26 protein-coding genes (1 of these 26 only partly in view) are annotated in these 45,224 nt (G+C 37.2%); 10 read left to right on the top strand and 16 right to left on the bottom strand.

Features of this window, described 5'->3' with window-relative positions; all coding sequences use genetic code 11:
• A protein-coding gene (locus ZA07_RS12870; protein ID WP_053972205.1) for an amidohydrolase family protein crosses the window boundary here: on the bottom strand, positions 1 to 1,177 show its 5' portion. 257 nt of this gene lie to the left of the window's left edge; only the first 1,177 of its 1,434 coding nucleotides appear in the window; its start codon is at positions 1,175 to 1,177; its stop codon lies beyond the left edge, outside the window.
• A 165-nt stretch (positions 1,178 to 1,342) separates the two neighbouring features.
• Between ZA07_RS12870 and ZA07_RS12875 the strand changes: the two genes are divergently transcribed.
• Together ZA07_RS12875 and ZA07_RS12880 are read left to right on the top strand one after the other, a co-directional pair.
• Positions 1,343 to 1,732 carry an iron chaperone gene (locus ZA07_RS12875; protein ID WP_053972180.1) on the top strand — a complete coding sequence of 130 codons (390 nt, stop codon included), beginning with the start codon at positions 1,343 to 1,345 and terminating at the stop codon, positions 1,730 to 1,732.
• Positions 1,733 to 1,919: 187 nt separating this feature from the next.
• Entirely contained in the window at positions 1,920 to 3,386 is a 1,467-nt protein-coding gene (locus ZA07_RS12880; protein ID WP_053972181.1) for an alpha/beta fold hydrolase, read from the top strand.
• Between the two features lies 1 nt (position 3,387).
• Here the strand turns inward: ZA07_RS12880 and ZA07_RS12885 are convergent, their stop codons facing one another.
• From ZA07_RS12885 to ZA07_RS12895, 3 genes are all read right to left on the bottom strand, one after another.
• Positions 3,388 to 4,947: a right-handed parallel beta-helix repeat-containing protein gene (locus ZA07_RS12885; RefSeq protein WP_053972182.1), complete on the bottom strand. Its 1,560-nt coding sequence runs from the start codon at positions 4,945 to 4,947 to the stop codon at positions 3,388 to 3,390.
• Positions 4,948 to 5,538: 591 nt separating this feature from the next.
• Positions 5,539 to 6,282: a DUF6090 family protein gene (locus ZA07_RS12890; RefSeq protein WP_053972183.1), complete on the bottom strand. Its 744-nt coding sequence runs from the start codon at positions 6,280 to 6,282 to the stop codon at positions 5,539 to 5,541.
• A 135-nt stretch (positions 6,283 to 6,417) separates the two neighbouring features.
• Positions 6,418 to 7,500, bottom strand: a complete 1,083-nt coding sequence (locus ZA07_RS12895; RefSeq protein ID WP_053972184.1) for a S9 family peptidase — start codon at positions 7,498 to 7,500, stop codon at positions 6,418 to 6,420.
• A gap of 243 nt (positions 7,501 to 7,743) precedes the next feature.
• Here ZA07_RS12895 and ZA07_RS12900 point away from each other — a divergent pair, with 243 nt between their 5' ends.
• Positions 7,744 to 8,100, top strand: coding sequence for a PKD domain-containing protein (locus tag ZA07_RS12900; RefSeq protein WP_197276738.1), 357 nt, complete (start codon positions 7,744 to 7,746; stop codon positions 8,098 to 8,100).
• Between the two features lie 133 nt (positions 8,101 to 8,233).
• Here ZA07_RS12900 and ZA07_RS12905 read toward each other — a convergent pair whose 3' ends face one another.
• From ZA07_RS12905 to xylE, 12 genes are all read right to left on the bottom strand, one after another.
• A complete protein-coding gene (locus ZA07_RS12905) occupies positions 8,234 to 10,195 on the bottom strand; it encodes a sialate O-acetylesterase (RefSeq protein WP_053972186.1) in 1,962 nt (653 codons plus the stop codon).
• Between the two features lie 5 nt (positions 10,196 to 10,200).
• Positions 10,201 to 11,709 (bottom strand): alpha-L-fucosidase, encoded by a 1,509-nt coding sequence (locus ZA07_RS12910; protein WP_053972187.1) that lies wholly within the window; start codon positions 11,707 to 11,709, stop codon positions 10,201 to 10,203.
• Between the two features lie 9 nt (positions 11,710 to 11,718).
• Positions 11,719 to 13,152 carry a cellulase family glycosylhydrolase gene (locus tag ZA07_RS12915; RefSeq protein ID WP_053972188.1) on the bottom strand — a complete coding sequence of 478 codons (1,434 nt, stop codon included), beginning with the start codon at positions 13,150 to 13,152 and terminating at the stop codon, positions 11,719 to 11,721.
• Positions 13,153 to 13,163: 11 nt separating this feature from the next.
• Entirely contained in the window at positions 13,164 to 15,410 is a 2,247-nt protein-coding gene (locus ZA07_RS12920; RefSeq protein WP_053972189.1) for a beta-glucosidase, read from the bottom strand.
• A gap of 37 nt (positions 15,411 to 15,447) precedes the next feature.
• Entirely contained in the window at positions 15,448 to 18,321 is a 2,874-nt protein-coding gene (locus ZA07_RS12925; RefSeq protein ID WP_053972190.1) for a TIM-barrel domain-containing protein, read from the bottom strand.
• A gap of 28 nt (positions 18,322 to 18,349) precedes the next feature.
• The gene (gene galB, locus ZA07_RS12930) at positions 18,350 to 20,788 is read right to left on the bottom strand and encodes a beta-galactosidase GalB (protein WP_231628684.1); all 2,439 of its coding nucleotides are present in this window, start codon (positions 20,786 to 20,788) and stop codon (positions 18,350 to 18,352) included.
• 154 nt (positions 20,789 to 20,942) lie between these two features.
• Positions 20,943 to 22,844: a hypothetical protein gene (locus ZA07_RS12935; protein ID WP_197276739.1), complete on the bottom strand. Its 1,902-nt coding sequence runs from the start codon at positions 22,842 to 22,844 to the stop codon at positions 20,943 to 20,945.
• Between the two features lie 25 nt (positions 22,845 to 22,869).
• Positions 22,870 to 24,450 carry a RagB/SusD family nutrient uptake outer membrane protein gene (locus ZA07_RS12940; protein ID WP_231628682.1) on the bottom strand — a complete coding sequence of 527 codons (1,581 nt, stop codon included), beginning with the start codon at positions 24,448 to 24,450 and terminating at the stop codon, positions 22,870 to 22,872.
• A 16-nt stretch (positions 24,451 to 24,466) separates the two neighbouring features.
• Positions 24,467 to 27,595, bottom strand: coding sequence for a TonB-dependent receptor (locus ZA07_RS12945; protein ID WP_053972194.1), 3,129 nt, complete (start codon positions 27,593 to 27,595; stop codon positions 24,467 to 24,469).
• 46 nt (positions 27,596 to 27,641) lie between these two features.
• Positions 27,642 to 28,967 carry a xylose isomerase gene (gene xylA / locus ZA07_RS12950; RefSeq protein WP_053972206.1) on the bottom strand — a complete coding sequence of 442 codons (1,326 nt, stop codon included), beginning with the start codon at positions 28,965 to 28,967 and terminating at the stop codon, positions 27,642 to 27,644.
• Between the two features lie 4 nt (positions 28,968 to 28,971).
• On the bottom strand, positions 28,972 to 30,465 hold the full coding sequence (locus ZA07_RS12955) for a xylulokinase (RefSeq protein WP_053972195.1): 1,494 nt from the start codon (positions 30,463 to 30,465) through the stop codon (positions 28,972 to 28,974).
• A 6-nt stretch (positions 30,466 to 30,471) separates the two neighbouring features.
• Positions 30,472 to 32,082, bottom strand: a complete 1,611-nt coding sequence (gene xylE, locus ZA07_RS12960; RefSeq protein WP_053972196.1) for a D-xylose transporter XylE — start codon at positions 32,080 to 32,082, stop codon at positions 30,472 to 30,474.
• A 284-nt stretch (positions 32,083 to 32,366) separates the two neighbouring features.
• Here xylE and ZA07_RS12965 point away from each other — a divergent pair, with 284 nt between their 5' ends.
• The 7 genes from ZA07_RS12965 to ZA07_RS12995 all read left to right on the top strand — a co-directional run.
• On the top strand, positions 32,367 to 33,089 hold the full coding sequence (locus tag ZA07_RS12965) for an NUDIX domain-containing protein (protein WP_082316605.1): 723 nt from the start codon (positions 32,367 to 32,369) through the stop codon (positions 33,087 to 33,089).
• Between the two features lie 371 nt (positions 33,090 to 33,460).
• The gene (locus ZA07_RS12970; protein WP_053972197.1) at positions 33,461 to 34,222 is read left to right on the top strand and encodes an SDR family NAD(P)-dependent oxidoreductase; all 762 of its coding nucleotides are present in this window, start codon (positions 33,461 to 33,463) and stop codon (positions 34,220 to 34,222) included.
• Positions 34,223 to 34,429: 207 nt separating this feature from the next.
• On the top strand, positions 34,430 to 36,382 hold the full coding sequence (locus tag ZA07_RS12975; RefSeq protein WP_082316606.1) for a LysM peptidoglycan-binding domain-containing protein: 1,953 nt from the start codon (positions 34,430 to 34,432) through the stop codon (positions 36,380 to 36,382).
• A gap of 86 nt (positions 36,383 to 36,468) precedes the next feature.
• A complete protein-coding gene (locus ZA07_RS12980; RefSeq protein ID WP_053972199.1) occupies positions 36,469 to 41,451 on the top strand; it encodes a gliding motility-associated C-terminal domain-containing protein in 4,983 nt (1,660 codons plus the stop codon).
• A 7-nt stretch (positions 41,452 to 41,458) separates the two neighbouring features.
• On the top strand, positions 41,459 to 42,397 hold the full coding sequence (locus ZA07_RS12985) for a type IX secretion system membrane protein PorP/SprF (protein WP_053972208.1): 939 nt from the start codon (positions 41,459 to 41,461) through the stop codon (positions 42,395 to 42,397).
• A gap of 7 nt (positions 42,398 to 42,404) precedes the next feature.
• A complete protein-coding gene (locus tag ZA07_RS12990; RefSeq protein ID WP_231628683.1) occupies positions 42,405 to 44,276 on the top strand; it encodes an OmpA family protein in 1,872 nt (623 codons plus the stop codon).
• 359 nt (positions 44,277 to 44,635) lie between these two features.
• Positions 44,636 to 45,224 (top strand): hypothetical protein (locus ZA07_RS12995; protein ID WP_369793533.1); only part of this gene is annotated, 589 nt, incomplete at its 3' end.

The raw sequence follows: 45,224 nt of genomic DNA on the forward strand, positions 1-45,224 counted from the left end.
TGGCTGTTTCAAGCACTTCAAAATTAGACAATCCAGCTTCTGAATAAAACTGAAGTTCTTGATGGATAGAAGACCCTGGGACTGTTACTCCGATGCCTGCATCAGTGCCGCAAATGATACTAACCCCAGCACGATTCAGTTTGTTTAAAGCCAAAAGATGAAAGTTATGCTGCGCCTCAATTTTACCAACTATGGAATCATTTCTATTTTTTTCTGAAGCCCATCTGTCATATTGAGCTTGACTATCTACTTTTCTTATTAGTGGATTCACCCCATTTAAATCCTGAGATTTTAAAATTTCATCATCCAGTAACATTCTATGAATATTATGATAAACCGTCAATGTTGGACAAAAAGATGTGTTTTCAGCTTCTTTAAATGATGCAACCACCTCATTCAATTTTAAAGTATCCAAGGTATAGTTTAAAGGCTGCTGTACAATATCTTCAGCATGCTCTATGGAAACTATAGGTGATTTAAAATGATACCTATAATCAACTAGATTAGAAGGATGGGCGACGATATCTAAATCATTCAGCTCTGCTTCCTCCATAATGATATCAAAGTATTCTTGAGGTAAGCCATAATAGGTCTTTATAAAATCATATCCTTTTTCTTTTGTACTTCTTACCACTTCTCGAGCTTCTTCAGCACTAAACAATTGGTAATTATCATCACCTATAAATTCTGGTCCTGTCAGTTTAGGACCACTAGTAAAAAACAACGGACTATATATCTCATCATCCTCTATGGCCTCCTTCATTCTTAGGTGCATGGGTTGTCCCCATAGGTTTCTGACCGTGGTAATACCATTTGCTAAATACAATCCGAGCTCATATTCATCCCAAACGTGTACATGCATATCTATCAAACCAGGCATTAAAAATTGATTTGTTCCATCTATAATGGTCACTTCATCAAGGTCTATGTCATCTTCTATTTGGGTAATAATTCCTTTCTGTACTAAAACTGATTTATTGTTCATGACCGTATCCATGGTCATGGGAATGAGGTTGACATTTTTGATAAGAATTTTTTGGTCACTTTCTACGACATCTTTAGGTATGTGTAAATAGGATGTTTTTTGCCCATCAATTAAAAAAACACCTAAAATGATTAGAAATAAAATACCGATAATGACACCTATAACTTGGAAGATTCTTTTGATGAACCTCATAACTTTTAAAGAATTTGGGATTACCTTTTTAAACCAAACAACCATTGATACTTTGTGCCTAGTTTTCAGAAAAAATAATCATAAGTTGAAGTAAATTTAGCACATACTTTAGTAACTTGAAACTCAATACACCATATTTATTTTTACCTTAATAAAAAGATATCCATGGGAAAAAAAGGACCAATGCCCACCTATAAAACGGTGGACGATTATATAGCACACCAACCACAAGAAGTTAAACAGGTTTTGGAAGAACTTAGAGCTATTATTAAGGAAGCTGCTCCAGAAGTGGTTGAAATATTAAATTACAAGATTCCTTGTTTTTCCTTCATTCCCAATGCCAAAAGAGACCAACAGATCATGATGGCAGGTTATGCAAAATTTGTTGGGTTTTACCCTTTTCCTACCACGATAGAAAAGTTTTCAGAAGCCTTGAAGGAATTTAAAAAAGGTAAAGGATCGGTTCAATTCCCTCTTGATAAACCTTTACCTAAGGATTTAATTATAGAAATGGTTCAATACCGAAGGAAAGAACTTTTAAATGACAATATGTAATCCTTTTGTTTAAAGCCGATAATTGGTGGCATAGTTAAAATATTCAGGGATTAAACAGAGGTCACTTACCTTTCAAAAATTAAAATGGGTGATTTTAATAGACAGATAACCCAATTAATGGGTGATTTGACCTTGTCACTTCAAAAGAGCCTATCTATTTTTGATTTGATAATCAACCATATAATCGATGACCTCTTTAGAAACCATACTTCTTATTGTTATTACCATTCTGCCTTTTACGAAGCGTTGGATTTTCAAATTTGCAAAACCCCTTTATTGTTCCATTTGTATCGGTATAATAATGGGTCTTCATTTATTGATTGATGGCTATCGTTGGCAAATGATTCCGGCGTACTTAATGGCTCTCATTGTAGTTTGGAAGATTCAAACCTTAAACCTACAAAAGCCCAAACGTTTATCGTTCCTTAAAATTTTAGGGTTTACTTCATTGCTTATACTTGCCACCTTAGCTTGGTCTGTTCCGAAGATACTACCAGTCTTCTCGTTACCAGAACCTAGAGGAAACTATCATGTTGGAACACAAGATATTCAAATCACCACAGATAGAAATGAACCTATTACAAATGATTTGACTGATAAACGCTCCTTTATGTGTAAGATTTGGTATCCTAGCGATCAAGATGTTTCCTCAAAGAAAAGTGAGCCTTATATAGATGAAGCTAGTCGAGAAGGTTTTGCTACAAAATATGGACTACCAGCCTCAGCATTGAATTACTTGAACCATATTAAAACTTATGTGTATAAGAATATAGCTGTAGCTAATAAAAAATTTCCTGTTCTAATTTTTTCTCATGGCTACGGATCAAAGGCGACGGGGTACTATGCTTTGTTAACTGAAATAGCCAGTCAAGGGTACATCGTTATCAACATGAACCATACCTATGAGAGCCTGGGAACAACCTATCCTGATAGCAGCAAAGCTTTTTTTGATTATGATTTCCAAAGATCCATATCTGCCGATGCGATGTCAACCATAGAACCAATTGCTAAAGCATTCAGAAGAAACCTGAGTTATGAACAAAGGCATCCCATCGTTAAAAAGGCGATTGCTCATTATTTTGAAGGAGACATACAAAACAGGTGGGCAGAAGATATTATTAGTGTCTTAGACCTACTCGAAAGCTGGAATGCAGAAGGTATCTTTAAAGATCATTTAGACCTCGATAAAATAGGTGTTTTAGGGCATTCTGTTGGGGGTGGAACAGCTGGTAATGTTGCCATGAAAGATTCTCGGATAAAAGCTGCAGCCAATTTAGATGGCATTCAGTGGGGAACAATGATTGATAGTACTTACCAAATTCCTTATCTATACATTTCTGCTGATTGGCCTTCCGACCATGAAGACATAAATTCACACATTTACATCAAAAAAAGCCATGACTATTTCTATGAAGCAAAGCTTTTGAATTCAGGACATCCCAATTTTATGGATATCCCATTTATGATTCCCATTCCTGATTTGGCAGGAACGGGAACTATTGATCCCTATCTGGGAATGGAAATCGTTACTAAAACAGTCCTTACCTTTTTTGACAAACATTTAAAAAATCAAGTTGATGCTAATCCTCAAGACTTAGCGAATCAATATGAGCTTTTAGAGATGCAAACATTTAAAGGTGACTCTATTCGTTAGACTATAATGTTTCTGGAAATTCATGTGCACCTATATCTTGTGAGCTTCCCACCAAATGTGGATTTCCAAAATAATCCTGCACATTGACGTCCAAATCTAAATTAACACCAGCATCTATTAGTGGTGAATTTGAATCTAATTGGTAATTGAACAAGTTAGGATTTTCATAGGAATTTCCTTCAAACTGAATTTTGTTATGGGCGTCAATACCACCATACAAAATGTTATTCTTTACTTGTACTACATTTTGATTCCAATTATTATAAGACATAAACGCCAAATTTTCGTTTTGAATCACTGTATTATTAAAGAAATAAATACCAGAAATGGAGTTTGGTGAGGCCATATTGAAAACAAATAAACTACCACTATAACCATTGGCATCATTATCTGAAATATTATATCTCACCATGATGTTTGACATATCTCTGGCACCTTCAAATTGTCCTACCTGAAATCCTGCACCAAAATTATCATGAGAATAGTTGTACTGCATAGTTCCATTAACAACTCCTCCATCCAAATCAAAGGCTGCTCCATCACAACCTTGACTCATGATGTTATAAACCTCATTGTGCTCTATAAGCACATCTTTAGCATCCCAATACCAGATACCGCAGTTACCACCGCAATGGGTATTGTCGTAACCACTGTCATGTACTTCACTACCGGAGATAGATGAATATTGAACATCAGATAATACAATACCATTTCCACTATGGCTCCAAGCATTATCCCATCCACTTATGTTGTAAACATGGCAATCTGAAACATGAATATTTTCATGAGAGTATCCCACTTTACTTTGACTGAAAAATCCCTTTGATTGAATACCACTCTCCATACAGTCAAAAACCGTACAATCTGTTATAAGAACCTCAGAAAATCCAGAAGTATCATTAACTCCTTCTATTTGAATCCCCGTATAGGCACCACTAACATTTAAATTGGCTAATGAAATATCTTCCATTTTGGTATTTCCTTGTAAATCATTTAGTAGGTTAATTCCATTTCTTGGAAATTCACCAGGTGCAACCGAAGGAACAGCCACATTAAAACCTATTAATTCCAAACCAGAAGTATTAATAACGTCTACCCCTTGTAAGGTAGCTGTTCCTGATCCATAAGAACTAACCATAATTTTATTGTTTGGGTCTCCCCCATCATTAGAATCCAATGTTAGGACGCCGTAAGTGGCTCCTCCTTGGAACATGATTGAAAATCCTGGATTCACATGTTCTTCACTAGCTCTTTCACTAGTTTTCCAAGCCGTTTCATGGCTTAACCCATCATTGGCGTCATTACCTGTGGGTGAAATAAAAAAGGTATTAGTAACTGCAGGTGTATCCTCTGAAGATTCAATGACATCTTCCTGGCTTTCTGCAAGTACCTCTTCGGTTTCTAAACCTTGCTCAACAAGATCCTCTGTTTCTGAAGTACACCCAAAGAACATGGGTACTAACATAATGATTCCGAACTTGGCAGTTGTTCTATAAGAACTACCTAATTGCTGGGTTAACCATGCTCGGGTACTGGAGTGATTTTTTTTGGGGCTAATCATTCTCTAATCCGTTTAAAAATTAATATGTCTCTTAAATGATTTCTTAAAAACCTAGAAAAGAAATACGTTTCTACACGGTTTAGAATAAAACAATTGAACTACAGTGCTTATTAAATTACATCTTATCATTATGGGATTGAACTTTCAACCTTGAATGCTATTGATGAATTCTATAAGACAAAGAACCATTGTTAATTACTAAAAGGTGCTCCCCAATTGGGAAAAAATTTAGGGAGTGGTCGCTATTAATTAATCATTTCTTGTTGCCAAATGTATTTATATATTTTAAAAAAACAAACAAAAAAGTGTATTTTATCGTAAAAAAAGTGTTTTTAATCGATATTTAAGGAATTTTCTTACTGAAATAACGTTTCTTGTTCAATCAAGAATATGATATCACCCCTATTTATGTATTTCAGTGGCTATATCACCCATTAATTCTTTGTTAGATTGTCTTATATTTTGATACCATACAAGAAGTCAATTTTGCTCACGAATGCCATAGTAATGATTTCTACATATACAATCGAATATAAATTGTATGGAATTATCACTTTTTGAACCCCATTTTCATTTAAATTCACTTCTATTTTAATCTTGTAGTTGACTATTTATCATTTCAATAAGATGTTCAACCTCATCTTTTAAAAACATGTAATTCTGAGATTGCCTCTGGAAAGCGGATTTTTTGAAAAGTACCCATGTAATAAATTCTCGATTCTTTCCCAGCACTTCCAAATCTAATTCAGGAAGATTGTTTTCTATACCAGTAAGGGCATGAGCAATTGTCTTTGTTGGTACAACCGTAGAAAAGATGCTAGGAAAAACAAACTCCTGATTGGTCTCCAACATTCTATTGTCATCAAAATTTAGCTTTGTGAGTTTATAATAATAAAGTAATTCTGACCGAAGTTTATCATCAAGAATCAAGTCTATTTTTCCTGTACTAATGGCTTGATCAAAGGTTGTGGTAGTACTTTGAAAATAATTATTTGAAAGAATTTTTTCAATACTACTTGAGAAAGAGTTAAAATTAAATCCTAGATGGCCATTAACAATCAACAAGGTTGTATCTACAGCCTTAAGTCCAATTTCTGCTCCATCTTGGAATTGATTAAGTAATTCAATATCTGTCTCTAAGTTGTTTTTAAAATTGTGTAAAATCAATTGTTCGCTTTTCCGTTCCTTTCGATAATCATTCCAAGAGTTTATTTGTAAAGCAATCAATATCCCTATAACTACAAGAATTATTTCGCCCACGGCGTAAAGAAGATACTTTTTGAACTTACTCTCAGTAACCAATCCCTTCCTAATTTTTCGAAAGAAGCTTATCATAAACACAAATTTTACCTAAAAATATGATTTTTAATCAATTATGACGTAAAAATGAAAAGCTGCATGGGGAAAGTGATTTAAGAAAATGGAGCTTTTTTTTATTCCAAAAGTTTTATCTAACCATTTTCGGATCTCTTATTCCGTTCTTTCTTTAATCCAGTCAAGCACAATAGTCATTGCTTGTGGTGAAAAAGTTTGCTCTATGGTTCCATATTCATTTGGTAAGCCTGTTTCACTTTCTTGAAATAAATGGTTCAATTTTTCGAGCTCAAAAACCGTCACATTCTTATTGCCATTCTCATGGAGTATTTTCTCAATAGCCGCTAGATTTTCTTTGGGCGGCACTTGTAAATCATTAGATCCATTTAGAGCCAAAACAGAGCAAGTGGTTTTGCTTAAAGCTGTTTGTGGGTCAAACTTTATAAAGTCGGTTAACCATGGCCATGACATCTGCTCTGAAAGAGTATTAATTTGATTTTCTGGCAACATGGCACCAAACACTTTAGTGAAGTAATCTTTTAGTTCTCCTTGTAATTGCACTCTATCCTCTGATTTTATAATAAGGTCATAAGCCCCCTTCATATTATTTTGTCCCTGTGCAATTCCAAATTCTGGAACACCCGCTTTTCTCTCAATTAATTCCTTTTGCAATAACATCAATTGATCACCCCTTATACCAGAACCAGCAAGAAGTACAATAAAAGCAACCCCTTCATTTTCACTTGCCACAATGGGTGCAATGACGCCTCCTAAACTATGTCCTATCAAGCCTATTTGGGAATGATTTAGTTCTTTTCTGGATTTTAAATATTGAAAAGCACTTTCAGTATCGTTTACAAAGCCATCCAAACCTGTGTCATTGTAACTACCCTGTGACTCACCTGTCTCTCTATCATCAACGCGTAAGACAGCTATACCATTATTAGTCAAATAATCAGAAATGACCAGAAATGGTTTATGTTTTAAGAGCTCTGAATTTCTATCTTGAGGCCCGCTTCCACTTATCAGAATAACTGCAGGGAAGTTGGAACCCTTTTTTGGATATGATAAGGTCCCAGCCAAAGAAATATGATCCACCTTGTTTTCAAAAACGACATTTTCAGAAACATAATCAAATGGCTCTTTGGGCTCCTGTGGTCTTTTGGTTTGTGCAAATAGACATAGGGAGGTCGATATTAACAATAAAAACAGGGAAATGGTTTTCTTATTTAAATTCATACTTAAAAAGTTTTTGAAAACTAATACTTAAATGATTGAAACGGGTCCTTTCAAAGATAGATAAAGAAGTACTTTGTCTTTTGGAATTCTTAAAGAAATCAAGGAACTAAACCTTATATGCTTCTGCTTCAAAAAGTAAAAAAAAAAAGGATAATACTTTCAATAGGAAAGAAATTTTAAAAAATAGAAATACTTGTCAAATAAAAATCTATTTTTAAGTTCATAACAAAAATCCTTATGACCATGAAAATCAAATTTTTATACTTAATGATCATTACAGTATCTACTATCATTTTATCATGTAGTGATGATGATGCTGATAGCTTTTTCAGTTGCCTTGGAGAAACATCGATAACTCACATAGTACATAATATTGACTCAAATAATGCCCTACAAGTAAATTTTGAGATTGAATACAATGGTGACTATAGTTTATCAAATGTTCAATGGGATTTTGGAGATGGTTCATCAGGATCAGGAGCAACTACTTCTCACACCTACAATTCGGCTGGAACCTACTTAATAAAAGCAAGTGTATCTGTAAATGAAGAAGGTAACAACTGTTCTTTCACGAAAGACAAGTCAATTACGGTAGACTAGAAAATCTCCTTTAATCCTATTGTATTAAAAGAATCCTATATACGTGACTTTTTTCCAAGCACTATTTAATCTTCAAAACAAAAAAGCTATCAAATTTAAATTTGATAGCTTTTTTTTAAGTTCACGTATTCCTCTATTTCAAATCTGAAATCATATAAGATTCTTTTGCTGTGGACAATTCCCAATCATCTGTTCTAAAAGGCTCCATAGGGAATCCTGCCTTATTATATACATTACACGCGCTAGCATCATCTACCCAACCATATCTAACGGCAACCGGATTTGATATGCTATCATTAGAAATCAGAAGTTTTCCGTTTTTAATTTCAACTTGTGCTGGCACAAATTTTTTGTCAGCTCCTGCTACCTCAAATCCTTTTGGAATACCTTGTTCATCTTTCACCTTGAACCCATCCTTGACATGCTCAAAGGATAAAACCACTTGATTTCCTTTAATGGTGTGCGATTTAAAAGTAGGTCCCTGATAAGTGACTTTCTTTCCATAATCCTTATTTAAGGCAATGGCTGCCAAACGTAAACCAACATCCTGTTTGTTTCTTGGATGTATGTCCTTAGGATTACCAATATCAACTGTTACACACATTTCTGTGTTCTTTACATTCTCCACGGTGTAGGCTTGTGCTTCCCTTAATTCGGCCCATTTACTTCCCACATTGCTATTTCCATTAAATTCATTAAAACTGGACAATTGCACAAAATAGAATGGAAAAGCACCTTCCCCCCATTTATTTCTCCAATTTTCAATCATCAAAGGAAAAGACTTTTTGTATTCTACTGCTCTATGAACATTGGCTTCTCCCTGATACCAAATCACCCCTTTAACCGCATATGGAATTAATGGGTTTACCATGGCATTATAGAGTAAAGAAGGAAAACTATTGGGAGAAAATTGGGTTACTACCTCAGCAACGTTAAATTTCCATAAGCCTGCTAGGGAAATATCAGAACCTTCAACGGTTAACTTCAAGTCAGTTGGAGATCCATAAATTCCGCCTCCACCAATGTAATCGGTCACTTTTACGGTGATGGTATTTTCACCTGCTTTTAAAATACCGGTTGGAATTTTATAAACTCTGCTTACGTCATAACCAGAAGTCGTTCCTACTTCTATGCCGTTCAAATAAGTGATATCATCGTCATCAATTTTTGACAAGTGCAATACCGCCTCTTTTCCGGCCAAGTCAGAATCAATATTAAAAGTTTTTCTAAACCATACTTCTCCATCCAAATTAGGAAGCATTCTATTTTCCCAAAGCTCAGGTAAATTCATCTCGGGCCAACTTGAGTCGTCATAAACGGACTTAATCACTTCTGAAGGATTGTCATTTAACAGTTTCTGACCTTGCAACATTTCTACAGTGCCTATCAACTTTTGTTTTTGGATTTTAAGCATACTGTCAATATCCAAGTTCGGCAGATTTGACATGAAATGTGCAAATTCAGGCACTTCTTCCAAAGCATCTTTACTGGTCCAAGTTTCTACACAAGTACCACCCCAAGTGGTGTTAATTATACCTATTGGAACTCCCAATTCTTGATAAAGCTTTTTGGCAAACATAAATCCAACAGCAGTAAACTCACCTATATTCTTGGGATTACTCTCTTTCCATTGTCCTTCAGTCAAACGATCTTTTGGTACGGTGCTCATTTCACTTGGAACCAAGAATTGTCTGATTTCTGGATAGTTGGAATCCTTCTGTTCGACATCAGCATTCTGAATATTACTCATAGCCCATTCCATATTGGATTGACCACTTGCAATCCAAACTTCACCTACTAAGACATTTTCAATTTTAATGGTATTGTTCCCTTTAACCTTAAGTGTAAAAGGACCTCCATGATTTTCTGGATCCAATGTCACACGCCATTTACCATTTTCATCTGCCTGGGTTTTTATGTTTTGTGCTTTGAAATGAACTTCAATTTTCTCTCCTGGTTTAGCCCAACCCCAAACAGGAATTGCTTGGTCTCTTTGCATAACCATTCCGTTTGAGAACATAAGCGGAAGTTCCACATCTGCCAATGCATTTAAGGATACTAGCCCGATTAAGAGTGTTAAAATATGTTTTATCATAGCATTTATTTATCTATTGCAATTTTAATAACAAAAGCCTTGTCATCTATCATTTGATTAGGGGTTTGAATATGTAATCCATCTGGTTTTAATTCAAAAGACACTTCTTTATCATATCCCAAAATTGAAATATTTGATACTTGACTATTTGTATTTGAAAAAGATTCTAGGACCACTTCCACATCATTCCCCGGCCACCCAAGGACAATGGCGTAAATATAATTGTCTTTTCTAGTATATCGAACATCTTGAGCAGTATATGACAGTTTATCCAAAAACATCCCTGATTTTTCCTGTCTCGTAGGACCTTCACCAAAAACATCCCAAGTAGAAGATGCATAAATAGCTTCTCCATTTACTTTGAGCCACTCCCCAATAGTCATTAAAATTTCTTGTTGATCTTGAGGAATTTCCCCGCTGGGTTTGGGTGATACATTTAGCATCATAGCCCCATTTTTACTAACAATATCGGCCAGCAAATCAACAATTTCATCGGCTGTTTTTAATCCCAAATTATTTACATAACTCCAGCTACCTACTGATACGGTCTCGTCTGTTAACCAATAATCCTCTGTGATTTTATTCATTCTCCCTTTCTCAAAATCCTCCAAGCTAACAGATTTTGGCAATTCCCCTTCTTTGTGGGTTATCACTACCTCTTGTCCTCTAGCTAAAGATTCATTGATATAATAAGCAGCAAAATCACGTTTATAGGCATCAGGAATTTTATCCAATTTGCTATCGAAATAAATTAAATCGGGATGGTAACCGTCAATGACTTCTTTAAGTTCGCCCAACCAGTTTTTGTAGAACTGTTCCTTCGGAATATTTCCATACATAACACTAATTATAGAGTCTTCCGAAGAAGTTGCCATATTAGGATTGTAGGGAAAATATGAAGTATCTTCTAACCACTTGGTAGAGTCATTTTTAAAAATTTGAAGATTCCTTGCTTTATGAAAAGATGTAACAAACTTCATTCCCTTACTGTGAATTGCCTCTCCTAGCTCTCCTAAAATATCTCTATGAGGTCCTTTATCCATGGAATTCCACGGATTGATTTTGCTGTCCCAATTGGACCATCCGTCATGATGGATGGCTACAATACCACCAAACTTAGCGCCAGCTTTTTCAAAAAGATCAGCCCATTCTTTAGCATTAAAGTTTTCGGCCTTAAACATGGGCACAAAATCATGATAACCAAATTCTGATAAAGGTCCGTAAGTTTCTACTTGGTGTCTGTTTTCATTTGTGCCTTCTATATGCATGTTTCTAGGATACCAATCATTGGCATAAGATGGGACAGATAACAATCCCCAATGGGCATAAATTCCGAATTTAGCTTCTTTGAACCACTTTGGAGCTTCATCATAGGAGGCCAAAGAATCCCAATTGGAAGCATAATGAGGAACACTAACCTCATTATGCTTTTCATTGGGTTTACAACTAAAAAAAAGACTAACTACAAATAAAATGTAAACGTAATGTTGTAATATGTTTGATGTCCTAGACATACTTTGCTATTAAAGATTAATGGTTATAGCGTCAATGATTACAGGAAAATATTCCTCCCCATTGGCGCGATTAAATAAGCCCATTTGGTGATCATCTGGATATCCATTATCCCAAATGATTGGAACCAATTGGTGCTGTAATGCGGATTCTGTTGTTTTTTGATAGTAATATTCACGGTAAACTTCAGCATCGTCCACATTGGCTCTATAACTAGCGCCGTATTCCCCTAAAATCACACCGATTCCTTGACTCACATAATTGTCATACATTTTTTGGAATTGCGTATCTAACCAATCTTCATTTCCCCAACCAGCAGTTGCAGATGGATCAGTGGCGATAGCGCCCCATTGCCAAGTATCATCATTGCTAACATTCAATGTATAATCATAAGGGTCATAGTAATGAACTTCCATCAACATACGGTTTTCAGCTGTATCACTAGGAATGGTTGCGAAATTCACGGTATGATCAATATTGGTATTGAATCCTTGTACCGTTAAATAACGGTATGCATTTCGTCCTCCAGTTTCCCTAACTGTTGTAATAAAAGTTTGGTTGAAACTATTTTGAACCGTATAATATTCCTCAGTAGGGGTTCCGTAATCTCCTTCTACCATGACTTCATTGGTTCCAGCAAAAAGAAGGTGGTAATCATAATCTCTAAAATGGATGGCTATTTGTTGCCACATTTTGTTCAATCGGTCATTAACATAGTCTTGATCTTCGTATGTAGGTTGCATCCAACCACCATCCCAGTGGATATTTAAAACGACATACATATCGTTATCCAATACATAATTAACGACTTCTTCTACTCTATTTAAGCCTTCCAAACTAATGGTATAATTAGCATCTCCTTCTTGAATGTAGTTACTCCATGCTACCGGAATTCTCACGGTGTTGAAGCCTGCTGCTTTCACACCGTCCATTAACTGTTGGTTAATCGCAGGATTTCCCCAAGCAGTTTCTCCTCCAACGGCATCCAATGAATTTCCAACATTCCATCCAACTCCCATCAATGAAGTCAGTTCAACAGCTGTATAATCACTCATACCACTTGAATCTGGAGGCAAGGTTGTAATTGATGCCAACTGTGTTACTTGAATCGTCAAGGTTTTTTCGGAAGTAGTCACGTTGATAACCGCAGATCTGCCCTGTGCAGTTGGATTAGCCTCTGCGACCACTTCAATAGTTGCACTTCCCAAACCAGAAGTTTGAGAGAAACTCAACCATTCTGAGTTAGAACTTACCCCCCACGCAATACTCATTGATGCGTTGATGTCGAAAGAGTCGGTTCCTCCATTGGATACAAACTCTATGGGTATGCTATCGATTGAAATATCACTTTTGGCAACATCCCCATCATCATCGTTGCAAGACATAACCCCAAAAAGCAATGCTACTAGCCATGTCATTTTTAATAATTGATTAAAAGCCTTCATTTGAAAATTTTTTATTTAATAGTTATTTCAACCTTAGATAATATATTTCTTGATGAGTTACCCACTTGAATGCTATATGCCCCTTTTTCCACTTCCCAAGATTTGGTATCGACATTATAAAAAGCCAATTCCTTTACAGGAATTTCAACGGTTGTTGTCTTTATACTTCCAGCAGCAACTTCTACTTTGCTAAACCCTTTTAATTCTTGAGCAGCACGCTCCACCTTAGAGTCTGGTTTGGACACATATACTTGAACCACTTCTTTACCTGACACTTCTCCCGTATTTTCAACAGAAATTTCTACGGTAATGGTGTCATTCAAATCATACTCTGATTTGTCTGTTTTTAAATTAGAAAGTGAAAAATTAGTGTATGATAACCCATATCCGAAAGAATAAAGTGGTTCCACATTTTTGGTATCAAACCAACGGTATCCTACCAAAATACCTTCGTCATAAGAAACAGTTTGATCTCCAGGGAAGCTATTGGTAGCATGTGCTGGAGAATCTTCTAATCTCAATGGCATGGTCCATGGCAATTTACCAGACGGATTCACGGTTCCTAAAATAACATCAGCCAAGGCATTTCCACCTTCAGAACCATTAAACCAAGACCAGATAACAGCTTTTGATTGATCTGCTACCTTTTTGATGTCAAATGGAGCCCCAGCGATAAAAACCACTATGGTATTAGGATTGACTGCCAATACTTTTTCGATTAATTCTTCTTGACCAAAAGGAAGCGCTAAAGTAGCTCTATCTGAAGCTTCTGTCTCATAATCACGGTTGGATCCAGCAAAAACAATCGCCATGTCAGAATTTTTAGCAGCCTCTAAAGCTTCTTCCAACATTTTTGGGTCTAATTCATTAATAGTCACAGGACCGTTTAGGGTAATATCTCCTAATTTGGCCTTTTCATTATTGGAATAACGCTCTAAATACCCTTCTGCATAATTAATTGTGATGTCCTCTGGCAATCTATTTTGAAGCCCTTCCAAAGGTGTTACTTCTCTTTTTGTTTTTACACCAGCACCAAATCCGCCAAGAGCATTTTTCTTTTTAGCATTATTACCTATAACGGCAATACTTTTAACTCCTTCTGTCTTTAATGGCAGTAAGTTGTTTTCATTTTTCAAGAGCACCACACTTTCAGCTGCAATGGCATAGGCATCTTGGAAATGTGCCTCGGTGCTGATACTTCCCTTAGCGCGACCTTTATCGTTAACACTTTTTAGAGTGTACATCATTCTTAAGATGCGCTTTACGGACTTATCAACTTGTTTTTCATCAATTTTTCCATCTTTAACAGCTTGAATCAAAGCATCGGCGAAATAAAACTCGTTGAATGGTTTTGGGGTACCCATTTCAATATCGGTTCCACTTTCCAAAGCTTTTTTAGTATCGTGAACTGCTGCCCAATCGGAAATAACGATTCCCTCAAATCCCCATTCGTTTCTCAACACTTGATTAAGCATGTAGTCATTCTCACATAAATAGTCTCCCCTAAACTTGTTGTAAGCTCCCATAAAGCTATAAGCATGGGCTTCTTCAACCGCTGCTTTAAATGCAGGCAAATAGATTTCTCTTAAAGTTCTTTCGTCTATTTGAACATCCACAAAGTCCCGATGGGTTTCTTGGTTATTGGCAGCAAAGTGCTTCACGCAAGCGGCCACATCATTTTCTTGAAGACCAACAATAAATGGCACTGTTAGCTTTTTATTTAGGAAAGGGTCTTCTGTAAAGTATTCATAAGTTCTTCCTCCTAACGGTGTTCTAATGATATTGATAGCTGGAGATAACAACACGTCTTTGTCCCTTGCTATCGTTTCTTCCCCAACACTGTTTCCAAAAACATAAGCTAAATCTGTATTCCAGGTTGCTGCTACGCCACCAGCTGCTGGATAATAGGTAGCAAAATCATTATCCCAACCTGCAGGAGCCCAAGAATCTAATGAAATCTCTTCTCTAACACCTAATGGTCCATCTGCCATAGTTAACTCAGGAATTCCCAATCTTTCCACTGCCGCTGTTGCAAACATGGTACTACCATGTAACATACCGGCTTTTTCCTCTAAAGTCATGGCCGAAACCAAACTGTCAATTTTAGAATCAAATTCCTTGGAAATCGGTGTACCTTGATAGGTCTTTGACTTCTCAACCTGAACCGAAGTGGTTTCCTCAGTTTTTTGTTCATTTTTACAGGATGTAAAAACCATGGCCACAGCCAATACAGAACTATATATAAGTTTGTTATTCATTATAGTGTGTTTTTTAATACTTCTTCTCTAACTTTTTTTATTGCAATTGAATGGTCTGAGACGCTCCATCATATTCGACAGTTTGTCCTTGATTATCAAAGGTCATCCCTACTGGATGCTCCTTGTCAACTGATACTATGGTAAACTTTCTATTGGCCAACATGCCTTCAAATGACCCTTCTCTTTTACCAATGGTCAAAGTGCCTTCAGCGTCATTGTATTCAAATGGAATGTTGGTGTACTTCCCTTTTTCATAATTGTAGTTAACCGCTTCGTCTTCATACAAATTGAATGTCCCATCAGCACCTCTATATACATAAATCACTAAGTGATCAGCTGGTTTTTCATCAGTATATTGAATTTGTGGTCCTGTTGGAATAATGGCTCCTTCACGAACATAAAGTGGAATTCTTCCATAAGGCGCTTCTGCAGTTTTGGTTTGCCCCCCCTGTATCCAAGTTCCTGTGTAAAAATCATACCAATTGCTTGTGCTTGGGAAGTAAACCTCACGACTACGAGCTTCGTACTCATATACTGGATTCACCATAAGCGACGGACCAAACATAAATTGGTCACTGATATTTTCAACTTTTCTATCTTGAGCAAAATCCATAACCAATGGACGCATGATGGTGTAATCATCAAAATAGGTTTTACCTGCCAATGTGTAGATGTAAGGCATTAATCTATATCTCAAATTGGTGTAGTACAAGATAGATTCATAAGCTGGATGCCCTTCCGGAGCAATATTCCAAGCTTCTCTAAATGGATATTGACCATGAGCACGGTATAATGGCGCAAAGGCACCAAATTGATACCAACGGGCATTTAATTCTCTCCATTCTTTGTAATCGGCATTTTCCTTTCCATTGCCATTATAAGCTATTTGAGCGGCTACATAACGGTCTTCTACACAAAAACCACCTATATCCATAGTCCAGTATGGAATTCCAGAAACAGCAAAGTTCAATCCTGCAGAAATTTGGGCTTTCATATCTTCCCATCTGGTGGCGATGTCACCACTCCATGTAGCGGTAGAGTAACGTTGTAATCCTGCGAAACCAGATCTTGTCAACAAGAATACACGCTTGTTTGGTGCCACACTTCTTTGACCATCATAAATGGCTTCAGCATTCATTAAGGCATAGGTATTAAAATATTCGGTTGAAGGTCCTAAAGCTGTTGGTCCTTGTAAAGCCTTACGGTACTCCATATCGGTACAATCCAAAACATTTGGCTCACTGGCATCCATCCACCACGCATCTATATTTAATGGGTAGTAATGCTCATAAATTTGATTCCAGAACAATTTTCTAGCTCCAGCTGAATAGGCATCATAAAAAGATCCTATGTAACCAGGTCCTACCCAGTCACGAATACTATCCTTTATAGCCTGTTGATACATCCATCCTTTTTCATCAAATTCTTTGTAGTGTTCGGTATTTTTGTAGAATTTAGGCCAAACTGAAATCATCATTTTTCCATTCATTTGATGGATGGAATCGACCATTCCTTGAGGGTCTGGAAAACGAGCTTTATCAAATTCATGGCTTCCCCATTGGTCTTCCTCCCAGTGGTTCCAATCCAATACGATATTATCAATCGGAATATTTCTTTCTCTAAATTCTTTTAGGGTGCCTAAAATCTCATCTTGGGTTTTATAACGTTCTCTACTTTGCCAGTAACCCATGGCCCATTTAGGCATGACTTGAGATTTTCCAGTTAACGTACGATAACCTTTAATGATTTCGTCCATATTGCTTCCATAAACAAAATAATAGTCCATTTTTTTGTTCATTTCGCTCCACCACACTTGATTCTCTTTTTCTTCTTCCAATTGTGGCTTTCTCACGCGAAGCCCACAATAGGAACTTCCTCCATCAGGTTTCCATTCAATTCGCAATGGAACACGCTTTCCTGCCTCCATATTGAAATTGAATTTATAGCTGTTAGGATTCCAAGCGGTTCTCCAACGTTCTGGAACCATCAATTCGTCATTTAAATAGACTTTTATGTATCCTGCATAGTAAAGGATAAATTTAAATTCACCACTTTGAGAAGCCTCAATATCACCTTCATAAAGCACATTGGCCTTTTTCAAAGGAAAGTTTTGTGGTAAATTCTTGATACTTTTTACATCTTCAAAGAAAATAGAAGGCTCGTCCCTAACAATGGTTTGACCTCCATTTTCTGGAGTTTTGTAGGTTCCTGTCAAGGCATTTTCCTTTCCTTCCTTATCATAAAGTTTGAACACTTCATTAAGTTGCTCATAGGGTCTGCTGTCTCCAAAACGGCTTAAGGCGTAGCTATCCCAAAGCAACCCATAATTTTTATTTGAAACAATGAAAGGCACAGACACCTTGGTGTTATACTGAAATAGTTCTTCACTTTTATCCTTATAATTAAATTCATCAGACTGATGTTGCCCTAAGCCATAAAATGCTTCATCCTCTGGAGAATCAAATATTTGACGAACAGAATAACCATCGGTACCTTCTACTTGAATGGGTTCAAAAGTTTTTCCGCCTCCTTCTTGTTCAGACAAAATAACTTTTCCTTCTTTATCTTTAAAAGTAATCCCTCCATCTACCGAAGAAACCAAAACATTCAAGACTTTAGTAGAAACCGAAATAGAATCCCCTTGTTGGGACACATCAAAAGAAGCTGGTTTCAAACCAGGAAGTATAATTAAGCTAGAATCCTTAGGAAATTCCTTTTGAGGTGTTGCTGACACATGTACCAAACCATCACCTAATACCTGCAAGCTTAATGTTGATGCTCCATGTTCCTGTGGTTGGCTGAGATTGACCACAATCCCATCATCTGTTTTTTGATACGGTGCTTGTTCCTTATTACAAGAAGCTAAAAGCACTCCTGTCAACAAACCTAGATATAATCTACTTCTTTTCATTTTATTTATTATTTCTTCCTTTTACGTTTTATTTTTTTGTTGTTACCAATATGCTGGCATCCTTTAATCCATCAGACGACACATTGATTTTAATCTCACCTTCTTTTTTAGTTGCTTGAACTACCATTAAGCACTTTCCGTTTAATGCTTTATGTGAAGTTCCCTTAAACGATTCATGGTTGGTCGGATCGCCATTAGCTACCCCAACAATAGCTCCTTCTCCTTCAATTGAGAAATTCAACTGATTTTGAGCTGTTGGAACAAAATTGCCTTCAGCATCCACCACATCTACTGTAATAAATGATAAATCCTTACCGTCTGCCGAAATGCTGGTTCTATCTGCCGTTAATTTTACCGTGGCTGGTTCTCCAGCTGTTTTAATTTCTTTTTCTAAAACAACCTGACCATCTTTTCTTGAAACCGCTTTTAGAGTTCCTGCTTCAAAAGGAACGCGCCACATAACATGCAAGTCATCTCCTTCTTTTTTCTTAACCCCCTTAGATGTTCCATTAACGAACAATTCCACCTCATCGGCATGGTTGAAATAAGCCCAGATATCTACCGAATCTCCTTCTGTGTAATTCCAATGCGGAAAAATGTGAAGCACATCCTTATCGGTCCACTCGCTTTGGTACATGTAATACACGTCTTTTGGAAAACCAGCCAAATCCACAATACCGAAGTAAGAACTTCTGGATGGCCACACATAAGGTGTTGGTTCACCTATGTAATCAAAACCAGTCCAGATATACAATCCTGAAAGGAAATCGTATTTTTTCATGATTTTCCAAGTTTCCTCATGGGTTGAGCCCCAAGGCGTGCTTACTTGATCGTATGCCGAAACCGTATTTCCAGGATTTCCGCCATCAAAAGGAATATCCCAGCGAACGGGCCACCTTTTTATGGTGTCAGATTTGACATCATAATATCCTCTTGTCTGCAAACCAGAAGTGGTTTCTGTCGCAATAAAAGGCTTGTTCGGGAAATTTTGTTGGTGATATGGAAATGTGTTGTGTGCATAATTATATCCAATTAAATCCAATACCCCAGAAGCTGCTAAAGGATTTAAACTGGCCTTTTCCACGTCAAATTGCGTTGTTACATCAGCATTGGGCATATTTACCGGAGGATTCATAGCCACGGTAATAGGTCTCGTGGTATCCAAAGATTGTACAATAGCCTTTAGTTCCTTGGCTGTAGCAACCCCTTGTTCATTCCATTGCTCCTGAATCTCATTACCTACACTCCACATAAAAATACTGGGATGGTTACGGTCACGAGTGATGAAATCTTCCAAATCCTTTTTATGCCACTCTTTCCAAACGGTTGCATAGTCATGCTCTGTTTTGGTATTGTTCCACATATCAAATGATTCATCCATGACGATAAAGCCCATTTGATCACATAAATCCAATAATTCAGGAGTGGGTGGATTGTGAGCCGTTCTGATACCATTAACGCCCATCTCTTTCATAATTTGAAGTTGGCGCTCAATGGCTCTATAATTGATGGCGGCACCAAGAGGTCCTAAATCGTGGTGCATACATACGCCTTTAATTTTCACTTGTTCTCCATTCAGAATAAATCCTTTTTCTAGGTCAAATTGGAATGATCTTATTCCGAAGGTTGTTTTATAAATATCTACAACAGCACCGTCTACCTTAATGTCGGTAACGGCTGTGTAAAGTGTTGGTTGGTCTACAGACCATAATTTTGGTTTCTCAACGGTTAAGTTTTGAGAAATATTTTTGTTTTCGTTTTGATTGATTGTTACTTCTGAAGTATTAGAAGTTACCGCTCGACCACCGTGCAAAATGGTGGTAGTAATTGTAGCAGTTTTTGACTCCTTGTATTGATTGGCAACTTTAATTTCTAAAGCCACCTTAGCTGATTCCTGACTTACTTCAGGAGTTGTAATATAAGTTCCCCACGATGCTACATGGAGTTTATCTAAAGATTTTAACCATACATTCCTGTATATACCCGATCCGGAATACCATCTGGAATTGGGCTGGTTAGAATTATTGGCTTTTACCAATATCTCATTGGTTTCCCCTTCTGGATTTAGAAATGGCGTTAATTCATATTCAAAAGTAATATATCCATTTGGTCTGTTACCTAAAAAATGCCCATTGATCCAAACGTCACTATCCATATAAACACCATCAAATTGAATAAATAATTGTTTGTTGGTGCTTTCTGTTTTAAATGATTTTTTATACCATCCCATGCCTCCTGGAAGATAACCTCCTCCTAAATCGGCAGGATTGTCTTGGCTAAATGCCCCTTCAATGCTCCAATCATGAGGAAGGTCTAATTTTCTCCAATCTTTAGACTGGGCTGCCTTTAAAGAATCACCTAAGTAAAAAGACCATCCATCAGAAAACGAAATATTTCTTTCTGAAACTTGATGTAAATCTTGCTTATCAGCACATGAAATGAACAGAAATAAACCGCCCAAAATCACGTATAGTTTAATGTAAGAAAAGGAACTGAACACTATAAAAATCTTAGTTTTTTAATTGTTTTAAATAGGTAAGAAGCAGTTTTTAAGGCTGCTTCTTACCATTTTTATTTAACAATAACCCTCATTCTATCAAAGGTTTTAATCTAGAATGAATCTAGTACATGGTTATACTATCAATGGTAGCAGTCACTGCTTCCATATCTGAAATATCTGTACTTAAACCAAGTACGTCAATTACAAAAACAATACATCCTTGAGCTGCAGATGGCGCATCATATGTAATGGTGTAAGTTCCATCACCAGTTACCGAAATAAAAGCGCCATCACCATTTGGATTCCAGTCGGCATCAGCGAAATACATCTTAGCATCATAGGTTCCAACGGCACCAGAGTTTAATGTAATACCACTTAGGGTAAAAGTGACTTCAATTTGATTTTGAAATGCTACATCACTTGGATTTAACCCTGGATCATTTACAGTTGCACCATATTCATTATAAAGTTCTAAACGAAGGTTTCCGTTTTCTTCTATATCACCTATGACCAATTTTGAATTATCAAAAGGCAAATCGGTAGCGGTACCTCCACCACCTCCACCGCCAGAACCTCCACTAGAGGTATCTGGAACATAATGGAATGACAACCACTCATTATTACCCGGATTGTAGCTAGTACCAAACCAAATACCATTGGTTTCAAAACTATCATTGAATGCTTTTACAACCGTTAAGGTATTGGTGGTTGGTGTCATCCAACTTCCTGCATTTTGAATCAAGGTCGCTCCATCCAAAATAATTTCGGTAAAACCATTGTCCATATTCTCATCAATACTGAAACTACCCGTTGTTTGGGTTCCTTCTTGATTTAGAACATAGTTCATACCTCCTCCAAATTGATCAAATCGAATCCAAGAGCTTTCAGAAATGGCCGTCCAATCATCATTCCATCCCCAGTTGTAAGAACTGTCTGGGCCTGTTGTCCATCCCATGCAATTGATAATCCAATCTACAGGGTTCCCTGTTGCATCAAGCAACCATACTCTACCTGCACCAGCACCACCAGTCAACATATCCAATAATTCTCCATCACTAAATGATGGATCAAAACCTTCATCACATTCAGGTTCTCCTGGATCTTCTGGAACCCAATTATCTCGGTATTCTTCAGAAATAAAATTATAAACAATCATGGCAGGACCCTCAGAGGAACAAGAACCTATAGCTTCTCTAATAACTCCAAGCTGCATGGTGTCTTCTGTTAAGGAAAATACCGTGATATTTCCCCAATTACTTGAACAAGTATCATAACCTATATTATGAATCATTTGGGCTCCAGACATGGTTAACATGTGGCTATTTAGGTCAAGATAATAGGTCCCCTCCTGAGTACCTAGAGTTGGAATTGTTAAATGATCTACAGTTACAAATGGACCTCCGTCAAGGCTAAATTCCATATACCCAAAATCAGCTGCATCCATAAGCCATTGGTTACTTGGCCAATCTGGACTCCAATTCCAACAATCATCACCGTAGCAACCCGTATCGCCACCATCCCAAGCATTTCCATCTTCTAACCATCCATTCTCTGTTCCATAGAAATATAAAGGGCCTGCAAAATATCTACTAGTGCCTTCAGCATCTAAATCCAAATACCATTTTTTTGAATTTCCTACACCACCAGAGATGGCTTCCCAGAGAGGATCACTGATGTACTCAAAATTATCCTCAGTAACCGTTATGGTTACTGGCTCAGCTTCCACAATTCCTCCTGCAGTTGCAGCCGAAAATTGAATGGTATATTCTCCCGCAAAGGCATATCTAATAGTATCTTTGGCCTTATTGGATTTTCCTGTACCATAGTCCCATATAGAAATGGTACCAGGCGTGTTATTGGTTAAAATAACGGTATTACCCCCTTCATCTATAGAATAATCTTGTACTATAGTAAATTGAAGATCTGAAGGACTTAGTTTCTCCCCTAACTCGTAATCATCATTATTACAAGAGAAAAGAAGAACTAAAATCCCAAGCAAATAAATTTTAAATATTTTTTTCATAAACATGTTCTTAATTAGTTATTGTTTACCAACCAGCATTTTGCTGTAAAACACCTCCAGATAACGCTATCTGTGAATTAGGAATTTGAGACAAACCTTGAGTCGCTTCAATTTTAGAGGCAGAAATCGTTTTATCGGTTTCAACACCTCCATTGAGAAGCACTGTACTTTCAGCTATTTCTGAAGCCGCAGTGCCAACTCCCTGACGCATTAAGTCCCAGTATCTAATCCCTTCTAGAGCAAATTCCAAATGTCTCTCGTTCATTATATTCTGTTGGTTAGGAGCAATCTGACTAAAGTCATCTCCATAAGCTCTTTGTCTTACCTCATTAAAATAAGTTTGAGCATTAGCACTACCTAGCTCCGCAGCCATTAAAAGGACATCGGCATATCTCATTACCGTGTAATCTTGGAATTGTCCAATCATAAAATTCACACCACCAACAAGAACAGCTAAACTACTTCCCTCTTCATCCACCATTGGGGCATATTTCTTATTATAATAACCCGTATATTCTCTTTGACCAGCTTGATTATCAAAAGGAACTTCTTCCTCTTCAATGGCAATTATCGTCGATAATCTTCTAGAATCGGTATCACTGTAAAGGTCATACAATTTGGAATTTACTGTAACTCCCCAACCATTCCCATAAGGGAAGGAAGAAAATTCTCTCATTCCAAACATGACCATCCAATGATTTCCATCTGTATTTCCATTATAATCACTAGTGTGGGTATACTTTACAGAGAATACGACTTCTAGGTTATCTTCTCCCGCGTAATCCGTAGTAGAAGCTGCAGGCCACAATTGTGAAAAATCGGACACCAATCCGTGGCCACTCATTTCAATAACATCTTCAAGATGCTGTAATGCTTCCGCTGAAGAAACCAACCCTACTAAATCAGGCTGTCCGTAATATCCAGTATAATATAAATAAACACGACCTAACATAGACTTGGCTGCCCAACGGGTTACCCTCCCATTTTCAACAGCCGAATAGGCTTCTTCTGGAAGATGACTTGCTGCAAATAATAAATCCTGTGCAATCACTGCGTAAACTTCATCTGGATCTGACTGAGGGATATTTTCTGCAGATGGTTCTGTCAACAATGGAATATTCCCCCAAAGTCTTACCATATCAAAGTACAAGTAAGCTCTTATAAATCTAGCTTCACTTTCATAACGCTCTCTCAAAGCATCTTGACCCTCCCAATTGATTTGGTCCATATACTGCAATAAGGTATTAACCCTATTGATTCCTTTATAATAACCAGCCCAAACACCGCCTAACAAATTTACGGAACCTGGTGCTCTATTAATATCAAATTCATCCATGGCTTGGTAACCAAACCCATCTGAATTTCCTGTTCCACCAAAACAATCATCTGAAAGCACTTCAGAAACCGTGTAAAAACCTTCTGCATAGGCTCCTGTGGCCACTTGCATACCATCATAACATCCTACTAAAGCTGTCCAAGCATCCTCGGTAGTTTGATAAAAATTGGAAGTTGTTTGTTCTGTTAATGGTTCGGCGTCCAAGAAATCATCTGAACATCCCATGAAACCAAAAAGGCTCAAAACAACAACATATAATCTACTATTCATTTTCATGCTATTTTTTTTAAAATTTAACATTAAGTCCTACCATATAGGTTCGTGGTCGTGGATAGTATCCTACGTCAACTCCTCTTGAGAATCCTTCACCATACCCTACTTCTGGATCCATACCATTATAATTTGTAAAAGTATAGAGATTTAGCACAGAAGCATAAATTCTCAATTGGTCTACAAAGAAGCTTTGAGATTTAACAGCCTTAGCCACATCAAAACCTAAGGTAACTGTACTTATTCTCAAAAAGTCACCATCCTTAACATAGATATCTGAAATTCTGTTATAGTTTCTGTTATCAAGAGTTACTCGGGGTAAGGAATTAGAAGACCCTGGTCCATGCCAACGATCTAAAATTTCAGAAGACCAATTTTGGTAACCATTTGATTGATCTCTATAAGATTGAAGTATTTGATTTCCAGCAACACCATTAGCTTGTACATTAAAATCAAAGGCCTTATAATTAGCACCTAGTGAGAAACCATATACAAAATCTGGGTTTGGATCTCCAATTTTTGTTTTATCAGCATCACTTATCATTCCGTCCCCATTGTTGTCTACAAAAATCAAATCACCTGGTTCCGCATTAGGCATGATAACAGTTCCATCACTTGAAACATAGTTTTGAACATCCTGTTCTGTTTGGAAAACACCAGCAGTTTCATAACCATAATAATATCCTAATGGCATCCCATCTTGTGCTCTATAAAAGAATAGGTTATTTGCCCAAAGAGAATTATCTCCTCCTTCTATAATACCATTTCTATTGGGAATAGATCCTACTTCATTTTTATTGTAAGAGCCATTAACGCTAAAATTGTAACTAAAATCATCGCTCACTGCATTATTGAATGAAATAGCTAGCTCTACACCTGAGTTAACTACACTACCTCCATTAATCCAAGGTGCTTCATCAACTCCAGCTGTATCTAATATAGGAGCTCTAATCAGCCAATCTTTTTGCTCTCTGCGATACCAATCAAAGTTTACACTTAGCTTAGAGTCAAATAATCTGGCATCAAAACCAAAATCAACCTCTTCTGCAGTTTCCCATTGAAGTGTTTCATTTGCTAAGTTGACAGGATATGCTCCAGGAACCAAGGCGGCAGCACCTTCTTCGTTTCCAAAAATATAATTGGTATTATTAATTTGAATTCTACTCATATACTGGAAGGCATCCACGTTTTGGTTTCCGACTTGCCCCCAACTTCCTCTCAGTTTGAAAAAGCTTAACCAATCAGCTTTATCCTGCAGGAACTCTTCTTTAGTAACTACCCAACCAGCTGAGAAGGAAGGGAAATATCCCCAACGATACCCGTCAGCAAATCTTGAAGAACCATCAACTCTATAAGTAGCGTTAAGTAATAATTTTCCTTTGTAATCATAACTTAACCTTCCAAAATAAGACATTCTTTTATCTATATTGTTTGGCCCTCCTGATAGTCCTATAAAAGAACCATCGTTGTTCGTTGCATTATCTAACCAAGCATGTTCTAAATCGTTAAATACTAAATCAATATTTGACCCACTCATGTAGTGTCCTTCATAATTAAACGCAGACGTACCTGCCATGACTGAGAAATTATGATCTTCGGCTAAATCAAAATCGTAAGTCAAAGTATTATCCCAAATTAAGGTTTTACCTTTGTTCATATACTGACTAACTCGTCTATAATCACTGAAATTATAGGTAGACAATTCATAAATTGGTGTGAATGAATGTCCTTGATTTGCATAATAATCAAGACCTAAACTTGTTCTGAAATTCAGACCTTTAAGTAATTCAAAATTGAAATAAACATTTCCAATCAATTTTTGACCGTCGTTTTCATTTTGGTTATTATAAACCATATTAGCGTACGGATTGGAAACACCATTCAACCAAGGATCACTTTGTCCATTCGTGTTGTAGTAATTTCCATCTGTATCATACATAGGCACCAATGGATTTACCTGAAAGGCACTTCTTAAGGAGTTATTATATTGTCCTCCGACGCCTATACCATTGTTATTAATCCAAGCATAACTAAAATTCTCACCAAAGGTTATTCTACCATCATACAATTTATGTTCAGAGTTAAATCTAAAATTGTAACGCTCGTAATAGGAGTTATCTTTACCTCCTACGATACCTTCTTGGTTTAAATAGGATAAAGAAGATGAATAGCTAGACGTATCAGAACCTCCAGAAATACCAACTGAATAATTTTCAGTTGTGGCATCTTGAAACATTTCATCCAACCAATCTGTTCCTGTTCCAGCATTAGCAATCTGATTATCTGAGAAAATTCTAGCTTGACCAGAATTAATAGAAGCTTCATTCATAATGGTCATGTATTCATAAGAATTCAATAAATCCATTTTTTTAGCAAGCGTCTGTATTCCGTAGAATTGATCAAAAGTTATTTGGGCTTTACCCTTTTTACCTTTTTTAGTAGTCACTAAAATAACACCGTTTGCTGCCTGAGATCCATAAATCGCCGAAGACGCTGCATCTTTCAAAACGGAAATCGTCTCAATATCAGCGTTATTAAGATACGAAATATCATTGGTTAAAACCCCATCTACTACATACAAAGGTGAATTGTTACCAATAGTTCCTAAACCTCTAATAGCTACATTTAGACTAGAGCCTGGTTGCCCAGATGTAGAGGTAATCTGAACACCAGCTGCCTGACCCTGCATTGCTTGTAGTGCGTTAGTCGTACTTTGTTTTTGAAGCGCTTCTCCATCTACCTGAAGATTAGCTCCGGTGGTCAAATCCTTTTTTTGGACACCATAACCAATAACAACTACTTCTCCTAGAGCCTCAATATTGGCTTCAATTTGAATGGTTAATGTTGTCTGACCATTGACTTCTACATCGAGGGTTGAATACCCTATGTAGCTTACCTGCAAAACAGCATTTGATGGTACTTCCAAAACGAAGTTTCCATCAAAATCTGTTGAAGTTCCCTTGGTTTGATCTCCTCTTAAAATAACCGAAGCACCTGGGACTGGCATGCCATCAGAGGCATCTGTCACTGTACCCGAAACCGTAATATTTTCTTGCGCAAAACCCGTTTGAGAGCCGAGGACAAAAAAGAATACTACAGCAAAAAAGGTGAAAAACCTTGTAGATTCATAAAATTTACTTCTCATAATGAAAAAAGTTAGTTAAATACTTATTGTTTGAGTTTGAAATAGTCTAATAAGCGTTTGCAATGATTTGCTCATACAATTCTTGCCTACCACTTATAATTTTTGGTTCTCCATTGGCTCTGGCAATTTTACTTAAGTCTTCTAAAGAAAGGTCTCCTTTTTCAAACTTGGCTCCATTACCTGAGTCAAAAGATTCATATCGTTCTTTTCTTAATTTTAAATAGTCCGTATTCTTAAGGATTTCGTCAGCACAAATTAATCCTCGCGCAAATACATCCATTCCTGCTATGTGTGCGATAAATTTATCTTCTAAATCGGTTGAATTTCTTCTCACTTTAGCATCAAAATTGATACCTCCGCCTTGAATACCACCACCTTCTAATATGACTAACATAGCCTGAGTGATTTCATAAACATTGATTGGGAATTGATCGGTATCCCATCCGTTTTGATAGTCACCTCTATTAGCATCAATACTTCCTAAAAGGCCAGCATCAACAGCTACTTGAAGTTCATGTTGGAAGGTATGACCTGCCAAAGTCGCATGGTTTACTTCCAAGTTTAACTTGAAGTCTTCCTGCAATCCATATTTATTAATAAAGCCAATAGAAGTAGCTGCGTCAAAATCATATTGATGCTTCGTAGGCTCCATAGGTTTTGGCTCAATCAAGAAAGTTCCTTTAAAACCTTGCTTACGTGCATAATCTCTGCACATAGTTAAAAATCTAGCCAAATGGTCTTGCTCACGCTTCATATCGGTATTCAAAAGGCTCATGTACCCTTCTCTACCTCCCCAGAACACATAGTTCTGTCCGCCTAATGCAATGGTTGCATCTATAGCCAATTTTGCTTGTCCACCGGCATACGCCACCACGTCAAAGTTTGGATTGGTAGAAGCACCGTTCATGAATCTCGGATTTGAAAAAAGGTTTGAAGTACCCCATAACAATTCAATTCCGGTATCCGCTTGTTTTTGTTTCGCATAATCAACCATGTGCTGAATTCTGGTTTCAAACTCAGCTAAAGTTGGAGCTTCATCTACTAAATCGACATCATGAAAACAATAAAATGGAATACCCAGTTTGCTCATAAATTCAAACCCTGCATCCATTTTTAATCGTGCTCTTTCTAAAACGTTTTCGGAATTGTCCCAAGAAAAAGTTTCAGTTTGCTTACCAAAAGGATCATCTCCTTTATTACATAGTGTGTGCCAATAAGCCATTGCAAATCGCAAATGTTCCTTTAAAGTCTTACCAGCCACCACTCGGTTTTCATCATACCACTTAAAGGCCAAAGGGTTATCGCTCTCTCTGCCTTCATACTTTACAGCATCGATCCCCTTAAAAAAACTTTGTAACGTTGTTGTATTCATAATCTTAATCTTGAATTTTAATTTGTTCTTTCCAATGTTGATAAACATCTTGATATTGATTCACCAAATTTCTATTTGGCTCTAACTCTTCCATTAATTTAATATTCCCAAAAGCTTCCTTTAAGGATTTATAATAGCCCCAACCGTAAGCTGCTCCTCTTGCTGCTCCATCAGCACCTGAAGTTTCATATAGGTTTAAAACGGTATTAGTTGTGTTTACAAAAATCTCCCGGAATAAAGGGCTTAAAAACAGATTGGCATAAGAAGCCTTAACTGAATTTCCAGATGCACCAATGGATTTCATTACATCAAAGCCATAATTCATAGCAAAAACAATCCCTTCACAGGCAGCTCTTACCACATGTTCTGGTTGATGAATATTGAAGTTTAAGAATTCAATACCTGAATTCACTTCCTTATTATCAAAAATGCGCTCTACGCCATTTCCGAATGGATAAAATCTCAATCCCTCACTACCTAACGGTGCTTTGGTAGCTAGATCGTTAAGTAGGTCATAAGGTATCGAAGCTGTGGCTCCAACGGACATCAATTTTCTTAGCCATTGGTATAGAATACCAGACCCATTGATACATAAAAGCACACCATTACGTTTATGCTCTTTTGTATTGTTCACATGAAGAAATGTATTGACTCTATTGTTTTTATCGAAGGCATCTTGATCGGTTACCGAATAAATAACTGCAGAAGTACCAGCATTGGCACCTACCTCACCAGGATTTAAAACCTGCAAAGACAAGGCATTATTTGGTTGGTCACCTGCCCGATACGTCACTTTAACTTGCGTATCCAAACCTAATTCTGAAGCTATCTTAGAGTCAATAGTTGCTTGATGTCCAAATGTGGGTACAACCTCTGGAATTAATTTCTCTGACAACCCCATTCCATTCAAAATACCATTGGCTAGACCGCCTTCTTTGAAATTCCATAAGGCGGCTTCAGAAAGTCCAGAAGTACTAGTCTGGGCAACACCCGTAAACTTAGCCGCAATAAAATCACCAGGAAGCATCATGTAAGCAGCCTTTTCAAAAATTTCAGGTTGATTTTCTTGAACCCACTTTAATTTGGATGCTGTGAAATTTCCAGGGCTTCCTAATATTTGACTTTGACAGGCATCAACACCAATGGTTTGATACCATTGCCTTCCAATTTCAGCTGCACGTCCATCACACCATATAATTGAAGATCTTACAGGCTCTAAATTTTCATCCACCAAAACCAATCCATGCATTTGATAACCAATTCCAATTCCCTGAATTTTACTGATATCAATTCCTTCTTGATGCCTTAACTTTAAAATGCCATCCTTAATGTATTGCCACCATAAATTAGGGTCTTGTTCTGCCCACCCCGATTGAGGTGAAAGAATAGGTGTTTCAAAATCAGGAACCGTAATTGCTTTTATTTCCAGTCCAATTTCAGCATTGAAAACTGAGAGTTTAATGGATGAACTGCCTATATCGACACCTAAAAAATACATTCTTAACTATTTATTGTTTTTATCCCACAATTGTTCCATCTCCTCTAGGGTCTTCCCTTTTGTCTCTGGCACAAACTTCCAAATGAAGAGTGCCGATAAAATGGCCATAAATCCATAAATCCAATATGAAAAGCCATTATGGAACAATTCGGTTAATTTTATATTATTATTCATCATAGGGAAGGTCCATGAGACCACTAAATTGGCCAACCACTGTGCAGCCACAGCAACGGCAAGCACTCCTTTAATTTTATTAGGGAAAATTTCTGAAAGCAACACCCAGGTTACAGGCCCCCAAGACATGGCAAAAGCGGCTATATAACCCAACATAAATAAAAGTGAAGCGATACCCGTAGATTGCATAAACAAAGAGAAACCAAGACCTATCATACTAATGGCCATAACCACACTTCCTATCAACATCAATTTCTTTCTTCCAAAATTATCTACCGTAAAAATGGCTAACACTGTAAACAACAAATTAATAGCACCCACAATGATGGTTTGAAGCATGGAAGCATCGGTCTCCATACCCATGCCCTTAAAGATTTCAGGAGCATAATACAACACCACATTAATACCAACAAACTGTTGGAATACCGACAACAAGATTCCGATGATTACTATACCCCAACCATAGGTAAGCCAATGCGCTTTCTTCTGATTAAATGAATTTTTAATTTCCTGAATGATTTTCAAGGCTTTTTCCTTCCCATTCAACTTGGTAAGAACCTTTACCGCGTCTTCGTCATGACCTTTCATCACTTGGAACCTTGGCGTTTTTGGCACCAAAAACAGACAAACTAGAAACAGTATCGCTGGAACATTTTCTGAGAGGAACATGTTTCTCCAACCGATAGTATTAATCCACTCAGCCGTTTGACCTTTAACGATAAAATAATTTACAAAATAGACGATAAGCATCCCACCTACTATAGCAAACTGATTAAAGGAAACCAATTTCCCTCTTATATTGGCTGGAGCCATTTCTGCTATATATAAAGGGGATAGCATACTAGCTAATCCCACACCAATTCCTCCTATAATTCTAAAAATTATAAAAGACGTAAGGGCGTTACCTCCAAAGACATTCAAGCTATCAGGATATCCAGACCCGCAGGCTGAAACAATAAATAAAACCGCTGCTATTAACAAGCCATTTCGACGACCGATCGAGTTGGCAATTTTGTCTCCCATTGATGCCCCAATGATACACCCCACAAGGGCACTACTTACCATAAAACCAAAAATCGAGTTCTTTAAATTATCAGTCAATCCATCTGAAGAATTCAAAAACCCGAAATAATAAAAGACACCAACAATGAAGAAAAACAAAACTACAATTATGGTTGCTATCTTTTTATTATAAAACTTATAGATAAAAGAGCTGAGTAACCCAAAAATAGTCAGCAAACATAAGGTCAAAATAATTTTGAAATGAAGTATAGATTGCGTCGCCATTTCAACACTGGAATCCAAGGCTTTAACAAAAAATGTTTCAAGCGCCCCTACTGCTCCAGAAATAACTGCTGTATCATACCCAAATAACAATCCCCCCAAACTTGCTACAATGGTAATTAGGTAGGTAGATTTTAAACTTTGAGAGGTAACATTCATATTTATTGTCATTTAAACCATATCTTATGGTTATTTTGACTACAAGTTTACGAAGGATTTTTCATTTTGACAATTATTTGATTTATTTTTTTAAGATTTCTTTAAATAATTCTATAGTTTTTATTAACACCGTAATTTTGAACCGCCTTTTTCCTACAATCTCAACATAATACTTGTTAATAATTAAACAATTATCGACCTTTGAATGATTTTTAAAAAGGTTTTTTCTGCATGAAGTGAGCACTTAAATCTTATTAAGTCTATATTTACCTTTATTTAATAAAATGATTTTCAAGAAATTTTTTGATGAGGAATCTGGTAAGATCATAGAAAGTTCTGTGATGAATGCCATAACAATTGACTGTGTGATTTTCGGATTTGACAAAGGATCCTTAAAAGTTTTGTTAATTGAACATGCTGAAGGGATTAGTAAAGGAAAATGGGCACTGCCTGGAGGATGGATAAAAGAAGAAGAAAGTATTGATCATGCAGCACAACGCTTGTTAAAAGAACTAACCGGATTAAGCAACATCTACTTAGAACAATTAAAAGCCTTTGGAGAACCAGATCGTTTCCCTTTAGGCAGAGTTATAACTATAGGTTATTACGCTCTTATTAAAATTGACGATTTTGATATTAAAGCCGGTTTCACAGCATCTGATGTCAAATGGTACAACATTAAAGATGTTCCTGAGCTTATTTACGACCACAATACGATTTTAAATTACAGCCTTAAACATTTAAGGAATAGAGTAAAGCAAGCTCCTATCGGGTTTAATCTTCTCCCTAAAAAATTCACGCTCCTGGAACTCATGCAGCTTTATGAAGAAATACTAGGTATTGAATTAGATAAATCAAATTTTAGAAGAAAAATACTTAGAATGAAGTTATTGCAAGTGTTGGATGAAAAACAAAAGGACGTATCTCATCGGGCCGCTAAACTGTATCGATTTGATTATGATATTTACAAAAAATTGACCCAAAAAGGATTCAATTTTGAAGTTTAAGTTTAATTACTTCTAATTTTCGCCTATGAGTGATTTTAAAGACGAATTCAAAATTCTCTTTTGGCAAACAAATTTTATCTCCATTCACAAAAATTCTATTTCTACTATTCGGTTAAAACCTCTAAACCATGAAGCTAAAAAAAGTAGAGGCTGAATGTTTATGCTTTTTTTAAAGTAGTTCACTTTAAAAAAAATAAGAAAAGAGACTCCTTATTATTTATCTTTTAAAAAACTAGAGTAACGCTTAAGTCCTTTTTACCGCTTGATTTAATTGATTTTCAAAAGCCAGTAATTAGAAATGGAGCAGTCCTTCCATTTTCCGTATCTTTATATTATGCAGACTATAACTTTTAACGATTAAATCTTTAGCCATGATAAAAACAAAAATAGCATTGGTAACTGGAGGAAGTAGAGGCCTAGGCGAAAACATGGCCCTATCCCTAGCCCAAAAGGGACTGGATGTAATTCTTACCTTTAATCAAAATTCAGAAAAAGCTGATGACGTTGTTAACCGAATCAAACAATTAGGACAAAAGGCAGCTGCCATTCAATTAAACGTTAGTGCTCCCTCTTCATTCAACAAATTCTTTGATCAAGTCCAAGAACATTTGAAAGTGACATTCCACTCTGAGAAATTTGACTTTCTAATTAACAATGCCGGTGTTGGCACTTACAGTTCCATTATGGAGACTACGGAAGAACAACTAGACCTCATGTATCAAATTCATTTTAAGAGCGTATTTATGATTACTCAAGCAGCACTTCCCATAATGAATAATGGTGGTGGCATTGTTAATATTTCTTCTGGATTAACGCGATTTGCCATTGGAGGATATGCAGCCTATTCCTCCATGAAAACAGCCATCGAAACCTTAAGTAAATATCAAGCAAAGGAATTAGGAGAAAGAAAAATCAGATGCAACGTAGTGGCCCCTGGGGCCATCGAAACCGATTTTGGTGGTGGCGCTGTAAGAGACAATCAAGATTTGAATGCCTTTATCGCATCAAATACAGCCTTAGGACGCGTGGGTTTACCAGATGACATAGGTGGTGTTGTGGCATTTCTTTGCACAGAAGACGCCAAATGGATTACGGGGCAACGAATAGAAGTGTCTGGCGGACAGATGATTTAGTTGGTTGAAAATATAAAAAAATAAAGTTTTAGGTCCTTTAACAACAACCGATCATTAATTACGGTATAAGCAAAAATCAAAAGCTTAAATATCAATTTGTTAATAACATATTGATAATTACTTATAAAATGCATAAATCATATCGATAATTTAGTACTTTTATACTTACAAAAACTCCCTTTTAGTAAAAACGAGAAGATTTCACTTATGAATAGAATCCTATGCCTATGTGTGATGTTGCTTTTGGGTATCCAATGGTCATATTCTCAAGAACCAGAAAGAAAGCATATTGTAAAAAAAGGGGAAAGTATTTTAGAAATAGCCAACACATACTATGTCACTCCCTATGACATATTTCAATTGAATCCAGGCGCTTCTGATGGCATTAAGGAGGGCATGGAACTCAATATACCAAAATCCAAGGTCAAAAAAACTGAAATTGCAACTCCTGAGATTCAAGAACTCAAAAAGATAACTTATAAAGTAAAATCAGGAGATACGAAATATAGCTTAGCGAAGAATTTTGGAATCAGTATAGATGAATTAGAATCGCAAAATCCACAGATTGTCCCAACGCTGATTGCTGGACAAACTTTAACCGTTCAAACTGACAAAGCACTTTCTTCTCCAAGCAAACCTAAATCAACAACTTATGTGGTTAAAACTGGTGATACCAAATTTAGTCTTGCTGAGAAATTTGGGATGACCATTGAACAATTGGAAACCTTAAATCCTCAAACTAAAAAATCGCTACAGGTAGGTCAAGTTTTAACTTTTGACCAAACCAAATTAAAAGAATCTGATACAAACATAGCTTCCTCAGTTGTAAATCAACCTACAAAAACTGCTCCTAAACAAGTTGAGCAACCACAGAAATATATCTCATACACCGTTAAACCAAAAGAAACGCTCTATGGCTTATCAAAAGCTGCCGAGATGAGCATTCCAGAATTTTTAAAGTTGAATCCTTCTCTTTCAGATGGCGTGAAAATTGGTGAGGTCATTAAAATGCCAGCCAATATTCGGTTAGATGGCAGCACCACCTATGAAACAGATCCTGAATATGTTAATCCTAACATTAAATATACTGACCTAACCAAAAATCTGGATAAGAATCAAATGAAAAAGGTCGCTTTTGTACTTCCTTTTACCAAAGGCGAATTTAAAAATTTGAGTAAATCTGGATCAACTTCTACTGCAGACTCATTAACAAAAAACAATGTAGCCTTCTATGAGGGTGCTTCTATAGCCATGGATTCTCTGAAAAATTTAGGTTTATCCTTGGATTATGAATTGGTGACCTCCATTAAGGAAACTGATTCTAAAAGCATCAAAGCTTTCATTAAAAAATCTGATTTAGAAGATTATCAATTGGTTTTCCTACCTTATTTTGATGACCAGTTTGTCACCGCTATAGATGAGCACTTGAATGATTCACCCATTGTAACTTTAACAAATTCCAACGCCTTCCAAAATAAATCAATTATTGAATCCGTACCATCCGAAGAAACCCAAGCCAAAGTTTTATTAAAATACATCAACTCATTAAACGCTAATGTTTTGGTTATTCATGATTCCGATAGGGCATCTAACAAAACATTAATTTCCTCGGAGTTATCAAACCCTACTTATTTTGAAATATCGGGTAATGGATTAATAGATAATAACAAGCTAATTTCATCATTAAAAAAAGATGTAAAAAACATTATTTTACTCAATACCAACCAAACAAAGGTATACCTAAACGTTACGACACCTTTACTAGCCGAATCATCAAAGAATTTTATTCAACTTGCAGTCCTGTCACAAAAAGATTTGCCAAATGAGGTAGAAGTTTCTAAAATGCGTTATAAAGTCTTAAATTTATTGTACCCCTCAATGGAACCTTCTGAGCCAAATTATGCCGAAATGATTTTTGAATTAAAATACAAACAGGTTTTTGGATCTACTCCTACCATTGTCTCTAAGTACGGCTTTGATACCACCTTCGATACCCTTTTGCGCTATTTCCAAAAGGAAAATCAACCCAACATGAAGGATGTATCTGAGCATAGTGCTTTAAAGTTTGAATACGAAAAGAATTCAGGGGAAAATTATAAGAATAATGGTGTATATATTCTTAAATTTGACTCAAATTCGGACCGAAGCAAAGTGAAATAAGGTTTCAGAATAAAATCAAAAACCAACTAAATAAAAAATCTTTACTATTATTGTATTAAAGATTTAGCGCTAACTAGCTAAGATCAATGAAAAAAAGTACGCACCCAATCTTTTATAACCACCTACTTTTTTCTTTAGGACTGATCTTCCTATGGAGCAGTATTGCTTTTTCCCAATGCCCAACTATTACGGAAAATTCTCAGTCCTTTTGTGATATCGATTCACCTATCATAGCCGATTTGGTTGCTGTGGATAATGGTTCAGGCATCAATTGGTTTGATTCACCAACTTCAACCACGCCATTGGCCTCTGATTTAGGATTAGAAAATGCCACCGTCTACTATGTTGATAATACAAATGGTGATTGTGGCAGTAGACAAGAAGTTACTGTAACAATATATGGTGCCCCAACAGGTTTAAATTTTCAAGGGGTTTGCGTCGATGATCTTTCAGAAGCAACAATTTCAGATTTGTTTGCAGTGGGAAATAATGTGCAATGGTATACTGTACCCAACGGAGGAACCGCTTTAGCTCCCACGACCATTTTATCTGACAATACACTTTACTATGCAGATCAAGAAAATCCAGATACGGGCTGCAGAACCTCCCGACTATCCGTTTTGGTCAATGTAGGTTATGTACCTGTACCCTCAGGTGACAGCCTTCAATTCTTTTGTGGTACTCAGAACCCACCGCCTACAGTGGCGGACTTGGTGGCTTCGGGAAACAATAATTGGTATGCCACTAATTCTTCAGCTGTACCATTAGATTTAAATACACCATTAGTAGCTGGCGAAACCTATTATGCCACCACAGTTGACCCTCCTTGTGAAAGTGAAGATCGTTTAGAAGTAATTATTCAATTTGTGCCACCAAATAATGCTGGTGAAAGCAATTCGTTGGAATTTTGTAACAATGGATTGAATACCATTGGCTCCATAGATCTTTTCACCTATTTAGGAGGCAATCCAGACACTAATGGGGAATGGAGTGGACCTGTTACAACCACTAACGATCACTTAGGAACCTTAAGTATGAATGGGTTAAACATTGGTAACAGCCCATATGTATTTACATATAACATTGATGATAATAATCCGTGTGGAACAACATCTGCGACTATCACAATAAGTATTTTACCCCCTCCAAATGCAGGAAATGATGGAGACATTACGGTTTGTTCTGATGGAACACCAGTAGATCTGTTTGATTATATTAATGGTAATCCAGATCTAGGAGGTACTTGGTCTCCACCTTTGAATAGTGGATCAAGTATTTTTGACCCGCAATTTGATTCTGCCGGAGATTATACATATACTGTTTCTTTGTTCCCTTGTGATGATGATACAGCAGTTATTTCTGTAACTATGACTCCGGAACCAAATGCTGGGAATAGCGCTTCTATAGATATATGTTCTAATGATGCTCCTATAGACTTGTTTACTGTTTTGGGCGGTACGCCAGATTCAGGAGGTACTTGGTCTCCAGCTCTTAACAGTGGTTCGGGATTATTTGATCCTACAATCGATGCTGAAGGAACTTATACCTATACTGTAGACGGTGCCCCTCCTTGCGGTTCGGCGTCGGCTTCGGTTACCATAGGTATCATTCCACCACCAGATGCTGGAACTAATGGTAGTGCCAATATCTGTGGAAATGATGACCCGATTGACCTATTTACCCTTCTTGGAGGTACTCCAGATACTGGTGGTACTTGGTCTCCCGTTCTTGCAAGTGGCACTGGACTTTTTGATCCAACCGTGGATGCTGAGGGAACCTATACTTATACCGTGGAAGGAACGGATCCTTGTGGACCCGCTTCGGCTACTGTGACTATTTCTTTGGAAACACCTCCAAATGCTGGAACTAACGGCAGCGTTGACATTTGTCAAAATGATAGCCCAATTGACCTATTTACCGTTTTAGGTGGTACACCTGATGTAGGTGGCACATGGTCACCGACACTCAACAGCGGTTCGGGATTGTTTGACCCTGCAATCGACGCTGAAGGAATTTATACATATACTGTAGATGGAACAGACCCTTGTGGACCTGCCTCTGCTACTGTGACCGTCACTATAATTCCACCACCAAATGCTGGAACTGATGGTAGTGCTAATATCTGTGGAAATGTTGACCCAATGGACCTATTTACCCTTCTTGGAGGTAATCCAGATACTGGTGGTACATGGTCTCCCGTTCTTGCCAGCGGCACTGGACTTTTTGATCCAACCGTGGATGCTGAAGGAACCTACACATACACCGTGGAAGGAACGGATCCTTGTGGAACCGCTTCAGCTACTATGACTATTTCTTTGGAAACACCTCCAAATGCTGGAACTAACGGCAGCGTTGACATTTGTCAAAATGATAGCCCAATTGACCTATTTACCGTTTTAGGTGGTACACCTGATGTAGGTGGCACATGGTCACCGACACTCAACAGCGGTTCGGGATTGTTTGATCCTACAATCGACGCTGAAGGAATTTATACATATACTGTAGACGGAACAGACCCTTGTGGTCCTGCCTCTGCTACTGTGACGGTAACTATCATTCCACCACCAAATGCTGGAACTGATGGTAGTGCTAATATCTGTGGAAATGATGACCCAATAGACTTGTTTACCCTTCTTGGAGGTACTCCTGATACTGGTGGTACATGGTCTCCCGTTCTTGCCAGTGGCACAGGACTTTTTGATCCAACCGTGGATGCTGAGGGAACCTATACTTATACCGTGGAAGGAACTGACGCTTGTGGACCTGCTTCTGCTTCGGTAACCATTTCGGTGGAAACGCCTGCCAATCCAGGTACCGATGCTTCCATAAACCTTTGTGAATTGGATGATCCTATTGATCTATTTACAGTTTTGAGCGGTACCCCTGATGTTGGTGGTATATGGTCTCCAGCTCTTAACAGTGGTTCGGGATTGTTTGATCCTACAATCGATGTTGAAGGAACTTATACTTATACTGTAGATGGAACAGACCCTTGTGGTCCTGCCTCTGCTACTGTGACAGTAACTATTATTCCGCCACCAAATGCCGGAACTGATGGTAGTGCCAATATCTGTGGAAATGATGACCCGATAGACTTGTTTACCCTTCTCGGAGGTACTCCAGATACTGGTGGCACATGGTCTCCCGTTCTTGCCAGTGGTACAGGACTATTTGATCCAACTATGGATGCGGAAGGAACTTATACCTATACTGTTGAAGGAACTGATGCTTGTGGACCTGCTTCTGCTTCGGTAACCATTTCGGTGGAAACGCCTGCCAATCCAGGTACCGATGCTTCCATAAACCTTTGTGAATTGGATGATCCTATTGATCTATTTACAGTTTTGGGCGGTACGCCTGATGTAGATGGTACATGGTCTCCAGCTCTTAACAGCGGCTCGGGATTGTTTGATCCCACAATCGACGCTGAAGGAACTTATACTTATACCGTAGCTGGAACAGACCCATGTGGTCCTGCCTCTGCTACTGTGACCGTCACTATCATTCCGCCTCCAAATGCTGGACTTAATGGTAGTGCTAATATCTGTGGAAATGATGACCCGATAGACTTGTTTACCCTTCTTGGAGGTACTCCAGATACTGGAGGTACATGGTCTCCCGTTCTTGCCAGTGGCACTGGATTGTTTGATCCAACAGTGGATGCTGAAGGAACTTACACCTATACCGTGGAAGGAACTGACGCTTGTGGACCTGCTTCTGCTTCGGTAACTATTTCGGTGGAAACGCCTGCCAATCCAGGTACAGATGCTTCCATAAACCTTTGTGAATTGGATGATCTTATTGATCTATTTACAGTTTTGGGCGGTACGCCTGATGTAGATGGTACATGGTCTCCAGCTCTTAACAGCGGCTCGGGATTGTTTGATCCCACAATCGACGCTGAAGGAACTTATACTTATACCGTAGCTGGAACAGACCCATGTGGTCCTGCCTCTGCTACTGTGACCGTCACTATCATTCCGCCTCCAAATGCTGGAATTAATGGTAGTGCTAATATCTGTGGAAATGATGACCCGATAGACTTATTTACCCTTCTTGGAGGCACTCCAGATACTGGAGGTACATGGTCTCCCGTTCTTGCAAGTGGCACTGGATTGTTTGATCCAACGGTGGATGCTGAGGGGACTTACACGTACACTGTTTCTAACTCTTGCGGCACAGAAACCTCTGAGGTTAACATCATCATTCAACCTATTCCTGATATTTCTGGAATGGTTTTATCTGCAGCTGATATTTGTTTAAATGATTCCAATACTGTTTTTATTTCGAATGCTGAATTTTTGGAAAATGGAACATATCAAATAAACTACACCATATCAGGAGCCAATAATTCCAACGAGACAACTGATGTTGACATTTCTGATGGAAACGGAGAAATTATTATTCCTAATGACATTCTTATTAACTCAGGATCTACAACATTTACGATTATCTATTTTATTCGCTCTACGGATGATTGTTCGGGTGATGTTACTTTAGTGGAGTCGGTAACTTTTAATATTGAAGATACCGCTACTCCAACTCTAGTTGACGGCGGGGATTACTTTTGTTCCGAAGATTCACCAACAATTGAAGATTTAACATCCTTTGTTAACGAAAGTCCCATTGTTTGGTACGATGCACCTGATGGAGGAATCGTTATAACTAGCGAAACCCAATTAGAAGATGGAGAAACCTATTATGCTGCTATCTCATCACAAATGGGATGTGAAAGTAGATTGAGACTTGAGGTTACAGTTATCGTTGAAAAATGCACCGAGGATTTGATTATTCCTGATGGATTTTCACCTAATGGGGACGGTATTAATGATACTTTTGATCTTGTAAACATAAGGGAACTATATCCCAATTTCGATATAGAAATATATAACAGATACGGCAATCTATTATTTAAAGGAAATAGTGGCACTCCTAACTGGGATGGAACATCAAAGGAAGGAACAACTTTAGGAAATGGAGAACTTCCAAATGGTGTTTATTTCTATATTTTAAATTTTAATGATGGTCAGACAGATAGTATTCAAGGTCGAGTCTATCTTAACAGATAACGTTTTTATGGTTAAATCCTTAAAAAGACATATAATTTTCATCCTTTTTGCCTTAGTAGGTTTTCAGATGCTAGCGCAACAAGATCCGCAATTCACACAATACATGTATAACATGAGTGTGATTAATCCGGCTTATGCAAAAGATGCTTCAGACGAAATCAGTTTAGGGGTATTCTATCGTAATCAATGGACGGGTTCTGTGGGTGGCCCAACAACTGGAACCTTATTTGGACACACAACACTTTATAAAAACATAGAAGGAGGACTCTCCATAGTCCACGATCAAATTGGAGATGTAGTTAAGGAAACCAATGTCTATGCAGATGTTGCATATGTTTTACAAACCGGTAAAACTTCCAAACTCTCTTTGGGAATAAAATTTGGAGCTACTTTTTTTAGCACCAATTTTGATGGGTTTGTATATTCCGATCCATTACCCGATCCTGCATTTGCTGAAAATATTTCCAGAACATACCCCAATGTAGGTGTAGGAGCGTTTTTCTTCGGAAAAAATTATTATATCGGCTTCTCTGCTCCAAACCTTTTAAAAAGTAAACATTTAGAGAACAATGACGGTGTTGTGGCCAACGGAGTTGAGGAAATACACATGTTTTTAACTGGAGGTTATGTGTTTGAGCTTAACGATCAGTTAAAGTTCAAACCTGCCTTTATGACAAAGGCAGTTTCAGGAGCTCCCCTTTCGTTTGACCTAACAGCCAATTTCCTTTGGAGAGAACGTTTGGAATTGGGTGCTGGTTACCGGTTTGATGATGCCATATCTGGTCTTATAAATTTTAGGGTGTTAAGTAACCTCAGAATAGGTTATGCCTATGACTATACCCTTTCTAATTTAGGGAAGTTCAATAATGGTTCACACGAGATAATGATATTATTTGATATAAGTACACTTGGCAAGGGCTATGATAAATCTCCAAGGTTCTTTTAAAAAAAGTATGATGAAAAATTGGATGCTGTTCATATTATTAGTTTTCGGGCAAACCATACTGTGGGCCCAAAAACCAAGTTTGAAAAAGGCTAACAACCTTTTTGAAAACAGATCCTATGTGGAAGCTGCCAATATGTACAAGCAGTTAGAGGCTACCCCAGAAATTTTGGAAAGGTTGGGAGACTGCTTTTACTTTAACGGTAGAATGGAACAAGCCCGAACTCCCTACACCAATCTTTATGTGGAATATAGAGATTCCATGCCCGAAGAAGCACTTTTTAAATATGCACAAGTATTAAAAGGACTCAAAGATTATGAAAATGGAGATCAAGTCATGGGAGAATATTTGGGTTACCCCGTAGATACTCCTAAATTCTCTGAAAATCTGAATGGTATTGTCCCCTATAATTACATGATCAAAAGAGTATCACGTAATTCTTCCACCGGCGATTTTGGGGTGTCGTATTATTTCAATAAAATTATTTTTTCTTCAGTAAGAAATTCGGACAATCCAAAATATGGATGGAATGACCGACCATATTTAGATCTTTACAAAGCTGATATGACCGAAGATTTTGAATTGGAACATATCGAACCTTTTTCAGATGAAATCAATACCGAAACCCATGAAAGCAATGCCGCCTTCAGTCCAGATGGGTTAACCATGTATTTTTCTCGAACCAATGAAAAAAGAGTCAAAATTGATGGTATCAAAATTGCCACGGTCAAACTATTTAAAGCTGAAAGAGTTGAAGATGAATGGACCAATGTAACTGAATTGCCATTTTCCAGTGACACCTACTCCACCATGCACCCAGCGGTTAGTCCAGATGGAAAAACTCTTTACTTTTCGAGTGATATGCCAGGTTCTTTAGGATCTTTTGACATCTATTCAGTAGAAATCTTAGATGATGGATTTGGAACGCCTATTAATCTTGGAGAGACCATCAACACTAAACAACGAGACCAATTTCCTTTTATGGACAAGGATAATATGCTTTATTTCACTTCAGATGGGCACGAAGGATTGGGTAATTTAGATCTTTTCATGAGTCAAAAAATTGATAATGCCTATACTAAACCGCTAAATTTAGGTGAAACTATCAATTCGGAAATGGATGATTTTGCTTTTGTACTTCATGAAAACCAAACAAAAGGATTTTTCTCTTCAAACCGTGAAGGGGGCGATAATTTATATTCTTTTGTTAGAATGTCTAATACCAGAAAATTTGCAGTTGAAGGCGAAGTTACTGATAAGCATTCCAAAGAACTACTTCCTGGCACAACCGTAACGCTTTTTGATGAGAATGGTGAATTAGTAGGACAAATGGTAACTGGATCAGATGCTACCTATATTTTCAACACTAGACCAAATACTACTTACACCATCGAAGCTCATAAAGATTTTTATATACCAAGTAGTCAATCTTTCACAACCAATGAGGATGGTAGAGTCTTTTTTGATATTCAATTGGAAATCGAATCTTATGATGATGCCGAAGACATTGTTGTAACAAAAGATGACGGATATGTTTATATTGAATTAGAGAACATTTATTTTGACCTTAATAAATGGGAAATCAAGCCACAGGCAGCCCAAGTGTTGGATGTTTTAGTTAACCTTCTAAGAAAATACCCTAGAATGGAAGTACAGCTAGGAGCACACACAGACAATAGGGCATCAGACCTATATAACTTACGTTTGTCAAGAAACAGAGCAGAAGCTACTTTGGAATATATTGTTTCACAAGGTATTGATAGAAACCGTTTAAAATCTAAAGGATATGGAGAAAGAAAACCTTTAGTAGATTGCGGCACTGAATGTACTGAAGCTGAACACTCCATAAACAGAAGATGTGAGTTTTTAATTTTAAAGTAAGCCAGCACCTACCAAACAACAAATTCCTTACATAAGAAGGTAGATTAAATGCATTTTGTCGATTTTTTTATACACTTCATGGATTTTTTTCGAATTTTTATATATATTGCATTTGTAAATAGCTATTAATCGATTATTAACCCATTAAATAAAGCATTTTTGGTATTCTGTAGTATTTAAAAGCTTTTCATTGAATTATATAGACTAATAAAGTATTTCAACGAATATATTTTTCAACTGAAAATCAACCGAATACTTTTGATCTAACTCCCTCAGATTTTAGTAGTTAACAGACAATAACCGGCCCCAACCTATTGACGTTGTCACGGTATATTTTTATAATTAAAAATATCAACACTATGAGGAAATTTTACGTTCTGCTTTTTGCAGTTTTACTTTCTACCATAAGTTTTGCTGCAATCCCTAAACATACCAATTCCCACATTTTAAAAAATAGCGGGAACGATTCTATTTGTACCTATGATGAGTATTTAGAAATAGTAAATAGTTCTTCTTTTAGCAGTACTAATCTACTTCCTCCCTGCCAAGACATCACTGTAGATCTAGACGACACAGGTAGTGTTACTATTACACCCAACCAATTGGAGGATGGAACATATGGAGGCAACTCAGCCTATTCTATTAGTCTTGATCAAGATACTTTCGATTGTAATGATATTGGATCACCTGTTACAGTTACTTTAACTGTAATTCAAATAAGTACTTCATCAATTATTGACTCTTGTACTGCACAGGTTACTGTGCAGGATACTACAGACCCAACCATTACTGCACCTATAGATGTAACCGTTAGTGCGAACGCTTCATGTCAAGCCACTGGTGTGGCTCTTGGAACACCCACTACAGCTGATAACTGTGGCGTTAATCCGGCAACCAATGATGCGCCGGCTACATTCCCAATAGGTAATACAACAGTAACCTGGACCG

It is taken from the genome of Mangrovimonas sp. ST2L15 (genome assembly GCF_001280515.1).
Taxonomy (GTDB): Bacteria; Bacteroidota; Bacteroidia; order Flavobacteriales; family Flavobacteriaceae; genus Mangrovimonas; species Mangrovimonas futianensis.

Bases quoted from the DNA above. Each gene is read 5' to 3' on its own strand.
- ZA07_RS12875 (WP_053972180.1), top strand. From the start codon at position 1,343: ATGGGAAAAAAAGGACCAATGCCCACCTATAAAACGGTGGACGATTAT.
- ZA07_RS12880 (WP_053972181.1), top strand. From the start codon at position 1,920: ATGACCTCTTTAGAAACCATACTTCTTATTGTTATTACCATTCTGCCT.
- ZA07_RS12885 (WP_053972182.1), bottom strand. From the start codon at position 4,947: ATGATTAGCCCCAAAAAAAATCACTCCAGTACCCGAGCATGGTTAACC.
- ZA07_RS12890 (WP_053972183.1), bottom strand. From the start codon at position 6,282: ATGATAAGCTTCTTTCGAAAAATTAGGAAGGGATTGGTTACTGAGAGT.
- ZA07_RS12895 (WP_053972184.1), bottom strand. From the start codon at position 7,500: ATGAATTTAAATAAGAAAACCATTTCCCTGTTTTTATTGTTAATATCG.
- ZA07_RS12900 (WP_197276738.1), top strand. From the start codon at position 7,744: ATGAAAATCAAATTTTTATACTTAATGATCATTACAGTATCTACTATC.
- ZA07_RS12905 (WP_053972186.1), bottom strand. From the start codon at position 10,195: ATGATAAAACATATTTTAACACTCTTAATCGGGCTAGTATCCTTAAAT.
- ZA07_RS12910 (WP_053972187.1), bottom strand. From the start codon at position 11,709: ATGTCTAGGACATCAAACATATTACAACATTACGTTTACATTTTATTT.
- ZA07_RS12915 (WP_053972188.1), bottom strand. From the start codon at position 13,152: ATGAAGGCTTTTAATCAATTATTAAAAATGACATGGCTAGTAGCATTG.
- ZA07_RS12920 (WP_053972189.1), bottom strand. From the start codon at position 15,410: ATGAATAACAAACTTATATATAGTTCTGTATTGGCTGTGGCCATGGTT.
- ZA07_RS12925 (WP_053972190.1), bottom strand. From the start codon at position 18,321: ATGAAAAGAAGTAGATTATATCTAGGTTTGTTGACAGGAGTGCTTTTA.
- ZA07_RS12935 (WP_197276739.1), bottom strand. From the start codon at position 22,844: ATGAAAAAAATATTTAAAATTTATTTGCTTGGGATTTTAGTTCTTCTT.
- ZA07_RS12940 (WP_231628682.1), bottom strand. From the start codon at position 24,450: ATGAATAGTAGATTATATGTTGTTGTTTTGAGCCTTTTTGGTTTCATG.
- ZA07_RS12945 (WP_053972194.1), bottom strand. From the start codon at position 27,595: ATGAGAAGTAAATTTTATGAATCTACAAGGTTTTTCACCTTTTTTGCT.
- xylA (WP_053972206.1), bottom strand. From the start codon at position 28,967: ATGAATACAACAACGTTACAAAGTTTTTTTAAGGGGATCGATGCTGTA.
- ZA07_RS12955 (WP_053972195.1), bottom strand. From the start codon at position 30,465: ATGTATTTTTTAGGTGTCGATATAGGCAGTTCATCCATTAAACTCTCA.
- xylE (WP_053972196.1), bottom strand. From the start codon at position 32,082: ATGAATGTTACCTCTCAAAGTTTAAAATCTACCTACCTAATTACCATT.
- ZA07_RS12965 (WP_082316605.1), top strand. From the start codon at position 32,367: ATGATTTTCAAGAAATTTTTTGATGAGGAATCTGGTAAGATCATAGAA.
- ZA07_RS12970 (WP_053972197.1), top strand. From the start codon at position 33,461: ATGATAAAAACAAAAATAGCATTGGTAACTGGAGGAAGTAGAGGCCTA.
- ZA07_RS12975 (WP_082316606.1), top strand. From the start codon at position 34,430: ATGAATAGAATCCTATGCCTATGTGTGATGTTGCTTTTGGGTATCCAA.
- ZA07_RS12980 (WP_053972199.1), top strand. From the start codon at position 36,469: ATGAAAAAAAGTACGCACCCAATCTTTTATAACCACCTACTTTTTTCT.
- ZA07_RS12985 (WP_053972208.1), top strand. From the start codon at position 41,459: ATGGTTAAATCCTTAAAAAGACATATAATTTTCATCCTTTTTGCCTTA.
- ZA07_RS12990 (WP_231628683.1), top strand. From the start codon at position 42,405: ATGATGAAAAATTGGATGCTGTTCATATTATTAGTTTTCGGGCAAACC.